This is a genomic window from Cupriavidus sp. FW306-1B-F12B, from assembly GCF_058781795.1.
Genome location: NZ_JBYSXC010000002.1, coordinates 112,667 through 167,278 on the forward strand (window position 1 = coordinate 112,667; position 54,612 = coordinate 167,278).

General features: G+C 67.5%; 53 protein-coding genes (1 of these 53 running past the window's edge). 23 read left to right on the forward strand and 30 right to left on the reverse strand.

Features of this window, described 5'->3' with window-relative positions; genetic code table 11:
* The first annotated feature begins 79 nt into the window (after window positions 1–79).
* Window positions 80–241, forward strand: a complete 162-nt coding sequence (locus AC3WLE_RS03805) for a hypothetical protein (RefSeq protein ID WP_492320326.1) — start codon at window positions 80–82, stop codon at window positions 239–241.
* A 58-nt stretch (window positions 242–299) separates the two neighbouring features.
* Here the strand turns inward: AC3WLE_RS03805 and AC3WLE_RS03810 are convergent, their stop codons facing one another.
* Entirely contained in the window at window positions 300–848 is a 549-nt protein-coding gene (locus AC3WLE_RS03810; protein WP_492320325.1) for an ureidoglycolate lyase, read from the reverse strand.
* Window positions 849–1,195: 347 nt separating this feature from the next.
* On the opposite strand from AC3WLE_RS03810, the gene AC3WLE_RS03815 reads away from it, so the two are divergent.
* Together AC3WLE_RS03815 and AC3WLE_RS03820 are read left to right on the forward strand one after the other, a co-directional pair.
* The gene (locus tag AC3WLE_RS03815; RefSeq protein ID WP_492320324.1) at window positions 1,196–2,530 is read left to right on the forward strand and encodes an MFS transporter; all 1,335 of its coding nucleotides are present in this window, start codon (window positions 1,196–1,198) and stop codon (window positions 2,528–2,530) included.
* 91 nt (window positions 2,531–2,621) lie between these two features.
* Entirely contained in the window at window positions 2,622–3,329 is a 708-nt protein-coding gene (locus AC3WLE_RS03820; RefSeq protein WP_492320323.1) for a FadR/GntR family transcriptional regulator, read from the forward strand.
* A 12-nt stretch (window positions 3,330–3,341) separates the two neighbouring features.
* Here AC3WLE_RS03820 and AC3WLE_RS03825 read toward each other — a convergent pair whose 3' ends face one another.
* The 4 genes from AC3WLE_RS03825 to AC3WLE_RS03840 form a co-directional block, all read right to left on the reverse strand.
* Window positions 3,342–4,844, reverse strand: coding sequence for a methyl-accepting chemotaxis protein (locus tag AC3WLE_RS03825; protein WP_492356093.1), 1,503 nt, complete (start codon window positions 4,842–4,844; stop codon window positions 3,342–3,344).
* Between the two features lie 225 nt (window positions 4,845–5,069).
* On the reverse strand, window positions 5,070–6,113 hold the full coding sequence (locus AC3WLE_RS03830) for a TauD/TfdA family dioxygenase (protein ID WP_492320321.1): 1,044 nt from the start codon (window positions 6,111–6,113) through the stop codon (window positions 5,070–5,072).
* 36 nt (window positions 6,114–6,149) lie between these two features.
* Window positions 6,150–6,920, reverse strand: a complete 771-nt coding sequence (locus AC3WLE_RS03835; protein WP_492320320.1) for a class II aldolase/adducin family protein — start codon at window positions 6,918–6,920, stop codon at window positions 6,150–6,152.
* 27 nt (window positions 6,921–6,947) lie between these two features.
* Window positions 6,948–7,946, reverse strand: coding sequence for a tripartite tricarboxylate transporter substrate binding protein (locus AC3WLE_RS03840; RefSeq protein ID WP_492320319.1), 999 nt, complete (start codon window positions 7,944–7,946; stop codon window positions 6,948–6,950).
* 243 nt (window positions 7,947–8,189) lie between these two features.
* Here AC3WLE_RS03840 and AC3WLE_RS03845 point away from each other — a divergent pair, with 243 nt between their 5' ends.
* On the forward strand, window positions 8,190–9,089 hold the full coding sequence (locus AC3WLE_RS03845; protein ID WP_492320318.1) for a LysR family transcriptional regulator: 900 nt from the start codon (window positions 8,190–8,192) through the stop codon (window positions 9,087–9,089).
* Window positions 9,090–9,112: 23 nt separating this feature from the next.
* On the opposite strand, the gene AC3WLE_RS03850 is transcribed toward AC3WLE_RS03845, so the two are convergent.
* Window positions 9,113–10,105 carry a Bug family tripartite tricarboxylate transporter substrate binding protein gene (locus AC3WLE_RS03850; protein ID WP_492320317.1) on the reverse strand — a complete coding sequence of 331 codons (993 nt, stop codon included), beginning with the start codon at window positions 10,103–10,105 and terminating at the stop codon, window positions 9,113–9,115.
* 285 nt (window positions 10,106–10,390) lie between these two features.
* Here AC3WLE_RS03850 and AC3WLE_RS03855 point away from each other — a divergent pair, with 285 nt between their 5' ends.
* Complete coding sequence (locus AC3WLE_RS03855; protein WP_492320316.1) at window positions 10,391–10,834, forward strand: thioesterase family protein; 444 nt, start codon at window positions 10,391–10,393, stop codon at window positions 10,832–10,834.
* Between the two features lie 55 nt (window positions 10,835–10,889).
* Here AC3WLE_RS03855 and AC3WLE_RS03860 read toward each other — a convergent pair whose 3' ends face one another.
* Complete coding sequence (locus AC3WLE_RS03860; RefSeq protein ID WP_492320315.1) at window positions 10,890–11,789, reverse strand: recombination-associated protein RdgC; 900 nt, start codon at window positions 11,787–11,789, stop codon at window positions 10,890–10,892.
* A 107-nt stretch (window positions 11,790–11,896) separates the two neighbouring features.
* A complete protein-coding gene (locus AC3WLE_RS03865) occupies window positions 11,897–12,475 on the reverse strand; it encodes a BPSL1445 family SYLF domain-containing lipoprotein (protein WP_492320314.1) in 579 nt (192 codons plus the stop codon).
* Window positions 12,476–12,678: 203 nt separating this feature from the next.
* Between AC3WLE_RS03865 and AC3WLE_RS03870 the strand changes: the two genes are divergently transcribed.
* A complete protein-coding gene (locus AC3WLE_RS03870; RefSeq protein WP_492320313.1) occupies window positions 12,679–13,101 on the forward strand; it encodes a hypothetical protein in 423 nt (140 codons plus the stop codon).
* A gap of 22 nt (window positions 13,102–13,123) precedes the next feature.
* On the opposite strand, the gene AC3WLE_RS03875 is transcribed toward AC3WLE_RS03870, so the two are convergent.
* From AC3WLE_RS03875 to AC3WLE_RS03885, 3 genes are all read right to left on the reverse strand, one after another.
* Entirely contained in the window at window positions 13,124–13,957 is an 834-nt protein-coding gene (locus tag AC3WLE_RS03875) for an aldo/keto reductase (RefSeq protein WP_492320312.1), read from the reverse strand.
* Between the two features lie 99 nt (window positions 13,958–14,056).
* Window positions 14,057–15,448: a GntP family permease gene (locus AC3WLE_RS03880; RefSeq protein ID WP_010813171.1), complete on the reverse strand. Its 1,392-nt coding sequence runs from the start codon at window positions 15,446–15,448 to the stop codon at window positions 14,057–14,059.
* Between the two features lie 204 nt (window positions 15,449–15,652).
* On the reverse strand, window positions 15,653–16,045 hold the full coding sequence (locus AC3WLE_RS03885; protein WP_492320311.1) for a tautomerase family protein: 393 nt from the start codon (window positions 16,043–16,045) through the stop codon (window positions 15,653–15,655).
* Window positions 16,046–16,175: 130 nt separating this feature from the next.
* Between AC3WLE_RS03885 and AC3WLE_RS03890 the strand changes: the two genes are divergently transcribed.
* Both AC3WLE_RS03890 and AC3WLE_RS03895 read left to right on the forward strand, forming a co-directional pair.
* Window positions 16,176–17,048 carry a LysR family transcriptional regulator gene (locus tag AC3WLE_RS03890; protein ID WP_492320310.1) on the forward strand — a complete coding sequence of 291 codons (873 nt, stop codon included), beginning with the start codon at window positions 16,176–16,178 and terminating at the stop codon, window positions 17,046–17,048.
* 193 nt (window positions 17,049–17,241) lie between these two features.
* Complete coding sequence (locus AC3WLE_RS03895) at window positions 17,242–19,365, forward strand: TonB-dependent receptor (RefSeq protein WP_492320309.1); 2,124 nt, start codon at window positions 17,242–17,244, stop codon at window positions 19,363–19,365.
* A 135-nt stretch (window positions 19,366–19,500) separates the two neighbouring features.
* On the opposite strand, the gene AC3WLE_RS03900 is transcribed toward AC3WLE_RS03895, so the two are convergent.
* Window positions 19,501–19,965, reverse strand: coding sequence for a DUF2147 domain-containing protein (locus tag AC3WLE_RS03900; protein WP_492351220.1), 465 nt, complete (start codon window positions 19,963–19,965; stop codon window positions 19,501–19,503).
* A 1,527-nt stretch (window positions 19,966–21,492) separates the two neighbouring features.
* Between AC3WLE_RS03900 and AC3WLE_RS03905 the strand changes: the two genes are divergently transcribed.
* On the forward strand, window positions 21,493–22,092 hold the full coding sequence (locus tag AC3WLE_RS03905) for a histone H1-like DNA-binding protein (RefSeq protein ID WP_492356092.1): 600 nt from the start codon (window positions 21,493–21,495) through the stop codon (window positions 22,090–22,092).
* 287 nt (window positions 22,093–22,379) lie between these two features.
* Here the strand turns inward: AC3WLE_RS03905 and AC3WLE_RS03910 are convergent, their stop codons facing one another.
* The 10 genes from AC3WLE_RS03910 to AC3WLE_RS03955 all read right to left on the reverse strand — a co-directional run bounded on the left by AC3WLE_RS03910 (window position 22,380) and on the right by AC3WLE_RS03955 (window position 31,224).
* Complete coding sequence (locus AC3WLE_RS03910; protein WP_010813178.1) at window positions 22,380–22,847, reverse strand: outer membrane lipoprotein; 468 nt, start codon at window positions 22,845–22,847, stop codon at window positions 22,380–22,382.
* Between the two features lie 37 nt (window positions 22,848–22,884).
* Window positions 22,885–23,832: a carbohydrate kinase family protein gene (locus AC3WLE_RS03915; RefSeq protein ID WP_492356091.1), complete on the reverse strand. Its 948-nt coding sequence runs from the start codon at window positions 23,830–23,832 to the stop codon at window positions 22,885–22,887.
* Between the two features lie 144 nt (window positions 23,833–23,976).
* A complete protein-coding gene (gene tpx / locus AC3WLE_RS03920; RefSeq protein ID WP_010813180.1) occupies window positions 23,977–24,477 on the reverse strand; it encodes a thiol peroxidase in 501 nt (166 codons plus the stop codon).
* A 99-nt stretch (window positions 24,478–24,576) separates the two neighbouring features.
* Window positions 24,577–26,070, reverse strand: coding sequence for a DUF3426 domain-containing protein (locus AC3WLE_RS03925; RefSeq protein ID WP_492356090.1), 1,494 nt, complete (start codon window positions 26,068–26,070; stop codon window positions 24,577–24,579).
* A gap of 9 nt (window positions 26,071–26,079) precedes the next feature.
* On the reverse strand, window positions 26,080–26,982 hold the full coding sequence (gene prmA / locus AC3WLE_RS03930) for a 50S ribosomal protein L11 methyltransferase (protein ID WP_492320303.1): 903 nt from the start codon (window positions 26,980–26,982) through the stop codon (window positions 26,080–26,082).
* A 43-nt stretch (window positions 26,983–27,025) separates the two neighbouring features.
* Window positions 27,026–28,378, reverse strand: a complete 1,353-nt coding sequence (gene accC / locus AC3WLE_RS03935) for an acetyl-CoA carboxylase biotin carboxylase subunit (protein WP_010813183.1) — start codon at window positions 28,376–28,378, stop codon at window positions 27,026–27,028.
* A 246-nt stretch (window positions 28,379–28,624) separates the two neighbouring features.
* Window positions 28,625–29,089, reverse strand: coding sequence for an acetyl-CoA carboxylase biotin carboxyl carrier protein (gene accB / locus AC3WLE_RS03940; protein WP_492320302.1), 465 nt, complete (start codon window positions 29,087–29,089; stop codon window positions 28,625–28,627).
* Between the two features lie 165 nt (window positions 29,090–29,254).
* Window positions 29,255–29,752 (reverse strand): type II 3-dehydroquinate dehydratase, encoded by a 498-nt coding sequence (gene aroQ, locus AC3WLE_RS03945; protein ID WP_492320301.1) that lies wholly within the window; start codon window positions 29,750–29,752, stop codon window positions 29,255–29,257.
* 197 nt (window positions 29,753–29,949) lie between these two features.
* Window positions 29,950–30,498, reverse strand: a complete 549-nt coding sequence (locus tag AC3WLE_RS03950; RefSeq protein ID WP_492320300.1) for a TlpA family protein disulfide reductase — start codon at window positions 30,496–30,498, stop codon at window positions 29,950–29,952.
* Window positions 30,499–30,534: 36 nt separating this feature from the next.
* On the reverse strand, window positions 30,535–31,224 hold the full coding sequence (locus AC3WLE_RS03955) for a UDP-N-acetylmuramate--alanine ligase (protein ID WP_492320299.1): 690 nt from the start codon (window positions 31,222–31,224) through the stop codon (window positions 30,535–30,537).
* Window positions 31,225–31,426: 202 nt separating this feature from the next.
* On the opposite strand from AC3WLE_RS03955, the gene mpl reads away from it, so the two are divergent.
* The 8 genes from mpl (at window position 31,427) to mtgA (ending at window position 39,934) form a co-directional block, all read left to right on the forward strand.
* Window positions 31,427–32,812 (forward strand): UDP-N-acetylmuramate:L-alanyl-gamma-D-glutamyl-meso-diaminopimelate ligase, encoded by a 1,386-nt coding sequence (mpl, locus tag AC3WLE_RS03960; RefSeq protein WP_492351217.1) that lies wholly within the window; start codon window positions 31,427–31,429, stop codon window positions 32,810–32,812.
* A gap of 18 nt (window positions 32,813–32,830) precedes the next feature.
* Window positions 32,831–33,445, forward strand: coding sequence for a YqiA/YcfP family alpha/beta fold hydrolase (locus AC3WLE_RS03965; RefSeq protein ID WP_492320297.1), 615 nt, complete (start codon window positions 32,831–32,833; stop codon window positions 33,443–33,445).
* Entirely contained in the window at window positions 33,442–34,104 is a 663-nt protein-coding gene (locus AC3WLE_RS03970; protein WP_010813190.1) for a chorismate--pyruvate lyase family protein, read from the forward strand. Before AC3WLE_RS03965 ends, AC3WLE_RS03970 begins: the two co-directional genes overlap by 4 nt.
* A complete protein-coding gene (fabG, locus tag AC3WLE_RS03975) occupies window positions 34,101–34,841 on the forward strand; it encodes a 3-oxoacyl-ACP reductase FabG (protein WP_492320296.1) in 741 nt (246 codons plus the stop codon). Before AC3WLE_RS03970 ends, fabG begins: the two co-directional genes overlap by 4 nt.
* A 252-nt stretch (window positions 34,842–35,093) precedes the next feature.
* Window positions 35,094–37,196 (forward strand): ribonuclease catalytic domain-containing protein, encoded by a 2,103-nt coding sequence (locus AC3WLE_RS03980; RefSeq protein ID WP_492356089.1) that lies wholly within the window; start codon window positions 35,094–35,096, stop codon window positions 37,194–37,196.
* 130 nt (window positions 37,197–37,326) lie between these two features.
* On the forward strand, window positions 37,327–38,259 hold the full coding sequence (locus AC3WLE_RS03985; protein ID WP_492356088.1) for an energy transducer TonB family protein: 933 nt from the start codon (window positions 37,327–37,329) through the stop codon (window positions 38,257–38,259).
* Window positions 38,259–39,146: a shikimate dehydrogenase gene (gene aroE / locus AC3WLE_RS03990; protein WP_492356087.1), complete on the forward strand. Its 888-nt coding sequence runs from the start codon at window positions 38,259–38,261 to the stop codon at window positions 39,144–39,146. The genes AC3WLE_RS03985 and aroE overlap by 1 nt, the downstream gene beginning before the upstream one ends.
* A 137-nt stretch (window positions 39,147–39,283) precedes the next feature.
* Complete coding sequence (gene mtgA, locus AC3WLE_RS03995; protein WP_492320377.1) at window positions 39,284–39,934, forward strand: monofunctional biosynthetic peptidoglycan transglycosylase; 651 nt, start codon at window positions 39,284–39,286, stop codon at window positions 39,932–39,934.
* A 12-nt stretch (window positions 39,935–39,946) separates the two neighbouring features.
* On the opposite strand, the gene corA is transcribed toward mtgA, so the two are convergent.
* Both corA and AC3WLE_RS04005 read right to left on the reverse strand, forming a co-directional pair.
* On the reverse strand, window positions 39,947–40,912 hold the full coding sequence (corA, locus tag AC3WLE_RS04000) for a magnesium/cobalt transporter CorA (RefSeq protein ID WP_010813196.1): 966 nt from the start codon (window positions 40,910–40,912) through the stop codon (window positions 39,947–39,949).
* Between the two features lie 584 nt (window positions 40,913–41,496).
* Window positions 41,497–42,396, reverse strand: a complete 900-nt coding sequence (locus tag AC3WLE_RS04005; protein WP_492320292.1) for a DMT family transporter — start codon at window positions 42,394–42,396, stop codon at window positions 41,497–41,499.
* Between the two features lie 186 nt (window positions 42,397–42,582).
* On the opposite strand from AC3WLE_RS04005, the gene pyrF reads away from it, so the two are divergent.
* Window positions 42,583–43,401 (forward strand): orotidine-5'-phosphate decarboxylase, encoded by an 819-nt coding sequence (gene pyrF / locus AC3WLE_RS04010; protein ID WP_010813198.1) that lies wholly within the window; start codon window positions 42,583–42,585, stop codon window positions 43,399–43,401.
* Between the two features lie 77 nt (window positions 43,402–43,478).
* Here the strand turns inward: pyrF and AC3WLE_RS04015 are convergent, their stop codons facing one another.
* From AC3WLE_RS04015 to thiL, 3 genes are all read right to left on the reverse strand, one after another.
* Window positions 43,479–43,976, reverse strand: a complete 498-nt coding sequence (locus tag AC3WLE_RS04015; protein WP_492320291.1) for a CinA family protein — start codon at window positions 43,974–43,976, stop codon at window positions 43,479–43,481.
* Window positions 43,977–44,032: 56 nt separating this feature from the next.
* On the reverse strand, window positions 44,033–44,599 hold the full coding sequence (locus AC3WLE_RS04020) for a phosphatidylglycerophosphatase A family protein (RefSeq protein ID WP_492320290.1): 567 nt from the start codon (window positions 44,597–44,599) through the stop codon (window positions 44,033–44,035).
* 126 nt (window positions 44,600–44,725) lie between these two features.
* Complete coding sequence (thiL, locus tag AC3WLE_RS04025) at window positions 44,726–45,706, reverse strand: thiamine-phosphate kinase (RefSeq protein WP_492356086.1); 981 nt, start codon at window positions 45,704–45,706, stop codon at window positions 44,726–44,728.
* Window positions 45,707–46,106: 400 nt separating this feature from the next.
* Between thiL and AC3WLE_RS04030 the strand changes: the two genes are divergently transcribed.
* The 3 genes from AC3WLE_RS04030 (at window position 46,107) to AC3WLE_RS04040 (ending at window position 49,805) form a co-directional block, all read left to right on the forward strand.
* A complete protein-coding gene (locus tag AC3WLE_RS04030) occupies window positions 46,107–48,431 on the forward strand; it encodes an NADP-dependent malic enzyme (protein WP_492356085.1) in 2,325 nt (774 codons plus the stop codon).
* Window positions 48,432–48,819: 388 nt separating this feature from the next.
* Window positions 48,820–49,191 (forward strand): guanyl-specific ribonuclease, encoded by a 372-nt coding sequence (locus tag AC3WLE_RS04035; protein ID WP_492320287.1) that lies wholly within the window; start codon window positions 48,820–48,822, stop codon window positions 49,189–49,191.
* The gene (locus AC3WLE_RS04040) at window positions 49,188–49,805 is read left to right on the forward strand and encodes a barstar family protein (protein ID WP_010813204.1); all 618 of its coding nucleotides are present in this window, start codon (window positions 49,188–49,190) and stop codon (window positions 49,803–49,805) included. The genes AC3WLE_RS04035 and AC3WLE_RS04040 overlap by 4 nt, the downstream gene beginning before the upstream one ends.
* 83 nt (window positions 49,806–49,888) lie before the next feature.
* Here AC3WLE_RS04040 and AC3WLE_RS04045 read toward each other — a convergent pair whose 3' ends face one another.
* From AC3WLE_RS04045 to AC3WLE_RS04055, 3 genes are read right to left on the reverse strand one after another with little or no spacing between them, the layout of a single operon-like run.
* Window positions 49,889–50,497 carry a YidB family protein gene (locus AC3WLE_RS04045; RefSeq protein ID WP_492356084.1) on the reverse strand — a complete coding sequence of 203 codons (609 nt, stop codon included), beginning with the start codon at window positions 50,495–50,497 and terminating at the stop codon, window positions 49,889–49,891.
* A gap of 59 nt (window positions 50,498–50,556) precedes the next feature.
* Window positions 50,557–51,309 carry a 16S rRNA (uracil(1498)-N(3))-methyltransferase gene (locus AC3WLE_RS04050; RefSeq protein ID WP_492320285.1) on the reverse strand — a complete coding sequence of 251 codons (753 nt, stop codon included), beginning with the start codon at window positions 51,307–51,309 and terminating at the stop codon, window positions 50,557–50,559.
* Complete coding sequence (locus AC3WLE_RS04055; RefSeq protein WP_010813207.1) at window positions 51,309–51,737, reverse strand: VOC family protein; 429 nt, start codon at window positions 51,735–51,737, stop codon at window positions 51,309–51,311. The genes AC3WLE_RS04050 and AC3WLE_RS04055 overlap by 1 nt, the downstream gene beginning before the upstream one ends.
* Before the next feature lie 320 nt (window positions 51,738–52,057).
* Here AC3WLE_RS04055 and tkt point away from each other — a divergent pair, with 320 nt between their 5' ends.
* Window positions 52,058–54,091: a transketolase gene (gene tkt / locus AC3WLE_RS04060; protein ID WP_492320284.1), complete on the forward strand. Its 2,034-nt coding sequence runs from the start codon at window positions 52,058–52,060 to the stop codon at window positions 54,089–54,091.
* Between the two features lie 84 nt (window positions 54,092–54,175).
* Window positions 54,176–54,612: the 5' portion of a type I glyceraldehyde-3-phosphate dehydrogenase gene (gene gap, locus AC3WLE_RS04065; protein WP_492320283.1), read on the forward strand. Its footprint extends 562 nt past the window's final position; 437 of the gene's 999 nt are visible here — the first part of the coding sequence; its start codon is at window positions 54,176–54,178; its stop codon lies off the right edge, out of view.

Genomic DNA, 54,612 nt, shown 5'->3' on the forward strand with positions numbered 1-54,612 from the left:
CAGTGATGGGCGAGTTCTTCGCCGTGATGAGTCCGTCTGGACCCTGCCCACCGGCGAATCCGACCCGCATGGACGGGTTGTGCGCGGCAAGGCTGCCGCCACGGCATACCTGAGGCAGCGCTTCTTTGAAGACAAGGCCAATGCGCCGGTGCTGTCCGGGGTCAAGCTTGAGTACACCGGTGATCTGATCCGCTCGAAGGAGGCCTACTGGAAGCAGGTCTCCTGGCCGGACGCCAAGTAAGCGCGACGGGCTGCAACGGCCCTGCTGCAACCGCGGCCTGTCGCGGTCGCCTCCACACTCACGCGGCGTGTAGCGCCGACGGGAGTTCCAGCAGCAACGGCTGCGCCAGCGTGCACTCCTCGCAGTTGTTGCCATCCCCGCCGCGATCGATCACGGCAAAGCGCGCCGGCGCGCCCACGGCCAGCAGCATGTGGTGCCAGACCCCGCGGCGGTAGTTGACGCCCTGCCGCCCGTTGGTGATGAAGGCGCGCAGCGAAGCGGGATCCAGCACGTCACCAGCTGGCGCCACCACTATCACGAAGGGCTGCTCCGATAGCGGGATAAAGGCCTGGCTGCCGAGCGGATGGCGTTCCAGTATTGCGATCTCCAGCGGATACGCGTAGGGCTTGGCCTCGAACAGGTTGATCAGGGCCCGGCCACCTTCCAGTTCCACGGCAGCCAGGTCATGGTGCCGCGTGACCATGCCGCCGTTGATCGGAAAGGCGCCGGGGTCGCCGGCGGGGCGCGCCTCGATCACGTCACCGAACGGCGCAAAGGCGGCCGCGCTCAGCGGCTGCGCAAGCAGGCGCACCAGGACTGATTCCATGAGCGGGGGCGTCGTATCCATCAAAGTCTCCTGAACTGAAGGTCGGGGCCGGCAAGCGGTGGTCTGTGCTGTGGCACGCATCATGCGGTCCATCCGTAACTGGTCAGACCAGTTTGGCCGGATTTTGCAGCAAGTCACGTTTCCGCACAAGTAGCTGTTGTCGGCAGGAACTCAGCCCCAACCGTGGCTTCCGCCCGAATTGTCATGCAGATTCGGGCTTTCCCCAGTCCAATCGATCCTTGACACCGGCTTGGTGCCTCCCTACCATTCGGCATCAACTGGTCAGACCGGTATGACTATAGGGCTTCATGCCGAACGCGATCCAGGCCGTGCCATGCCGATGACTCGAACAAACCAAGGAGACTTCCATGATTCCGACTGAAACCGCCCATGCCGGGCCGGATGCGATTTCCGTGCCGCAGGCGCAGGCACAGGCCAGGGAGGACGCGGTGTACCGCAAGGTTGCCTGGCGGCTCCTGCCGTTCCTGATGCTGTGCTACGTGGTGGCCTACCTGGACCGGGTCAACGTGGGCTTTGCCAAGCTGAGCATGCTGGCCGACCTGCAGTTCAGCGAGGCGGTCTACGGGCTGGGCGCCGGCCTGTTCTTCATCGGCTATTTCTTCTTCGAGGTGCCCAGCAACCTGCTGATGCACCGCATCGGCGCCAAGGCCACGATCTCGCGCATCATGATCCTGTGGAGCCTGATCTCCGCGGCGATGATGTTCGTGCAGACCAGCACGCAGTTCTACGTGCTGCGCTTCCTGCTGGGCGCGGCGGAGGCGGGCTTCTATCCCGGCATGATCCTGTACCTGACCTACTGGTTCCCGTCGCACCGGCGCGCGCGCATGGTGGCGCTGTTCATGGCGGCGATTCCCATCTCTGGCATCTTTGGCGGGCCGCTGTCGGGCTGGGTGATGGAGGCCATGCATGGTGTCAACGGCCTGCGCGGCTGGCAGTGGATGTTCGTGATCGAGGCCGTGCCGTCGTTGCTGGTGGGCGTGGCCGTGCTCTGGTACCTGGACAACAACATCCAGTCCGCACGCTGGCTGACGGCCGATGAAAAGGCGCTGCTGGAGCGCAATATCGCCGCCGAGAATGCGCAGAAGTCCGCCCATATGTCGCTGCGCACGGTGGTGACGGACCCGCGCGTGCTGAAGATGACGATGATCTGCTTCTGCACGGTGATGGGCCAGTACGGGCTGACCTTCTGGCTGCCCTCGCTGATCAAGCAGACCGGCGTGAAGAGCGTGCTGGACGTGGGTCTGCTGACCGCGATCCCGTTTGGCGTGGCGGTGTGTTCGATGATCCTGGTCAGCCGCAGCTCTGACCGCATGCGCGAGCGCCGCTGGCACCTGATCGTACCGTTCTGCTGCGCGGCCACGGGCCTGGTTCTGAGCGCCGTGTTCAGCCACAACACCGCGCTGTCGCTGGCCGCACTGGCGCTGGCCGCCGGTGGCAGCCTGGCCACCTCGCCGCTGTTCTGGAGCCTGCCGACCTCCATCCTGTCGGGCGTGGGCGCGGCGGCGGGCATTGCGCTGATCAACTCGTTCGCCAACCTGGCCGGCTTTATCAGCCCGTACATGATCGGCCTGATCAAGGATGCCACCCAGAGCACGGACGCCGCGATGTTCGTGCTGGCGGCCGTGCTGCTGTGCGGCGCGCTGCTGACCTATTCGGTGCCGGCGAAGCTGGTCAACAAGTAAGGGGCGGGGCAGGCCGGTTTGTCGGCTAGAATTTCCGGCAACTGGCTTCGCGCCCCTTGTGCGTCACCTCTTACTGGTCACCCCCTCACGTATGACAGGATCTTCCACCTCCGTCGCCAACCAGGCTGTCAGCCTTATCCAGCAATGGGTGCGCGACGGCACGTTCCCCGCGGGCACGCTGCTGCCGGCGCAGCGGGAACTGGCGGAGAAGGTCGGCATCAGCCGTGCGTCACTGCGTGAGGCGATCTCTACCTTGCAGGGGATGGGCGTGGTGGTGTCGCGCCCGGGCAAGGGCGTCTACGTGACGGCCGCCGGCGACAGCGCCGCGGCCACGCCGCCCTGGCGTTTTGCTGCCACGCATTCGCTGATCGATATCTACCAGCTGCGCTTTGCGCTGGAAGGGCTGACCGCACGCCTGGCAGCGCTGGCCATCTCTGAAAAAGAGATCGAACAGCTGCGCCAGAACGCGGCCACGATGCAGCGCGCGATCGAGGCGGATGCGTATGACGAAGCCTCGCAGCTCGACTACGAATTCCACACGCTGATCGTCACGGTGTCCGGCAACCAGGTCATCCGCGAGATCCTGCGCGAAAGCGCCGAGGTGATGCGCGAGAGCCAGCGCCTGCCGTACTATCGGCGCGGCGCGCGCAATGCCACCTTCACCGAGCATAGCGCCATCATCGAGGCGCTGGCCGCGCGCCAGCCGGAGCAGGCGCAGCGTGCGATGGAGCGCCACATCATGCTGGCGGCGCGCCGTGCCGGCGTGCATTTCCCCACGGGGGACGAGAAAGAGGATTGAGGCGAGCGGGCGCTAGCCCAGTCGGAATACGCCCACCGCCCGGTTCAACCCCTCTGTCTGCTCCCGCTGCACCCGCGCAGCTTCGGCCGCACCGGCCACCAGTTCCGCATTTTCTTCGAACGCCGCCTGGATCTCCGCCACGCGCCGTGCCATCCCCTCGATGCCGCTGCGCTGGTCGTCGCCCAGCGTCGCCAGTTCTTCCACCAGCGTGGCGAGCCTGCCGATGCTGGCCACCACCTCGTTCATGGTCTCGCCGGTATGGCCGACCAGCTCGGTGCCGGCGTGGGCGCGTTCGACCGAGGTATTGATCAGCCCGCGGATTTCCTTGGCCGCGGCGCCGCAGCGATGCGCCAGTTGGCGGACCTCGCCGGCCACCACCGCAAAGCCCTTGCCGTGCTCGCCCGCGCGCGCGGCCTCCACGGCGGCGTTCAGCGCCAGGATATTGGTCTGGAAGGCAATGCTGTCGATCACGCCGATGATCTCGGTGATGCGCCCGCAGGCCTCGTTGATCTCGCCCATGGTGTGGATCACCGACAGGATCTCGCCGCTGCCGCGCGCGACCACGGTGCTGGAGGCCCCGGCCAGTTTGCAGGCGCCGCGGGCCTGATCGGCGCTGGCGCGGGCGGCCTGGGTCAGCGCCTGCATGTCCTGCATGGTGTGCGCGACGGTGCGCGCCTGTTCGTCGGCCCGACGGGCCACGGTGGCGCTGGTGTCCAGGATGTTGCCAGCCGCGTCGGCCACGGTGCCGGCGGTGTTGCGCACTTGCAGCAAGGTCTGGCGCACGGTGTCCAGCGTCTTGCGGAAGGCGCGGGCGAAGTCGCTGTCCGGGTGGGTGCCGTCGGCGGTCAGCGTCAGGTAGCCGGGTTCGCGCTCGATGCCCGCGGCCAGAGCGCTCAGCTCATCGGTGGAATGGGCATCGCGCTCAAGCCGCCACGCGATCACGCACAGCACGCCGGTCTGCACGATGACGAAGGCGGCGTGGAACAGCACCATATTGAAACTGGGGTCGGTGAAGCAGATGGTGTTCCAGCCCCACTGCTGGAAGAAGTTGAAGCTCAGGTGATGCAACGCGATCACCGCGGCCGCCAGCAGGATCACGCGGAAGTCGCGGTAGGCCAGCAGCAGCGACAGCGAGACGAACACCAGGAAGTGGAATTCCACCTGCCCGTGCGCCTGGTGGATCAGCAGTGCGACGAAGAGCATCAGCAGCACGGCCAGCGCCAGCCGCGTCGCCAGGCGGGCGGGCAGGGTGACCGCCATCAGCGTGCCGAGCAGCGCCATCGGCAAGCCCAGCGTCAGCGTCAGCGCGGTCGACCCATAGTGATTGCCGACGATCAGCGACAGCAGGCCCAGCACCCACAGCATGGCCGTCATCAGCTGGTCTGCGCGATGATGCACGCCTTGCAGCAGCGGGGTGTGCGGCGCGGCTGGCGCAGAAACGGAACTGCCCGCGGCACGGCGGGCAGGGATGGTCGCGGACAGCCGTCCGGACAGGGCGTGGTCAGCGCTGGTCATGGTTCCCTCGCAGCGTAAGTCGAGAAGACGCTGCACCCCGTCCCGCCTGATGGCTTATTGTTTTAATGTCTTAATTTATGGTGTTGCGCGGCAGATTATATCGACGCCTGCCGGCTGGGACAGGCCATGGCGCAGCCACGCAACACTGCGGGCAAATTGCTGCAATTGAGTGATGTTCGGGGCCGGCGCCAGGCGCTACGATGTCCCGGCGCGGCCCGCGGCGCTTTAATCCAGCAGCGCCACCTGGACGTCGCGCGTGCCCTGGTACGGGTTGCGGCCGTGCCAGACCTGCAGGTTGTCCAGCACCATCACGTCGCCATCGCGCCAGGGCCAGCAGTAGGTGGCCTGGTCGCACAGCTGGTCGATATGCGCGCGTTCGGCATCGGTCAGGCGTTCGCCATTGCCCAGCGTGGCGCCGGTCGGGTACTTCTGGCGCTTGCGCCGTTCCAGGTCCTGCTCGGGGTTCTCCACCTGCGGCACCATATGCAGGATCGACCGGTACAGCTTGCGGCCGGTCTGCGGATGCACCACGAACGGCTCCAGCGCATTGAGCACGGTCAGGCTGCCGTCTTCATGCCAGACCGGTTCCAGCCCGCGCTCGGCGCACAGCCGGTTCACCTCGGCCGGGTCCTCGGTATGGAAGGACTGGTTCCAGCCGCGCTCGTCCATATGCGCGTAAGAGGCATCGTCGGCATCGCGCCGCGGGCCGAAGTTGATCGCGGTGCGGCTGCCCAGCGTGGCGAGCCTGCCGGCCAGTTCCGGATCCATGCGCTCGGCCAGGTGGCGCACATCGGTGATCAGGGTTTCGCCGCCCACCTCGGCGGTCTTGCGCGAGAAGAAGGCGATGCGGCGCGGGTAGTCGCGGCGGTAAGCCATTTCGGAATGCACCGCCAGGCGCACGCTGGCCGACAGCCGCGTGGCTTCCATCACGCGGCCGCTGATGGTTTCGCGCGGGGCGCGGCCGCCGGCGTAGCCACCGTCGAAGGCCGGAAACTGCTCGATGAAGTCGGCAAAGTCCTCGGTGCCGGCGGTCGGGAAGCCGCGCAGCACGATCCCGCCATGTTCCAGGATCAGCGCGTCCAGCGCCGGGCGCACCGTGCGCGACCACTGGCGGAACTGCGCGCGGTCCAGCAGGCGTTCGCCGGCCGGTTCGATGAACAGCGGCGGGCGGCCGGGCTGCAGCACGTGGCAGCGCACATCGGGGCCAAGGGCGGGAACGGCTACTGCGAAGGTTGCCGCATCGGCGGCGGCGGCGGTGGCTTGGGTCATGTTGTCTCCAGTCTTGTGATCAGGTCGAAGGCGGGGTCAGTGCCGGTAGGACGGGTCGATGCGATCCAGCTCGCGCCGCACCGCCGCCCATTCGCGGTCGCCGCGGATGGCAACGCGGCCGAAGGCCTTGCGGCTGGCTTCCAGCGATGCCTGCGACGGCATCACCAGTTCGCCGCCGGCCATGGCATCGACCTGGATCTTGCAGGCCGATTCCAGCCAGTAGATATTGAAGAAGGCTTCGGCGATGGTGCGCCCGCATACCAGCAGGCCGTGGTTGCGCAGGATCATCGCGTTGTGCTGGCCCAGGTCCTGCACCAGCTGGCCCTGCTGGGCCAGGTCGACCACCGGGCCGGAGAAGTCGTGGTACGCAATGCGCCCGTAGAACATATGCGCGTGCTGCGACACCGGCAGCAGGCCGCAGGCCATCGCCGATACCGCCGACGATGCGCGCGTATGCGTGTGCAGCACGCACAGCGCGTCATGGCGCGCGGCGTGCACGGCGGTGTGGATCACGTAGGCGGCGGGGTTCAGGCCCAGCTCTCCGGCATCGCCCTCGGGCTGGTGGACGATGTCGCCGTTCAGGTGGATCTTGTACAGGCTGGACGCGTTCACTTCCTGGTACAGCAGCCCGTAGGGGTTCAGCAGGATGTGCTCAGGCTCGCCCGGAACGCGCGCGGTGATGTGGTTGTAGATCAGGTCGGTCATGCCGTACCGGTGGATGGCGCGGTAGAGCGCGGCCAGCTCGATGCGGGTGGCCCATTCGGCGTCCGAAATGGCGGCGGGACGGATGGGATCGGCTTCGCTCATGCGATGGCTCCTTTGCGTGCGTAGGGCTCAGTCCAGCCGGATGCCGAGTTCGGCCACCAGCCGCTTGTCGCTGGCGAATTGCGAAGCGGCGTAGTGCTGGTAGTCGGCGGTATTCATATGGCGGTTGGGCATCGATTCGGATTCGAGCGCGCGCAGGTAGGCCGGGTCCGATGTGGCCTGGCGGAAGGCATCGTGCAGCGTGGCGACCACCGCTGGGTCCAGCGCGCGCGGGCCGGCGATGCCGACTTCGGACTGCACCGTGATGTCGTAGCCCAGCTCGCGCAGCGTGGGCACGGCCTGCCAGCGCTTCAGGCGCTGCGGCTCGGCCACGGCCAGCAGGCGTACCTTGCCGGCTTCGGCCATGGCGCCCCAGCCGGCTTCGATCATTGCGTCGACATGGCCGCCCAGCAGCGCGGACAACGCATCGGCGCCGCCCTTGAAGGGGATGAAGTTGAGCTTGATGCCGGCCTGCTGTTCCAGCCGGCGCACGGTGATCTGGCCGAGCGAGCCGGTGCCGACCGATGCCACGTTGACCTTGCCGGGGTTGGCGCGCGCGTGCCCGACGAAGTCGCCAAAGCGCGTCCAAGGCGAGCCCGCTGGCACCGCGATCCCATACACATAGCTGGTCAGGCCGATGATGTAGGTGAAGTCCTTGATCGCGTCGTAGTTCACCGGCTGCAGGTGCGGCAGGCGGAACAACGCCGGCGTGATCAGCGCCAGCGTGTAGCCGTCGCGCGCCGCGCTGCGCGCCATCGCGGCGGGCCCGAGCGTGCCGCTGACGCCGGGCTGGTTCTGGATCACGATGGGCTGGCCCAGGGTCTTCGATGCCGCCAGGCACAGCGCGCGCATCTGCACGTCGGTGGCGCCGCCGGCGGTGAAGGGCACGATCAGGGTGATGGGGCGCGCGGGCCAGGCCTGGGCGCGCACAGTGGCGGGCAGGCTGAGCATGGCCAGGGCGGGGGCGAGCGCGGCGGCCGGCATGGCCTTGAGCAGCGTGCGCCGGCGGGCGTCGGGTTGGCGGGGCATGTGGTCTCCTTGTTGGTCTACGGCAGTACAGGTGCCGGCGTGGTTGCCGGATGCGTTCGAGGTGTCCCGTGTGTCCGGGCTCTGATCGATCGCCGACTTGTGCGGCCGCGGAAAAGTCTATGGCGCAAGCCCGCGCGCATTGATGCCGGCGCCCGGCAAATCGATTCCGAACGGGAATCGCGGACTAAAATGCTCCCGCCATCGCGGCAACATCGCGCTATATCGGCCAACCACTGGAATCGCATGAAGACCGAAGACCTCAGACTGTTCCTGGCGGTGGCCGAGCACGGCAACCTGCACAAGGCTGCCGGCACGCTTGGGCTGACCCAGTCGTCGCTGTCCAAGGTATTGGCGCGGCTGGAGGGCGAGGCCGGACTGCAGCTGTTCGAGCGCATGCCGCGCGGCGTCATGCTGACGCCGGTGGGCCACAAGCTGCTGGCGCACGCGCGGCGCATCGTGCTGGCCAATGACGATATGGAGAACGAGATCAACGACGAGCGCCAGGCGCGCGTCGGCCAGGTGCGCGTGGCGACGCTGCCGCACGTGGTGCCGTCGCTGTTCTCGCCGCTGCTGGAGCAGTTCCTGGCCAGCCGGCCGCTGGCCAGGTTCTCGATCAGCACGCACCTGAGCCCGCAGCTGATGGCCGCGCTGCAGGGCGGCGAGGTGGACCTGGTCTGCGCCGCCATGCCGGACGGCGAAACCGATGGCGTCGAGTACCTGCCGCTGGGCGCGCTGACGCTGCAGGTGGTGGCGCGCACGGGGCATCCGCGGCGGGCGCGCTTCCGCTCGCTGGCCGATCTGGTTGACGAGCACTGGGTGGCGCCCGCCACCTCGCTCTATGTGCGCAGCGGCTTCGAGGGGCGCTTCACCAGCCGGGGCCTGCCGCCGCCGCGCGTGACCGTGGAAAGCACCAGTTCGTCAGTGTCATTCGCGGACCTGCTGCGCAACACCGACCTGCTCGGCATCATGCCGCAGCGGCTGCTGGGCCAGGCGGTGGCGCAGGGCCTGGAAGCCGTGGAGGGCGACGGCATGTGCTGGCAGTATGAGCTGGCCGTGTTCTGGCGATCCAGCGCCTACCTGTCGCCGCTGTGCCGCGACTTCCGCGACGCGCTGGTGCGCTGGTGCGGGGAAGCCGGCATCTGAGCCGATGCCGGCAGCACCATGCCTCAATCCAGCCGGATATTGTTCTCCTTGATCACGTTGCCCCAGTAAGCCTGGTCCGCTCTGGCCGTTGCCGCGAACGCCGCCGGCTGCGTCGTCTTGACGATCAGCCCCAGCTCGGCCAGGCGCTGGCGGATGTCCGGCGCGGCCATCACCGTTTCCACATCGGCCGAGACCTTGTCGACGATGGCCTGCGGCGTGCCGGCGGTGGTGAACAGGCCCAGCCAGGCCGGGCCGTCCAGCCCCTTGTAGCCGAGTTCCTGGAAGGTCGGCACATCCGGCAGCATCGGCGCGCGGGTATTGCCGGTGACCGCCAGCGGCTGGAGCTTGCCGGTGCGCGCATGCTGGCGCACCGTCATCGGCGACAGCGTTCCCAGCGAGATCTGGCCGCCGATCAGGTCGGTGGCGATGGGGGCTTCGCCCTTGTACGGGACATGGACCAGTTCGGCGCCCGCTCCCTTTAGGAAGACCTGCATGTAGAGATGGGCGCCGGTGCCAATGCCATAGGTGCCATAGGAATACTTGTCGGGCTGGGACTTGGCCAGGCTGACCATCTGCGGCAGCGTGCGCGGCATGGCGCTGCTGGCGGTCAGCACCAGGCTCGAGGTGCACAGCTGGCAGATGGCGGTCAGGTCGCGCAGCGGATCGAACGGCGGCTTGGCCACCATATAGGGCGTCTGCACCAGGCTGGGCAGGCCCAGCAGCAGCGTGTAGCCGTCCGCCGGCGCCTTGGCGACCACGTCGGCGCCGATCATGCCACCCACGCCGGGGCGATTCTCGACGATCACCGGGCGCTGCCACAGCTTGCTGAGCGGATCCCCCAGCGCGCGCGCCAGCACGTCGGTGGCACCGCCGGGCGGGTAGGGCACCACCAGCCGCACCGGGCGCGACGGGTAAGCCTGCTGGGCCCACGCCCGGCTGATTCCAAGAGTCGAGGCGGTGGCTGCCAGGGAACCTGCTCCCAGCCAGTGCAGGGCTTTGCGGCGGTCGGCTTGCATGGTGTTTCCTCCAGTCGTTGACATCGTGTCGGTGCGCGGTACGGGTGCGCCAGGGGCGCCAGTGACCACGGCAACCCGCAGCCTACGAGGCAGCGCCATGGCGGGGCATCGGCGGGATGGACGAAAAGAGTGGGGAGTACTTACCCGGGGACATGTGCGGGAGGGTTTATGCGGCAGTGCCGCAATCCGAGCCGGCATTTCCCTTATGATGGGCGCCGCCGCCGTCTCTGCCGCTTGCCTGCCTGATCCCGTGCGGCGTCCGATCCATTTCTTGCTTGATCCATCATGGCCCGCCTCAAACTCGACCTGCCTGCCGACCAGTTCTGCTACGCCACGCACCTGACCGTGCGCGTGACCGACATCAACTCGGCCAACCACCTTGCCAACGATTCGATGATCTCGATGATCTCCGAGGCGCGGGCGCGCTTCCTGTATGAATTCGGCAGCGAGGACGTGCGGCAGGAAGGCGTCGGCATCATCGTGACCGACCTGGCCACGATGTACCGCAACGAGGCGCATGCGCGCGACCAGCTGCAGTTCGAGGTGGGGGTGATGGACTTCAACAAGTACGGCGGCGACATCATCTTCCGCATCACGCGGCCGGCCGACGGCACGCTGATCGCGATGGCCAAGTCGGGCTTTGTCTTCTTCGACTACGTGGGGAAGAAAGTGGTGGCGATGCCGGCGGGGTTTGCCGGGCGGTTCCCGAAGGTGAACTGGGTGGAGTAAGCGCCTGCGTGGCGCTGTCCTTCAACAGCGCCACGGTTCCTGCAAGAGATTCGGCTTACGCCTTGCGCTCGCCGCCCAGCGCCTCGGTGAGGTCGCCGAGCATGCCGGAGAGTTCGCCGGCCATCATGGTGAAATCGGCGTCGAAGCGCTCGTCTTCATCGTGCGCCGTGCCGTCGGCCTGTTCCTTGATCACGTCCAGCGGCACCACCTTCTTCACCACCAGCCCGTCCGTCAGCACGAACGAGACCCGGTCGTTCCACGTCATCGCCAGGCGCGTGCAGCGCTTGCCGGCGGCGATATGGCGGCGCAGGTCTTCCGGGTCCAGCGGATGGCGCACGTAACGCACGGTGGCCTTGCTTTCCGCGCCGGACTGCAGCTCGATTTCCTGGTCGACAGTGAAGCCGCCCGGTGCCGCATCGCCGGCCAGCCATTCGGTCATGGCCGCCACCGGCGACTGGTTGACGTGCAGGTTGATCAGCGGCAGCGGATCCAGTGCCTTGAACAGCATGCCGCGCACTTCATCGGCCTTGGCCGTGGCGGCGGCGTCGATGGCAAGCCAGCCGTTGTCCGGGTCGATCCACACACGCGTGTCGCGGCGGATGCTGAAGGCGCGCGGCAGCAGTTCTTCGGTGACCTGCTCCTTCAGTTCCTTCATTTGCTTGCGGCCCGGCTTGTAGCCTTGCTGCTCTTCGATTTCCGCGGCGCGGGCGCGCGTGACCTGGTTGACCACGGTGGTGGGCAGCAGCTTCTTTTCCGTGCGCAGCGTCAGCAGCATCTGGCGGCCGACGGTATGGACCAGCGGGCCGTTGTCACGCGGCGAGGCCCAGCCCTGGGTTTGCATCTCGAGGCTGGTACCGGGGAAGAAGGCGTGCTTCGCCAGGCTGGCTTCAACCTCGTCGGCGCTCAGCGACCACGGGGCGGAGAAGCGATGGACCTGCAGATTCTTGAACCACATGGGAATTCGGCCAAAGGGACGAATTCTATCCTCTCGCGGCGCACGGCCGCAAAAAAGAGGGCGCCGCGCAGCACGCCGGCCGCGCGACGGTCACCGAGAGCCCGCCCTTACAGGTCGAGCTTGCTGATCTTGCTGCCCTCGAAGCTCAGGCCCGCCATCAGGCCGGCATTGGTCATGACGAAGCCGACGATGGGCTGCTGGCCGGTGTTGGTGTCCAGCACGCCGTTGGCGCCGACTGTCGCCAGGGCCACGGTGGCATCGACGCCGGCGGTCCAGCCGCTGCTGCGCACGAACTTGTCGTAGGCATCCGGCGTCAGGAACATCAGGATCACGGACTTGGACTGCGCACCGATCTGCCAGCCGACCGAGCCGGAAATCAGGCGGTAGTAACCGCGCGTGGCGCCGCCCGAGCGCAGGGCACCGTCGCCATACTCGCCGCCGACGATAAAGCCGGCCGACAGCGTCTTCGGGAACACCAGGATGCCGCGCGCGCGGTTGCCTAGCTCGCGCGAGCCCTGGACCGAGCCGTACAGGCGCGACAGCGTGGCGTCCACGCCGGAGTCCAGCTCGCGCCGGCGTGCGGCCTTGTCGGTGGGAGCATCGGGCTTGGTGGTGGTGCAGGCACCCATGGCCAGGCTGCCGAGGGCCAGACCCGCGCTGGCCGAAAGGAAGGTTCGACGTTTCATCTCGTCTCCTTGTGTTGTTGTCGTCTTTGAAGCATAGGCGCCGGAAGCACCCGGGCAAATACCGGACCGCGCAGAGACGTTTCCATTTGTGACGAAGGTGGTGCCGGGAGGCCATTCGCGGCAAGAATAGCCAGTCTTGCGCCCGGAACGTCCCATGGCTACACATGGGACGGCCCAATGCGCCGTGACAGCATCATCCAGCCATGAAAAAACTCCTGACCGCCCTGCCGCTGGCCTTCCTGGCCGCGTGCGCTTCACATCCTTCGGGTTCTTCCAATGACGCCGGCGCCGCGGGTGCCGGATCGGCGTCGGCCGTCGACAGCAGCGGCTGGCAGGCGCTGCGCGCCAAATACATGGATTGCGCGCAGAAGAAGGCCAACGATAACCTGTCGGCCAAGGGCCAGCCCAAGGACGTGGCCAACCTGGCGCTGGCCGCGTGCGAGCCTGAGCTGGGCGCCATGCATGATTCCTTCCGCACCTACCTGGATGGGCAGATGTCGTCGTCGCACGGCAAGACCAGCGCGCGCCAGGCAGCGGCGCGCGTGACCACCGACACCCGCGAGAAGGCGCGCAGCTACCTGGTGCGCTACGTCGAGCGCGAGCGCTACGTGGCCCGCGTGCCCTGAGCGCACGCGCCCGGCAGCCTGCTCAGAGCATTTCCAGCGGGCCCGGGCCGTCGGGCGGCGGGAAGATGCGGTCGAGCTCGGCCAGCTGGGCGGCCGACAGCATCTGCGACAGCGCCCCCAGGTTCTCCTGCAGGCGCTCGCGCCGGCTGGTCTTGGGGATGGCGATGACGCCGTCCTGCGCCAGCAGCCAGGCCAGCGCCGCCTGTGCCGCCGTCATGCCGTGGTCGCGCGCAAAGCGCTTCAGACCGGGGTTGCCCAGCAGGCGTGACTGCTCGATCGGCGAATAGGCCATCACCGGCACGCCGCGCTGGCGCAGCCACGGCAGCAGGTCCCATTCGATGCCGCGCCGGCCCAGGTTGTACAGCAGCTGGTTGGTGGCCAGCCGGTCGCCGCCCGGCGCGTCCCACAACGCCTGCATATCGGACAGGTCCAGGTTGCTCACGCCCCAGCGGCGGATCTTGCCGTCGCGCTGCAGTGCCTCCATGGCCTGCACGGTCTCTTCCAGCGGCACGCCGCCGCGCCAGTGCAATAAATAGAGGTCGATGCGGTCGGTGCGCAGCCGCTTCAGGCTGCGCTCGCAGGCCTGCACGGTGCCGCGCCGGCTGGCGTTGAAGGGATAGACCTTGCTGACGAGGAAGGCCTCGTCGCGGCGCCCGGCGATGGCCTCGCCGATCATCTCCTCGGACTGGCCCTCTCCATACATCTCGGCGGTATCGATCAGCCGCAGGCCAAGGTCCAGGCCCAGGCGCAGCGTGGCGATTTCTTCGGCGCGCGCGGCGCGCGACTCGCCCATATTCCACGTTCCCATGCCGAGCGCCGGGACGCGCTCGCCGTCGGGCAGGGTGACTTGCTTCATGTGTCGGCTTCCTGGTTTGCCGGGCCAGGTGCCGGGCGGCACCCAACCACACTAGTTAACAACACCTGGAATGTACAAGCCGCGCGGGCCGGGATTGCTTCAGACCAGTCCGGTCAGAAAATACACCGAGATGACGAAGAACACCGCGGCGGTCTTGATCATTGTGACGGCGAAGATATCGCGGTAGGACTCGCGGTGGGTCAGGCCGGTCACCGCCAGCAGCGTGATCACGGCGCCGTTGTGCGGCAGCGTGTCCATGCCGCCGCTGGCCATCGACACCACGCGGTGCAGTACTTCCAGCGGGATCTGCATGGCCTGCGCGCCCGCGATAAAGGTCTGCGACATCGCAGCCAGCGCAATGCTCATGCCGCCCGAGGCCGAGCCGGTGATGCCGGCCAGCGTGCTGACCGAGACCGCGGCATTGACCAGCGGGTTGGGAATCGCGCGCAGCGCGTCGCTGACCACCAGGAAGCCGGGCAGGGCGGCGATGACCCCGCCGAAGCCGTATTCCGATGCGGTATTCATCGACGCCAGCAGCGCGCCGCCGACGGCGCCCTTGGTGCCCTCGGCAAAGCGCTCGCGCAGGGCGCCGAAGGCGGTCACCAGCACCACGGCGATGCCCAGCAGCAGCGCGCCTTCCACCGCCCAGATCGCGGTCACGCTGGCGATCTTGGTTTCCACCGGCTTGGGCAGGCCCGGCAGCGCCACGCTGTTGGAAGGGCCATACCAGAGCGGGATCATCCGCGTCAGCCAGAAGTTGGCCACGCCCACCACCACCAGCGGCAGCAGCGCCAGCAGCGGGTGCGGCAGCTTACCGGACTGGCTGCGCTCCGGCTCGTTGCGCAGGTTGGTGCCGTAGCCTTCGCCACGCGCCGCGGCGGCGCGACGGCGCCATTCCAGGTAGCTCAGGCCCACCACCAGGATAAACAGCGAGCCGGCCACGCCCAGCACCGGTGCGGCCCAGGACGTGGTGTTGAAGAAGTTGGTGGGGATGATGTTCTGGATTTGCGGCGTGCCCGGCAGCGAATCCATGGTGAACGAAAACGCGCCCAGCGCGATCGCGCCCGGCATCAGCCGCTTGGGGATGTTGCTCTGGCGGTACAGCTCGGCCGCAAACGGATAGACCGCGAACACCACCACGAACAGCGACACGCCGCCATAGGTCAGCAGCGCGCACACCGTGACGATCACCGCGTTGGCGCGCGAGCGGCCGATATAGCGGATCGCCGCGGCGACGATGGACTCGGAAAAGCCGGACAGCTCGACCACCTTGCCGAACACCGCGCCTAATAGGAACACAGGGAAATACAGCTTCACGAAGCCGACCATCTTCTCCATGAAGATGCCGGTGAAAACCGGCGCAACCGCGGACGGGTCGGTCAGCAGCACCGCGCCCAGCGCGGCGATGGGCGCGAACAGGATCACGCTGTAGCCGCGGTACGCGGCGAACATCAGAAAGGCAAGGGCTGCCAGCACGATCAGAAACGACATCGGATCTCCTTCAGGGTTGCCTTGTCCTGAGGTGCGGTCCGTTGCCGCGCGGGGGCTGGCGCTTGTGGCGCCTTGTCTTGCGTCAGTCCATCAGGAAAAGGGATCAGCCGGCGACTGTGCCACAGCTTGGCCCGCGGCGAAACCTCCGGTCTCGCCGCGGGGGCACTGGGATGACAGCGGCCTGCATGAAGGAGATACGCCGTTTCAGCCGTGCTGGTGGCGATACTCCTGCGTGCGCCCGCCGTAGCCATAGGCCGCGGCGCGGGCGTCGATCACGTGCACGTACGACACCGGATGCAGCTTGCCCAGCAGCCCCGACATGGTCTCGAACACGGCCTCGATGAACTGCGCCTTCTCCGCCTTGGTATTGGTTTCATCGGTCACGCTGATGTCCAGGTGGAAGGCGTTGCGGCCCTGCTCCGACAGCGGCACGTCGGCGATGATCCAGCTGTCGTGCGGGATGTACTGGACCGTGATGGCAATCACGTCGCGCTTCTTGCCGAGCACGCGCTCGGTCAGGTCGGCGATCGCCCTGGCGCTGCGGCGGGTGAGGGCGGCATCGGGTTGGCCGGACAGGTGCAGGACGATGTGGGGCATGGCTGGCTCCTTGGCTTTGCGTGGGTGGGTGATGCCATGGTAGGGGGTGGTGTAGTATCGGAAAAGCGGGAATATCCGATGCGGACCATCGAGTTATCCGAAGTAACGCCACCCTTGCCGGAGCCTTGCCATGCGTGGATTCGAAACCGACCAGTTGCGCACCTTTGTCACGGTCGCGGACAGCGGCAGCTTGTCGGCGGCGGCGCCCAGGCTGTTCTTGTCGCAGTCCTCGGTCAGCGAGCAGCTGCGCAAGCTGGAGGAGCGCGCGGGCGTGCCGCTGCTGTCGCGCGGCCGGCATGGCGCGGTGCCGACGCCGGCCGGGGAGCGGTTGCTGGAACACGCGCGGCGGATCCTGGCGCTGAACGAGCTGGCCCTGCAGGAGCTGCGCGGCCACGCGCTGGCGGGCGAACTGCGGCTGGCCGTGACCGACTACTTCCGCCCGGGCGAGATCGCCGGCATGCTGCGGCGCCTGCGCGAGCGCTACCCGTACCTGCGCCTGCACGTGACGGTGATGAAGAGCGCGGCGATCGATGCCGCCGCGGAGATGGACACCTTCGATATCGGCCTCAGCATGCGCCTGCCGGGCACGCGCGGGCAGCGCACGCGTGGCACGGTGCTGCGGCGCGAGCCGCTGGCCTGGGTGGCCGCGCCGGCCGAGGCCGACAGCCTGTCCGCGACGCTGCCGCTGGTGCTGCTGCCCGATACCTGCTCGCTGCATCAGTACGTGGTGCAGCTGCTGCTGCGCAAGCGCCTTCCGTTCGAGATTGCGCACTCCGCGTCGGGCGTGGCGGGGCTGCATCTGGCACTGGCGGCGGGGCTTGGGATGTCGTGCCTGAACGCCTCGGCGATCGGCCCCGGCGTGGCGCCGCTGGACGCCGCCACCATTGCACGGCTGGGGCTGCCGCGGCTGCCTGAGGCGGAGTTTTTCCTGCTGCCCGCGCGGCGCGGGGAGTCAGCGTTTGTAGCCGAGGCGCGCGATGCGCTTGCCGGGCAACTGGGCTAAGGGACGGGCATCCAGTACGACACCTCAAGTCGAGGGAATCGATCACAAGACGGACTGTGGTAACCGCCACTTGTGTCGAAAGCAACATATATTGACCGCGAATAGGAATAATTCGCAATCTCGTTGACCCTGACAATCCTGTAATCGATAATGCGCCCGCGTTTTCAAAACTATTACAGCCGATTACAGTGAAATGAGAATAAAACTTCACCCGATCTGTGCCGCGGTGGCGGGGAGCTTCGTATTTCAACCGATGCTGACGTGGGCCCAGGCCGCGCCAGACGCTTCGGCGCAGTTGCCTGAGGTCACGGTCAGGGCCGATGTCAGCCGCGAGCTTGGCACCGGCTATAACCCGCCCAATGCGGTCAGCGCGACCAAGACCGAGGCGCCGCTGCGCGACATCCCGCAGACCGTCAACGTGGTCACCGCCGATGTCATGCGCGACCAGCACGCCACTTCGATGCAGGATGCACTGAAGAACGTGCCGGGCGTGTCGTTCTCCCACGGCGACGGCCAGCGCGACCAGGTGTCGATCCGCGGCTTTTCCGCCATTGCCGACCAGTTCGTCGACGGCATCCGCGACGATGCGCTGTACTTCCGCGACATGTCCAATGTCGACCGCGTCGAAGTCATCAAGGGTCCCGCGGCGGTGCTGTACGGGCGCGGCTCGTCGGGCGGCCTGATCAACCGCGTGACCAAGAAGCCGGGCATCGACGTCACCGACTTCGCGCTCAGCTACGGCATGTGGGCCGACCGCCGCGCCGAAGCCGACGTGGGCCGCGTGTTTGCCGACGGCGCCGCCGCCTTCCGCGTGACCGGCGCGGTGGAGAAGGCCAACAGCTACCGCTCGCAGCAGTTCCTGGACCGCTCGGCGATCGCGCCGTCGCTGGAGCTGCGCATCGCTCCCGAAACCACCGTGCTGTTCCAGGCAGACTACCTGGAAGACCGCCGCGTGACCGACTTCGGCATCCCGGCCTACAAGGGACGCCCGGTGGACGTGCCGGCCTCGCGCTACTACGGCGCGGCCAATGCGCGCGATGCCGATTACTCGCAGTCGCGCGTGTTCTCCGGCACCGCCACGGTCAACCATCGCTTCAATGAGAACTGGTCGATCCGCAACGCCACGCGCTACTACCACTACTCGCTGGACCGCAACAACACGCTGACCAACACGGTGAACGAGGCGGCGCGCACCCTCACCATGAACCACGGCAATGTCCGCCGCGAGGAACATGGCTGGTTCAACCAGACCGACCTGACCCAGAAGGCCACCTTCCTGGGCATGAAGCACGAGATCCTGTACGGCATGGAGATCGGCCAGCAGAACAAGGACCAGGTCAACAACACCAAGCCGGTGGTCGGCGCAAACGGCCTGCCGATCGCTTTCGACCTGTTCAACCCGGTGTTGGTGGCGCTGCCGCGCCAGGCACCCGGCACGCCGGGCACGTCGAACCTTGGCGTGTTCAATACCCTCGCGTTCTACACCCAGGACATGATCACCTTCAGCGAGCAGTGGAAGGCGCTGCTGGGCGTGCGCTACGACAACTTCCAGCAGGAGACGCAGAACCGCATCGCCGGCCAGCGCAACCTGTCGCGCACCGACACCGCCTGGAGCCCGCGCGCCGGCCTGGTGTGGCAGCCGTCGAAGTCGCAGTCGTACTACGTGTCCTGGAGCAAGTCGTTCCAGCCCTCCGGCGAGGCTTTCGCGCTGGCGGCCAACAATGCCGACCTGGCACCGGAGACCACCAACAACACCGAGGTGGGCGCCAAGTACGACTGGCTGAACGGCAAGGCGAGCACGACGATCTCGGTGTTCAGGCTGGAGCGCAGCAATATCAAGATCGCCAACGCCACCAACACGGCGCTGCTGCCGATCGGCGAGCAGCGCACCGACGGCATCGAGATCTCCGGCGCGGCTGAACTCGGCGGCGGCTGGCGCATGCTGGCCGGCTACGCCTACCTGGATGCCACCGTCACCAAGTCCACCGCCGCGCTGCAGGGCAAGCGCGCCACCATCACGCCGCGCCACTCGGGCAACGCATGGCTGACCAAGGACCTGGGCCACGGCTTCGGCGTTGGCGCCGGCCTGAACCTGGTGGGCGCGCGCTATGCCGACCCGCTGAACACCGTGACGCTGCCCGGCTATGTCACCGCCGATGCGATGGCCTGGTACCGCCGCGGCGCCTTCGAGGCACAGCTGAACCTGTACAACCTGTTCGACAAGGGCTACATCGTGTCCGCGCATGGCACCAGCCCCAACCTGAACATGCCGGGTGCCCCGCGCAGCGTGATGGCCACCCTGCGCTACCGGATGTAAAGCGCAGCATCGTGGACAAAAAAACCGGACGGTGATGAACCGCCCGGTTTTTTTTTCGACTGCCTTTCTCCTTCGGCGGGGACACGCAACGGCATGCCCCGGAGAAACCCTGAGTCCCGCGTCGTGCCAGCAGGGTCAGTGGTCGCGTTCCCAGGTCTGGGTGCGGCCGATCAGGCTGATGCCGATGAAGCCGCGCACGTTGAGCTTGTTGCCGTCCTCGGCCAGCGACATCTTGCTCTTGTAGACCTTGCCGTTCTCCGGATCCAGGATCTCGCCGCCGCTCCACTCGTTGTCGCCGGTCTTGCGCAGGCCAGAGAGGATGGTCATGCCGATGACGGGCTGGTCCTTGCGTGCGTCGGTGCACTTGTCGCACACGCGCGGCTTGCCATCGCTCTCGACGAAGGTCTTGACCAGGCGTCCGCTGAAGACGCCGTTCTTCTCGGTGATCTCCACCAGCCCGCGCGGCTTGCCGGTGTTGTCGTCGATGGTCTTCCACATGCCGCTGGGCGTGGCCTGCGCCATCGCCGCGGCGCTGCCGAGCAGGGTGGCGGCAAGCACGGCGGCGCGCAGGGTCGAAGCAAGGGGGGAATGGATGCGCATGATGTCTCCTTTGAGGTTCGTAGCCACGCCAATCTACTGGCGCCGGGAGCGCGCCGCAATCCGGCGCGGCGCGGCACTCGCCTTTCCGCCGCCATCGCCTGCTACCCGGAAAACCGCATGCAGCCGCCGTTTGCGGGTTATTGTGATGCAGCAAAAGGTGCCGGCGGGCGGGCGCTGAAGCAATCCTCTAAGCGGACGTACGACGCGCTGCCGGCAGGGCGAGGCGAGTGGTGCGGAGAGTCGTGAGGGTGAGAGCGCGAACACGCGAGGCACGGCGCGCGCGATCCGGATCGCTCGGCAAGCGCGCGGATCGAACACCCATGCCGATGGCTTGATCGAAGCGTCTGCCGAAGTGTTGCCGCGATGCTTCGCGAGCGTCGCGGCTTGGCTCGATCGCAACGCTTTGATGACCTCGCGATGCCTTCGCGCTGTTGCGTCGATGCAAACCGTTGCGTGCACGCATCACTCTTGGACGGTGTGTGCGACGGTGCCGCGCGAAGCGCGAAGCGAGCATGGCCGCGGCGTGCTCGCATGGCGGCGCGTGCGTGCGCTGCCGACTGTGCAAAGCATGCAGGGCGGGTGTCGCGCAGCGCGGCGCGCGCGCGATCAGGAACGCGTCCGCGTGAGTCGACGGCAGCCGCGCGCGCATCTGTGTATCGCCCGCAAAGCCTTTGTCCATGCGGCTTTTCGGAAAACGCGATGACGCGCGCAGCGGCGTTGCGCAGTGGTCAGGCGCGCGTTGCGATGCTGGTCGTCGGGGTTTGTCGCGGTGTGTAAAAGCTGCGATGCGCGGTGTGTGCGATGGGGCGTCGCGCTGTGTGTGCGAGCGTGCGAAACGAACATCCGCACCAGCGTGCGAGCGACGCGTTGCGATGCTATCGGCAACGTCTTCGTGACACCGCGCGTGAGAACTAGTTCGAGCGATACATGCAGGCAAGTTTTTTTGCACTTTTTTCTTAACATCATCGTGCAAACGAATTATGATTCGCCTTGACAAGAGTCTCACTTCATTGCAGAGAAGCAGGAAGCAAGATGGAACGACGAGCGCGATGCGCGCTTCGATGCAGTGACGAAGGTAGTAGCTGAGGAGCACGAGAACTTTGACGCAGACCAGGCCGGACCGGCTTCTTAAAACGCGTGCAGTCTCCCTTGGTCCATTAACGGGTTGGACCCGCTACCACCGAATGAATGCCGCCTGCCGTGCGCGAGGCCAAGCCCGCACCGCAGGCCAGCTGTCCGATATCTCCTCATTTCTGGCCGTGCGCCGGCTCAACGGGCGGTGCGGGCTGATCGAATATTCCAGGGCGCGGCACGTGCCCGAGACCCGCTTGCGGGCTCGCTCCGGCCGCCAAGTCACCGCCAGGGGCGGTGCGCCTGCAACCAAATTCATTAGCGTGCAGCAGTGGTCGGGCCGCACGCCGATGAATCGCTCGCTCGACTGGGGCCGCGCTGCTGTAATGCGCCTCGGGTCGGTCGGGTCGCCAACTTAGGTCATTCGATATTCACTCTCTAGTGAAGGAGTTATCCATGGCAACTGCTGCAAAGAAAAAGCCGGCGGCTAAGAAGGCCGCCAAGCCGGCCGCCAAGAAGGCTGCTGTGAAGAAGGTAGCCGCCAAGAAGGCAGCACCGGCCGCCAAGAAGGCACCGGCCAAGAAGGCCGCTGTGAAGAAGGTCGCCGCCAAGAAGGCACCGGCCAAGAAGGCCGCCGCCAAGAAGGCACCGGCCAAGAAGGCCGCGGTGAAGAAGGTAGCCGCCAAGAAGGTAGCGACCAAGAAGGTTGCAGCCAAGAAGGCCCCGGCCAAGAAGGCCGCAGTGAAGAAGGTAGCCGCCAAGAAGGTCGTGGCCAAGAAGGCTGTCGCCAAGAAGGCTGTCGCCAAGAAGGCTCCGGCCAAGAAGGCTGCAGTGAAGAAGGTTGCTGCCAAGAAGGCTGCACCGGCCAAGAAGGCTGCCGCCAAGAAGCCGGCTGCCAAGAAGGCTGCTGCCAAGAAGCCGGCTGCCAAGAAGCCGGCTGCCAAGAAGGCTGCCGCCAAGCCTGCCGCGGCCCCTGCCGTTGCTCCCGCTTCGGCTGCCAAGACCGCGCTGAACCCGGCTGCTGCCTGGCCGTTCCCGACGGGCAACCGTCCGTAAGCTGCTCCGCCACGGAGTGGACCTTACACGTTCCGCAAGGAACCGCACCGGCACGCAGCGCGTGCCCGCATGACCGGATACTGCGTATCCGGTCCGCAAGACACCAGGTCTTGCCGACCCGCCGATGGCATCCGCCCGGCGGGTTTTTTCATGGGCGCGCGCCCGCGCGCGGAGCGGTCCGCCGCAATGTTACGGAATTGCAAAGCCGAAAAGAAAAAGCGCCGCGACCCTTGCGGGTGCGGCGCGCTTTGCTGCGCTCTGGCGCGGCCCTGCGGGGCCGCGAGGGCTCAGTGCGTGACCCGCGTCACGCCGCCCGAGGACAGCAGCCGCACGCGTTCGCCAGGGCGGAAGGCTTCGTCGGCCTCCTGCGTGATCGCGCGCATCTCGCCGTTGTCCAGGCGCACGGTGATTTCCAGTCCGCGGCGCTGGTTGATCTTGTTCTCGGCCGCGCTGCCGGCAATGCCGCCGAGCACCGCGCCAAGGATCCCGGCCGCCACCGCGCCGTTGCCGCCGCCGATGGTGCTGCCGGCGGCAATGCCGCCGATGGCACCGCCCGCGAGCGTGCCGGCGCCGCTCTGGCCACCCTGGATGGTGACCTCGCGGATGCCTTCGACCACGCCGTAGCGCACGGTCTGTTCGCGCTGCGCCTGGCCGGTGCCATAGACGCTGTTGGAGTTGGATTGCGTAGCGCAGCCGGCAACCAGGGCGGTGACGGCAAGGACGGCAACGGCACCGCCACGTAGCTTGTTGTTCATGTCGTTTCCCGAGAAGAAGCCACGCGCTGGCCGCAGGTCAGGCGTAGCGGTACCCGAATGCAGACTGGAACCGGTTGCCGATTTCCTCGCGCGACAACCAGTGATTCTGCGGACCCTGTTGCGCGATCTTGACCGAACCCATCAGCGATGCCAGGCGGCCAGTCGTTTCCCAGTCTAATCCGTTTTCAATGCCGTAGAGCAGGCCGCCACGGAAGGCGTCGCCACACCCGGTCGGGTCCACGATGCGCTCGGCCGTAACCGCCGGAATCGCGTACTGGCGACCATCGGCAAAGATGCTGGCGCCGCGCTCGCCGTGCGTGACGATGAAGGCACGAACCTTGGCGGCAACCTCGGCGCTGGTCCATGCGGTGCGGGATAGCAGGACCTGCGCCTCGTAGTCATTGACTGTCACGTAACTGGCGAGTTCAACGAACTCGCGCAGGTCTTCCCCGTTGAACAGGGGCATCGCCTGACCCAGGTCAAAGATGAATGGCACGCCGGCTTCGGCGAACTGGCGCGCGTGGTGCAGCATGCCCTCGCGGCTGTCGGGCGCGACGATGCCCAGGCCCGGCGCGCTGGCGCCGCCGAGCGCATCCTTGACGTGGTTCAGCTGCGACTGGCTCATTGCGCCAGGGTGGAAGGCGGTGATCTGGTTGTTGTCCAGGTCGGTGGTGATCATGGCCTGCGCCGTGAAGGTCTCCGGCAGCACGCGGATGTGGCCGGTGGCGATCTCCAGCTTGCGCAGGTAGTCCAGGTAGGGTTCGGCATCGGCGCCGACGGTGGCCATCACCACGGGATCGCCGCCCAGCATCTTCAGCGTGTAGGCGATGTTGCCGGCGCAGCCGCCGAACTCGCGGCGCATGCCGGGCACCAGGAACGAGACGTTCAGCATGTGGATCTGGTCCGGCAGGATGTGTTCACGGAAGCGTCCGTCGAACGTCATGATGGTGTCGTAGGCGACGGAGCCGCAGATCAGGCTGGCCATGCTCTCTCCAGGTGTTGGGGTGATTGGGTGGAACGGAGCCCTTGCGGGCAGTATCGGTCGGGCAGAAAACAAAAAGCGGCCGCCCCGGGATGCGGGCGGCCGCTGCCGTCCGGGAACCCGCGGGTTCCCGGGCGTGCCGCTGATTTACTTCAGCGCGGCCAGGGCGGCGTCGTAGTCCGGCTCGGTCTTGATTTCCGGCACCAGCTGGCTGTACTTGACGGTGTCGTTCTCGTCGAGCACCACCACGGCACGTGCGGTCACGCCGGCCAGCGGGCCGGACTTGATGTCCACGCCGTAGTTGCCCTTGAACTCGGCGCCGCGCATGGTCGACAGCGGCACCACGTTGGCCAGGCCTTCAGCGGTGCAGAAGCGGCCCATGGCGAACGGCAGGTCGGCCGAGATCGTCAGCACCACGGTGTTGGCGAGGCCGCTGGCGGCTTCATTGAACTTGCGCGCGGAGGCCTGGCACACCGGGGTATCCAGGCTCGGCACGATGTTCAGCACCTTGCGCTTGCCGGCGAAGTCGGCCAGCGTGACGTCCTTCAGGTCCTTGCCGACCAGCGAGAAGGCGGGGGCCTTGTCGCCGGCTTGCGGGAACTTGCCTGCGACTTCGATGGCGTTGCCGCCGAGGGTGACGTTGCTCATGTCTACTCCTTGTTGTCTGATGGATTTCCGGTTCGTGTCCGGAGCGGGGGGCGCGGCCTGCCGCCGGACTCGGATTCGGTCCGGCGGCGGGCCAGGGATTCAGGGGTAAAAAATCAGCACGCGATAGTTGGCTGGCGCCTGCTGCGTCCGGAATCGTACCCGAACCGGCAGCTCCATGCCCGCGCGAAGACCCTGCGCGGCAAAGGCCTTTTGCGACGGCTCCAGGTACTCCGCGGGTTGCAGCACGCGGCGCAGCAGCAGCTGGTCCTGCAGGTCGGTCATCACCAGCTCGATCGCGGGCAGGGCGGTGCTGGCGCGGCCCAGGTTGCGCAGCGTGACCGCCAGCAGGTAGGTGTCGCCGTCTTCATCCTGGCGCTGCAGCTGCGAGGTCTCGATGCGCAGCGCATCGATGTCGCGCCACGGCGGCACGTCGCAGCCCAGCGGCGCGCAGGCGGCCTCGAGTGCCGGGCGCAGCATCGGGAACTGGCCGGCCAGCTGGCTGCGCGCCAGGTAGACCACTTGCACGGCCGCGGCGATGGCAAGCACGACGGCGGCCACGCGCCAGGCGGAGCGGGGCACCGTCACGGGCTTGCGGGGCTGCCGTTCGCGTTCGCGCTCACGCGCGTGGCGCAGGAAGTCGGGGGCGAAGACCGGGCCGGCCGGTGCTTCGGTGCGTGCCCAGCGGCGCGTGGTCTGCTCGCGCGCGACGGCGCCGCCGGTGACGCTGGAGGGCTGTCCGGTGTCGGGGGCGTTGCCGTCGTCGCCAACGGTGGGTGAGGCGGGCGCGGCAGGCGAGGCGGCACGGCGGGCCGATGCCTCATCCGGCCATGCGGTCGGCTCGGACCCGGCATCGGCTGACGCCGCGCGCAGGAACTCGCTTGCGCTGGGGATGTTGGCCGCGGGTGTCACCGGCGCGGGCCCGGCGTCAGCATCAGCGGGTTGCGGTGCTGCCGGTGCCGCCGCAGCGGCCGGGGAGGGGGCCGGTGCGGCCGGGGTATCGAGCGCGCCGTGATCGAGTGCCGGCCAGGCGGACGCGGACGCCGCTTGTGCCCGCTGTGCCGGCGCATCCTCGGCGGGTTCCGGTGCCGTGACGGGGGCGGGCTCGGCCGCCTCCGGGTCGGCAGCCTGGCGTTCCGCCTCGCGTGCATCGCGATGGGCGACCGCTTCGTTGGCTTCGCGCAGCGCCTGTTCGATCTCGGCGTCTTCCATGCCAGTGGGTGCCGGCATGGCCATGTCCTCCGGCGACGACATCAGCATCGTCGGCGCATCCAGCGCCGGCACGTCATAGCCGGGGTCGATGGTCGGGGTGAAGGCAGGCTGCGGCGCAGGCGCGGCTTCCGCCGATGCGGGCGGCGCCGGGGGAGCGGGAGGGGCGGCCGGCGAAGCTGCCGCAGACGGCGCCGACGACGCCGACGACGCCGATGATGCAGCGCCGGCCGGCAGCGGAATCTCGATCAGGTGCTCGCGCGCGTCGAACACCGTTTCGCACTGGCCGCAGCGCACCAGCCCCTGGCGCAGGCGCAACTGGTCGGCGACCAGCCGGAAGGCGGTGCGGCAGGCCGGGCAGCGCGTGACTAGCTTGACGGCGGCCATCGGTGTGAATCAGGGTCGGGCGCCGCGGGTGCCATGCAGGCACACCCAGCCTTCCTCGCTGCGCCACACCGTCAGCGGCAGCCAGGGCGCGTAGGCCGCGGCGACTTCATCGGCCTGGCGCTCCAGCACGCCGGACAGCACCAGCCGTCCGCCGGCGCGCACGCGCGCGCTCAGCATGGCGGCCATCAGCTTGAGCGGATTGGACAGGATATTGGCGACCACCAGGTCGTAGCTGGCCTCGGACACCGATTCGGGCAGCGCGAACGAGGCTTCCACGCGGTTGCGCTCGGCGTTGTAGCGCGACGCTTCCACCGCGTTGGGATCGATGTCGATGCCGACGGTATCGCCAGCGCCCAGCTTGCGCGCCACGATGGCCAGGATGCCGGAGCCGCAGCCGTAGTCGAGCACGGTTTCGCCCGGCTTCAGGTTCTGCTCCAGCCACTGCATGCACAGCCGCGTGGTGGGATGGCTGCCGGTGCCGAAGGCCAGGCCGGGGTCCAGCTCCAGCACCACGGCATCGGGCTCGGGTGCGTCGTGCCACGACGGCACCACCCAGATGCGCTCGCCGATGCGGATCGGCTCGAACTGGGATTGCGTCAGCCGCACCCAGTCCTGGTCCTCGACCGCGCGCAGCTGGTAGGCCGGCACCGGGTCGATGCCCAGCTGGTTGGCGGCTGCCGCCACCACCACGGCCGGATCGGCATCGTCGCCGAACAGCGCCACCACGCGCGAGCGGTTCCACGCGAGTTGCTTCGGTTCCAGCCCGGGCTCGCCAAAGAGCGGCTGCTCGTCGGGCGTGTCGGCATCGGCGTCTTCCACCGAGACCGACAGCGCGCCGAGGTCGAACAGGGCATCGGACCAGGCTTCGGCCTGGTCCTGCGCCACTTCGATCACACATTCCTGAAATGCCACGGGCTTCCTTGCTTGCTGCTTGTGTATTGCGGGTAACGTTGCGTCAGGCCTTCGCGCGCTCCGCCAGGCGATGCTCGAGGTAGTGGATGCTGGTGCCGCCTTCAACGAAGTTGGCATCCATCATCAGCTCGCGGTGCAGCGGCACGTTGGTCTGGATCCCGTCCACCACCATTTCCGACAGCGCGATGCGCATGCGGGCAATGGCCTGCTCGCGCGTGGCGCCGTAAGTGATGATCTTGCCGATCATCGAATCGTAGTTGGGCGGGACGAAGTAACCATCATACGCGTGCGAGTCGACCCGCACACCCGGGCCGCCGGGCATGTGCCAGGCGGTGATGCGGCCCGGCGACGGCGTGAACTTGAACGGATCCTCGGCGTTCACGCGGCATTCGATCGCGTGGCCACGGAACTGCACATCCTTCTGGCGCAAGCGCAGCTTCTCGCCGAAGGCGATGCGGATCTGCTCCTGCACGATGTCGATGCCGGTGATCATCTCGGTGACCGGGTGCTCGACCTGCACGCGCGTGTTCATCTCGATGAAGTAGAACTCGTTGTTCTCGTACAGGAACTCGAACGTGCCGGCGCCACGGTAGCCCATCTTCTTGCAGGCCTCGGCGCAGCGGTCGCCGATGCGCTCGATCAGGCGGCGCGGAATGTGCGGTGCGGGAGCTTCCTCGATCACCTTCTGGTGGCGGCGCTGCATCGAGCAGTCGCGCTCGCCCAGCCAGATCGCCTGGCGGTGCTGGTCGGCGAGGATCTGGATTTCCACATGGCGCGGGTTCTCGAGGAACTTCTCCATGTAGACCTCGGGATTGCCGAAGGCGCGGCCGGCTTCTTCACGCGTCATGTTGACGGCGTTGATCAGCGCGGCTTCCGTGTGCACCACGCGCATGCCGCGGCCACCGCCGCCGCCGGCGGCCTTGATGATCACCGGGTAGCCCACGCGGCGCGCGGTGGCCAGGATTTCCTTGGGGTCGTCGGGCAGGGCGCCGTCCGAGCCGGGCACGCACGGCACGCCGGCCTTGATCATGGCTTGCTTGGCCGACACCTTGTCGCCCATCAGGCGGATGCTGTCGGCGGTCGGGCCGATAAAGACGAAGCCGGATTTCTCCACGCGCTCGGCAAAATCGGCGTTCTCGGACAGGAAGCCGTAGCCGGGGTGGATGGCCTGCGCGTCGGTCACTTCGGCGGCCGAGATGATGGCCGGCATGTTCAGGTACGACAGCGGCGACGGGGCCGGGCCGATGCAGACGGCTTCGTCTGCCAGGCGTACGTACTTGGCCTCTTTGTCGGCCTCGGAGTACACCACGACCGTCTTGATGCCCAGTTCGCGGCAGGCGCGCTGGATGCGAAGAGCGATTTCGCCGCGGTTCGCGATCAGAATTTTTTCAAACATGGTCTCTCTCTGCGAGAACAGTAGCGGTCCCGCTGCGCGCCGCAATGGCACGCCGGGCGCACGGCCCGGGGGCTGTTGCCGCCGCGGCCGCCATACTGCGCGGAACTGCATGGAACTGCACGGAACGGGCCGCGAAGCCCACAACGTCCCTGGCGCCAAACAACGCCATGGCTTGCCGCGCGGGCGCTGCTGCGGGGGCCACTTGCGTGGCCGGTGGCAGCGTGCGGCGTGGCATGCCGGTCAGGATCAGCCGATCACGAACAGAGGCTGGCCGTATTCGACGGCCTGGCCGTTCTCGACCAGGATTTCCTTGATGACACCGGCCTTGTCGCACTCGATTTCGTTGAGCAGCTTCATGGCTTCGATGATGCAGACGGTCTGGCCTTCCTTGACCGAGTCGCCGACGTTGACGAACGGCGCGGCGCCCGGCGACGGCGCACGGTAGAACGTGCCCACCATCGGCGAGGTCACCACATGGCCGGCGGGCAGCTGGGCGGCGGGCTCTGCAGCCGGAGCCACGGCACCGGCCGCCGGTGCGGCGGCCGCGGCGGGCGGCAGCGCCTGCATCTGCGGCATGGCCATCGGCGCCGCGACGATTTGCGGCGGTTGCTTGACGATGCGTACCTTGCCGTCGCCTTCGGTGACTTCCAGCTCGGAGATGCCGGATTCGGCCACCAGGTCGATAAGCGTCTTCAGCTTGCGCAGGTCCATCTTTTTATCCTCCTGAATCGGGTTATCCGGCCGCTGCCCGGGACGGGCCGCGGCGGAAGAATCGTGTTGCCGGCCACCGGAAATCCACGCCCGCCGTGCCGAGGCACGCCAACGGGCGCAGGCCGCCGGGCGGCGCGCGCAGGTTGTTGAAAAAATCTTGGGAGTTCAGCTCCCCGAACTCTCGGGTGGCGGCTGCTCCTGGCCCAGCACATAGTCCAGCGCCAGCAGGTAACCCTGCCAGCCAAGCCCGCAGATCACTCCGACCGCCACCTCGGAGAAATAGGAGTGGTGGCGAAAGCTTTCGCGCCGGTGCACGTTGGACAGGTGCACCTCGACGAACGGGATCGCCACGCCGGCCAGGGCATCGCGCAGTGCCACGCTGGTATGCGTGTAGGCAGCCGGGTTGATGATGATGAACTCGACCCCTTCCGCGCGTGCGGCGTGGATGCGGTCGACCAGTGCCCCCTCATGGTTGGACTGGAACGTATCCAGCGAAATGCCGGCTTTTGCCGCGCGTTCGGCCAGGGCCGCGTCGATATCGGCAAGCGTCGTGTGTCCGTAGGTTTCCGGCTCGCGCGTGCCCAGCAGGTTCAGGTTTGGCCCATGCAGGACCAGCACCTTGCGGTAGCGGGCTGAGCGACGGATAGAGCGGGTTGCAGTCACGGCGGCTCGACCAGATCAACGAAATTGCGCGGAGATTACCGTAGCTTAGAGGGATTTGTCTAGCGCGCGATACAAGGCTTGACGACCTTGCGCGGCGCTTTGGCGGCCCTTTAAGCACTTTCTGGCCGTTTTGGCGCCCCGGCGAAACAAATCGCTGAAGAAAAACGAAATTCAGCGAATTTGGCGGAAGAATACGCTCAGGCTCGTGGCAGCACAGCCCGCAGTTCCTCGGCCGTCACCCGTCCCATCTTGCGGTACTTGACCGATCCGTCCGGGTTGATCACCACCGTGTAGGGCAGGCCGCCGGCGCTGTTGCCGAAGTTGCGCGACAGCTCGGTGCCGGCAAAACCGGCCACGGCGAGCGGGTAGGCCACCGGGACCTTGGTGGTGAACTGCTGGATATTGGCGGCTGAATCGATGCCGATGCCGACAAACTCCACCTGGCGATTCTTGTATTCCTCATGCAGCGCGGTCAGCTCCGGCATTTCCTCGACACACGGCCCGCACCAGGGCGCCCAGAAGTTGATCACCACGGTCTTGCCGCGCAGCTTGCCCAGGTCCAGGTCGGCGCCGGCGGCGTCGGGCAGGCGTGTCTGGAAGAAGGTTTCCACCGCCTGGTCGCTGGCGGGCTTGGGCGAGAACACGAAATGGCCGGCCAGTGCGCCGGCGGCGCAGGCGACCACGGCCACGGCGATCCAAAGCCAGAGGCGGGAGCGGCGGGCGGGCGAGGAAACGGTTTCAGTCATGGGGATGGCTTGGACCAGTGAAGTGGGGGGCAGGCATCAGGCCGGGTCGGCATCGCCGGGCGCGTCCATCAGCGCCCGTACCGCCTGCACGTCGGCGCGGGCCGGGCGGCCCGAGGCGTCGGCACGCACGGCGCCGCGTTCGTCGACGGCATCATACAGTGCAATATGAATGCCGACTGGGGCACCCAGTTCCGCGCGCACCTCGCCGGCGAGCAGCCGGGCCTCGCGGCGGTCGGGCCACTGGCCCTTCCACAGGAAGCTGAGGGTCTCGACCTCGCCGCGGCCGCCGAAATGCCGGCTCTCGCTGGTCTCGAAGTCCACGCCGGCGTTGATCAGGTGCAGTGCCGCGTCCTTGGCGCTGTCGCAGAAGCACTGCAGATAGATATCGGAGTGCTCGGTGGCGGTGCCGTTGAGCACGGCGCCGACCAGGTAAGGCCGGAACGGCGCCAGGTCTTCCATGGCCAGCACCGCCAGCCGGCGCAGCAGCGCCAGCACGCGGGGCTGGCTGTCGGCGTGGAACAGCGCCTGGTAGGCGCGCACTTCGGCTTCGACCTGTTCGTTGTCGGGCAGCCATTCGCCGGGCACGCGCTGCTCGCCCAGCACCTGGCGGGCGGCCTTGCGCTTGGCGGTGGCGTAGTCGGCACCGTCCTCGGCGATCATCCGGGCGGCAGCCTGGGCGATTTCCTCGCGCAGGCGGGTGGGGTCGGGGGTGGTGCGTCGGGTCATGCCCCATGATACCGGACGCTCCCGCGCAACCGGTGCGCGCGCTGCCGCAGTGCAGCGAAGGCCGCGGGCGCTCGGGTACAATCGGAGGCTTCCTGCCCGGCCACCGCACCGCAAGACTCGGCCTGAAACAGCCGCCATGCCGCCGCGCCACGCCGGGTGCCGAATCCCCACGCCTGCGGGCTTCAAGTCTTTCCGGGAACCCATGCATATTCATATCCTTGGCATCTGCGGCACCTTCATGGGCGGCCTGGCGGTGCTGGCCAAAGAGGCCGGCCACCGCGTCACCGGCTGCGATGCCAATGTCTACCCGCCGATGAGCACCCAGCTCGAGGCCCAGGGGATCGAGCTGATCGAAGGCTTCGACCCCGCGCAACTGTCGCTGGAGCCGGACCTGTTCGTGATCGGCAACGTGGTCTCGCGCGGCAATGCGCTGATGGAGGCCATCCTCGACCGCAACCTGCCCTATGTGTCGGGTCCGCAATGGCTGGGCGAGCACGTGCTGGCGCGCAAGTGGGTGCTGGCGGTGGCCGGCACGCACGGCAAGACCACCACCACGTCGATGCTGGCCTGGATCCTGGAGGATGCCGGCTACAACCCCGGCTTCCTGGTGGGCGGGGTGCCGCAGAACTTCGGCATCTCGGCGCGCGTGAGCGAATCGGACTTTTTCGTGATCGAGGCCGACGAGTACGACACCGCCTTCTTCGACAAGCGCAGCAAGTTTGTCCACTATCGCCCGCGCACTGCGATCCTGAACAACCTGGAATACGATCACGCCGACATCTTCCCGGATCTGGCGGCGATCGAGACCCAGTTCCACCACCTGGTGCGCACCGTGCCCGGCCAGGGCCGGGTTGTCGTCAACGGCCTGGAGGAAAGCCTGGCACGCGTGCTGGAGCGCGGCTGCTGGAGCGAGGTCGAGCAGTTTGGCGTGGGCGACTGGCGCGAGAGCGATGCTGCCGCCACTGCGGCGCCCGGCAAGGACGCCTTCGACGTCTGGTTTGGCGATACCGTCCAGGGTACCGTGGTGTGGGACTTGCAGGGCACCCATAACCGCATGAATGCGCTGGCCGCGATCGCCGCCGCGCGCCATGTGGGCGTGCCGGCCGCGCAGGCGATCGAATCGCTGTCCCGCTTTGCCAACGTCAAGCGCCGCATGGAAGTGCGCGGCGTGGCGGGCGGCGTGACCGTCTATGACGACTTCGCCCACCATCCGACCGCGATCCAGACCACGCTGGACGGGCTGCGCCGCCGCGTCGGCGATGCCCGCATCCTGGCGGTGCTGGAGCCGCGCTCCAACACCATGAAGCTGGGCGTGATGAAGGCGCAACTGCCGGCCAGCCTGGAGCAGGCCGACCTGGTGTTCGGCTACGGCGCCCCGGCCGGCAAGGACGCGCTGGGCTGGGACCTGGCCGGATCGCTGGCGCCGCTGGGCGACAAGGCCGCCGCCTTCCAGGACCTGGGCACGCTGGTGCAGGCCGTGCGTGCCGCGGCGCAGCCGGGCGACCACGTGCTGGTGATGAGCAACGGCGGCTTCGGCGGCGTGCACCAGAAGCTGCTGGACGCCCTGAGCCAGGGCGCCGCAAGCTGACCGGCGGGAAGGACCACCATGCTGCTGTACCTGCACGGATTCCGCTCCTCGCCCCAGTCGTTCAAGGCCCGGCTGGTGCAGGAGCGCATGCGCGAGTGGGGCGTGGGCCGCTACTACGCCTGCCCCACGCTCAATGTCTCGCCCGAAATGGCCATTGCCCAGGCGCAGGCCGCGATCCGCGCCGCGCAGGCCGGCGGCGACCAGGAGATCGCCATCGTCGGCTCGTCGCTGGGTGGCTTCTATGCCCGCTGGCTGGGCGAGCGCCATGGCTGCAGGACCGTGCTGCTCAATCCGGCCATCCATCCCTGGACCGACCTGGAAGCGTACCTGGGCGAGCAGCCGCTGTGGCACGGCGGCGGCTCGGTCACGGTCGAGCGCCGCCATCTGCAGGAACTGCTGGACCTGCGCGTGGACACCATCACCGATCCCGGACGCTATTACCTGCTCGCCGCCACCGGCGACGAAGTGCTGGACTACCGTGAGATGGTCGCGGCCTGCCCGGGCGCAAACATCCGCGTGATCGAGGGCAGCGACCACGGCATCAGCGAATTTGCCGACTACGTCGACGATGTGCTCGCCTTCTGCGGCTACGGCCCCGGCGGCAAGGTGCCGGCAGGCGCAGGCCCGGCATGAGCGCGCAGTCCGCGCGCCGCTGCAGCTGGAGCCCGCACCTGGCCTTTGATGCGGCCATCACGCCCAACCTGCGGCGCTGGGTGACCGGTGACGACGGCTCGCTGACCGCGCGCCTGGTGGCAGCATCGGAGCGCTTTCGCGTGGCGCGCCTGCTGCAGCGCCCGCAGCGCCCGCTCGCCGATGAATGGCAGGTGCTGGGCCAGCACGACCGCACCCCCGCGCTGACGCGCGAGGTGCTGCTGATCTGCGACGATATTCCCGCCATATTTGCCCATACTGTGGTGCGCCAGCGCCATGCGCGCCGCGACTGGCCGTTCCTGCGCGGGCTGGGCGAGCGCCCGCTGGGCGGCCGGCTGTTTGTCGACCCGGCGGTGGCGCGCGAGCCGTTCCAGTTTGCGCGGCTGCTGCCGCACCATCCGCTGCGCCAGGCCTTGCAGCGAGTGCTGCCGGCCATGGCGCCACTGCCCATGCTGCCGGCGCGGCGCTCGGTGTTCCGGCGCGGCGACGGCGTCATGCTCGTGACAGAAGTGTTCCTGCCGGACCTGCTGTCGCGGCCATCCCCGGGGACCGAGGCGATTCCGCATCCCAGGTATTTGCGGACGACAGACCGAAGCCCCTCTACACACACTACCGAAACCAAGAAAGAGACCACGAGATGAAACTGCAGGGTCGGGTTGCCATCATCACCGGTGCCGCCGCCGGCATCGGGTTTGCCACCGCGCAGCGCTTTGCCGCGGACGGCGCCATCGTCGTCCTGTGCGACGTGCAGGAAGAGCGCGTGCGCGAGGCCGCCGACAAGCTGGCCGCCACCGGCGCCACCGTGTCGGCCTACCGCGTCGACGTGACCCGGCGCGACGAAGTCGATGCCATGGTGGCCGCCGTGCTGGCCGCGCACGAACGCGTCGACATCCTCGTCAATAACGCCGGCATCACCAAGGATGCACGCCTGGCCAAGATGACCGAGGCCCAGTTCGATGCCGTCATCGACGTCAACCTGAAGGGCGTGTTCAACTGCGCGCAGGCCGTGGCCGGCCTGATGAGCGAGCAGGGCAAGGGCGTGATCCTGAACGCTTCCAGCGTGGTCGGCCTGTACGGCAACTTCGGCCAGACCAACTACGCCGCCAGCAAGTTCGGCGTGATCGGCTTCACCAAGACCTGGGCGCGCGAGCTCGGTCCCAAGGGCGTGCGCGTGAACGCGGTGTGCCCGGGCTTCGTCAATACCGAGATCCTGCAGACCGTGCCGGAAAAGGTGCTGGACGGCATGAAATCGTCGTGCTGGCTGCGCCGCCTGGCCGAGCCGGCCGAGATCGCCAGCATCTACGCCTTCCTGGCCAGCGACGACGCCAGCTACGTCAACGGCGTGGCGATCGAGGCCAGCGGCGGCATGTCGCTCTGAACTGCGTGGGTGCACGCACCCCGCCGGGGCGCCGGCCCCCGCAGGCGCCGGAGCGGGGTGCGGTATCATTCCAGGTCTCAGGCCGTATCGATACGGCGTGGCCCGCGGCCAGCGATTTGCACCCCGCGCGCCGCACTCGCTTCCGTTCGCACGCATTTGCGCCCGGTTGCACCATTTCTCCCACAGGACCCGCCCCGGCGCTGCCTCTTGGCGGCCAGACGCGGTTCCGCGCATTTCTGAAAGTACCGATCGATGCAGTTGCTGTTCGAAGAAGGCGGCGAAATCCGCGCCGGCACCGTGCTGAACCAGCAGGGCGAGGCTTACCAGGTAGAGCTGCCAGCCGGCAAGCGCACCAAGGTCAAGTCGCGCGACGTGCTGCTGCAGTTCGCGCAGCCGTCGGCAATCGAGCTGGTGCGCCAGACCGGCGACATGATGGCCGAGATCGACCTGGACTTCCTGTGGGAATGCGCGCCCGAGGCTGAATTCGGCTTCGCCGAGCTGGCCGCCGAATACTACGGCGCCGAGCCCGGCCCGGTGCAGCAGGCGGCGCTGGCGATGGCGCTGCACGGCAACCCGGTGTACTTCCGCCGCAAGGGGCGCGGCCGCTACCAGCGCGCGCCCGAAGACCAGCTCAAGGCGGCGCTGGCCGCGCTCGAGCGCAAGCGCCAGCAGGCGCTGGTGCAGGCCGAGTACGAAGAGCAGCTCAAGGCGCTGACGCTGCCGGAGACGTTCCGCAACAAGGTGCTGCAACTGCTGTTCAAGCCGGACAAGAACAGCCTGGAATACAAGGCCATGGACGCCGCCTGCACCGCGCTGGGAATGACCCCGATGCGGCTGATGGTGGCCGCCGGCGGCGTCGCCAGTGCGCGCGCGCTGCATGAGGCCAAGTTCCTGGCCGAGTGCTTCCCGAAGGGAACGGGCTTTCCGGAAACCGACGTGCCCGAGCCGCCCGCCGACCTGCCGGTGGCCGACGTGGAGGCATTCTCGATCGACGACGTCACCACCACCGAGATCGACGATGCGCTGTCCGTGACCAAGCTGCCCGACGGCAAGCTGCGCATCGGCATCCATATCGCCGCGCCCGCGCTGGGCATCCGCCGCAGCGAACCGCTCGATGCAGTCGCGCGCCAGCGGCTGTCCACGGTCTATTTCCCGGGCGACAAGATCACCATGCTGCCCGACGCCGTGGTGGAGCGCTACACGCTGCAGGAAGGGCGCACGTGCCCGGCGCTGTCGCTGTATGTGACGGTGGACCCGACCGTGTGGCTGATCACCGGCAGCGAGACCCGCGCCGAGATGGTGCCGATCGCCGCCAACCTGCGCCACAACCTGCTCGACGATGTCATCACCGAGGCTGCGCTTGCCGCGGGCACCGGCGACTACCCGTTCCGCGACGCGCTGACGCAGCTGTGGCACTTTGCCGGCTACCTGTACGACGAGCGCCAGAAGGCGCGCCTGGCCAGCGGCCTGCGCCCCGAGACCCACAACCGCGCCGACTTCAATTTCTACCTGGACGACCAGGCCGACGGCAGCCAGCGCGTGCGCATCGAACAGCGCAAGCGCGGCTCGCCGCTGGACAAGATCGTTGCCGAGCTGATGATCCTGGCCAACAGCACCTGGGGCAAGCTGCTGGCCGACAACGGCGTGCCGGGCATCTACCGCACGCAGAAGGCGTGGGGCATGCACCGCACCCGCATGCAGACCTACCCGGCACCGCACGAGGGCCTGGGCGTGGCGCAGTACGCTTGGAGCACCTCGCCGCTGCGCCGCTATGTCGACCTGGTCAACCAGTGGCAGATCCTGGCGGTGGCCCAGCACGGCGTGACCGCCAAGCTGGTGGCGCCGTTCAAGCCCAAGGACGCCGACCTGCTGGCCGCGGTGGCGGACTTCGAAGGCACTTACGCCGCCTACGCCGACCACCAGTCGACCATGGAGCGCTACTGGTGCCTGCGCTGGCTCAAGCAGGAAAAGCGCGAGCGCATGGTGGCCTCGGTGCTCAAGGAAGGCGCGGTGCGCTTTACCGAGATCCCGCTGGTCACGCGCGTGCCCGAACTGGTGCAGGCGCAGCGCGGCACGCAGGTGCTGCTGGAGATCGGCGAGACCGACGAGATCACGCTGGAAGTGTCGTGCCGGGTGCTGGAGATCTTCGCCGGTGAAGGCGAAGTGCCCGAGGAAGAGCTGGAAAGCGACGAGGAAGCCGCAGAGCTGTCCGCCGAAGCCGCTGCCGATGCAGCCGCCGAGGAAGCGGCCGAGCAGGCCGCCGGGGTCTCGGACGAAGCCCCGGCCGAAGCGGGCGACGACGATGCCGGCGCGGCGTCGGGCGAGCGCGACACCGGCACCCCGGCCGCCGGCTGAAGCCTTCGGAAATCGGCGGCGCTCACTTACAATGCCTGTCTGATCCGGGGCCCGCCGCCCCGGTCTTGCCAGGCCGCCGGCCCGGACCGGTTCGGGCCGCCGCCCGCCCTTCAGCCACCCTCCATCCATCGTGAACGCCACACTCGCCGCTCCCCGCCACTGGTGGCATGCCAGGTGGCACAACAGCAGTACGCTGGCCAAGGCGCTGGCCATTTCCGTGGCCGTGCACGTGCTGCTGCTGATGGTGCGGGTGGCTGCGCCCGAGGTGTTCGAGATCAAGCGCAGCGATGCCGCGCTGGACGTGGTGCTGGTCAATGCCAAGTCGGCGCAGAAGCCGCGCAACCCGACCGCGCTGGCGCAAGCCAACCTGGACGGCGGCGGTGACCATGACCTGCAGCGCGCCACCACGCCGCTGCCCGCGCAGACCCAGACGCAGGAAGGCGACCTGGTGCGCCAGGTGCAGCGCCGCGTCGAGCAGCTGGAACAGGAGCAGCAACGCCTGCTGACCCAGTCGCGCGAGGCCGCGCCGCCGGTGCGCAACCAGCCGCTCAAGCCCGGCGAGAAGCGCCAGGACACCCCGCAGCGCGGCCAGGACGAGCGCACCTCGACCGACGAGATGGCCAGGCTGGAGGCCGAGATCGGCCGCAACCTGGACCACTACGCCAAGCGGCCCAAGCGCTTCCAGCTGACCGCCACCAGCGCCCAGGCGGTCGACTACGCGCAGTACTACGACCGCCTGCGCCACAAGATCGAGGCGCGCGGCACCACTGACTTCCCGCAACGCAACGGCAAGCCGCTGTACGGCCAGCTGATCCTGGTGATCAACGTCAACCGGCTCGGCAAGCTCGGCTACAACCGCGACGGCTACAACGTCGATGCCATCGACGTGGTCAAGAGCTCGGGCGATCCCGCGCTGGACCGCCAGGCCGTGGCGATCGTGCGCGCGGCCGCGCCGTTCGGCCCCTTTACTGCCGAGATGGCGTCGCGCCAGGACATCCTCGAAGTCATTTCCACTTTCAAGTTTTCGCGCAACGGGCTGGAAACCCGCTTGCAGGCACGCTGATGACATCCACTGATTCTTCCCAAGCCACTTCCGACCGCTATGTGGTGATCGGCAACCCGGTTGCGCACAGCCGTTCGCCGGCGATCCACGCGGCCTTTGCGCGCCAGACCGGCGAGGCCGTGCAATACGACCGTCTGGAGGCGCCGCTGGACGGGTTTGCCGATGCCGTGCGCCAGTTCTTTGCCGAGGGCGGCTACGGCTGCAATGTCACAGTGCCGTTCAAGCTCGAAGCCTATGACCTGGCCGACCGCCTGACCGAGCGCGCCGAGGCCGCCGGCGCGGTCAACACGCTGTGGATCGAAGAGGGCATGATCCATGGCGACAACACCGACGGCATCGGCCTGGTGCGCGATATCCAGGACAACCTCGACACCCTGATCGAAGGCAAGCGCGTGCTGCTGCTGGGCGCCGGCGGCGCCGCCATGGGCGCGATGCTGCCGCTGATCGAATGCCGGCCGTCGCGCATCGTGGTGGCCAACCGCACCGCCTCGCGCGCGAGCGACATGCTGGAAGAGTTTGTCGAAGCCGCCGACCAGTACGGCGTGGAGCTGTGGGGCGGCGGTCTTGACGCGCTCGACGGGCTGTCCGAGGACGAAGCCGTGGACGTGGTCATCAATGCTTCGTCCAGCAGCCTGCATGGCGAAGTGCCGCCGGTGCCCGAGCTCCTGCTGGGCGAAGGCGTGCTGGCCTACGACATGATGTACGGCGCCGAGCCCACGGTGTTCCTGCAGTTCGCCGCGCGCTGTGGCGCGCGCCCCAGCGACGGCCTTGGCATGCTGGTCGAACAGGCGGCTGAAGCGTTCTACATCTGGCGCGGCGTGCGCCCCCGCACCGCCCCCGTGCTGGCCGAGCTGCGCGCCGCGCTGCAGGCCGAACGCAAGGGCTGACCGGGGCGCCGCCAGCCGTGGCCAACCGCAACCGCGCAGCCAGCGCCAGCCGCGGCGCAGCCCCCGCACGCACGGTGTTCAACCCGGTCCGCTGGCTCGGCTACCTGCTGGGCTGCGTGGCGGCGGGCGTGGTGGCGATGCAGCTGTACTTCTTCGTGCAGATCGCAAGCTGGCAATACATCAATCCTTCGACGACCACGTTCATGCGCGCCGAGCGCTGGCGCCTGTGCGGCATCAACCTCTGGAACTGCGGCATCGACCGGCAATGGGTACCGTACGACCGCATCTCGCGCAACCTCAAGCGCGCGGTGATCGCCAGCGAGGACGCCGACTTCGTCAACCATCCGGGCTATGAGCTGGATGCCATGCTCGATGCCTGGGAGCGCAACAAGAAGCGCGGGCGCATCGTGCGCGGCGGTTCCACCATCACGCAGCAGCTGGCCAAGAACCTGTTCCTGTCGTCCGAGCAGCAATACCTGCGCAAGGGCCAGGAACTGGCCATCACGTGGATGCTCGAGTTCTGGCTGGACAAGCAGCGCATCTACGAGATCTACCTGAATTCGGTGGAGTGGGGCGAGGGCGTGTTCGGCGCGCAGGCCGCGGCACAGCACTACTTCCGCACCAGCGCCGACAAGCTCAGCGTGGGCCAGTCCGCGCGCCTGGCCGCGGCGCTGCCGGCACCCAAGTGCTTCGACAAGAAGGAATACTGCGCCAACGTGCGCGTGAATTTCCGCGCCAAGGCAAGCACCATCGCGCGGCGGATGGGGGCAGCCACGCTGCCCGACTGAGCCCCGCGGGGCTCAGCTCAGCCAGCCCTTCCTGCGGAAATACACCAGCGGGATCGCCGCCGACACCGCCATCAGCGCAATCGCCCACGGATAGCCCGCGCCCCAGTCCAGCTCCGGCATGAACTTGAAGTTCATGCCGTAGATGCTGGCGATCAGCGTGGGCGGCATCAGCGCCACCGACACCACCGAGAACAGTTTGATGATCTTGTTCTGGTTGATGTTGATGAAACCGACGGTCGCGTCCATCAGGAAGTTGATCTTGTCGAACAGGAACGCGGTGTGGTTCTCGATCGAGTCGATGTCGCGCAGGATCTGGCGGGCCTCGTCCTGCTGCTCGGCCGACAGCAGCTGGCTGCGCATCAGGAAGGACACCGCGCGGCGCGTGTCCATCACGTTGCGGCGGATGCGCCCGTTCAAGTCTTCCTCGCGGGCGATGGTTTCCAGCACGTCGGCCGCGGCGGCATCGGTCACGTTCTCGGCCAGCACGCGGCGGCTCGCTTCTTCGAGCCGCTCGTAGATTTCCTCGATCGAGTCGGCGGAATACTCGGCGTCGGTCGCGTACAGGTCCATCAGCACGTCCTTGGCATTGCGCACCGAGCCCGGGCGCATGCGTGCGCGCAGCCGCACCAGCCGGAACACCGGCAGGTCTTCGTCGTGGATGGAGAACAGTACGTCGCGCGTCAGCACGAAAGCCACGCGCACGTTGCGCGACAAGGCCTCTTCCTCGTCCAGCAGGAAGTCGGTGCGGATATGGATATTCTCGTCCTCGCCCTCGAAATATCGCGCGGACGCTTCCAGGTCGCCCAGGTCTTCCAGTTCGGGAAGGGCGACGCCATAGGCTTCCTTGATCCAGTTCAGTTCCTCGTCGTCGGGATTGACGACATCGATCCAGATCGGCTTGTGCTGCAGCAGCTCATTGCGCTCGTCGACCTGCTCCTGGGCAAGCCGGCCTTTCTGCAGGACGAACAGGTTGATCATCCCCGGGATTCCTTATTGCTGATTGCGACGAAAAACAAAGACAAGCGCGAAGACAAGCGCAGGCGGCTCGCCGCATTCCCAGGTAGTCCGTCATGCCCTGCATGGCCTGGCGAGACGCCGGAAGGCGCCCTGCCAGGGCCGGGCCACGGGCAAGCGTGATCGCGCTGTACCGCGGCTGCCGGACGCAACGGACTCGGCGGGCGGTACAAGGCGATGGCGTTTGCCTGGGTTGGCTGGCTAGCCGGGAGAGGGAAAATCCGCACGCGGTGCGGCGCGCATGGATGGCGCCGCCGGTGGCACGGAAAGACACTCGCCCGCAGTGTTCTGCTGCGGGCGAGGCCGACGAGGCGCGGAGCCGGGTGCTCCGGGCGGGTCGTCGTTACGCAGCCCGCAGTGACATGGCATTCGCAGAGGTCGCAGCGCTGCTGCGGCAACTCGAACACCCGATGCTACTGCCCACGTAATTTCTCCGGGATTGTGATGGCCGCGAGTGTAGCCCAACGTAGGGTGGCTTGTTAAGTGAAATCTCCGCGCACGCGGCCCGCTGTTGCCCGCTCACGACCGGGGGCGCGCCCACCTGGCGATCAGCCCAGCGCGCCCTGCAGCCGGCGCCACAGCAGCGGCGCCAGCATCACCGAGGACAGCGCCAGGAACATCAGCACGATCGCCGCGTAGTCCTGCCAGTGCGGCTGCTCGCCCAGCATCCACATGCCCGAGAACACGCCGACTACCGGAATGAACATGATCGACAGGCTCGACACCACCGGCGGCAGGCTGCGCGCCAGCCCGAACCAGACCAGGTGGCAGAAGGCGAAGACCACCACCGCGTTGTAGGCGATGGCGCCCCATTCGACGGCGGTGGGCATGCGCCAGCCGTCTTCCAGCAGCAGCGAGCCGACCGCCAGGAAGGGCAGGGTCACGGCCAGCATCCAGAACGTCATGGCGCCGATGGGCACGTCGGTCGGGGTGCGTTTTATCAATTGGGTGCCGAAGCCCCAGCCGGCCGCGGCCAGCAGCATCAGCAGCGTGCCGGCCGGGCTGCCGGTCAGCGCGGCGAGCTCGCCGGAAAGCAGCAGCACCGTTCCGGCCAGCGCGCAGCCGATGCCCAGCCAGGCCCAGGCGCCGATGCGCTCGCGGAAGAACACCAGGCCCCAGACCACTGCCCAGATCGGCATGGTGTAGCCCAGGATGGCGGCCCGGCCCGAGGACAGCATCTTGACCGCGCAGATCGCAAACAGGTGCCAGACCACCATGTTGGGAATGGCCAGGCGGACCACCGTGCCCCATTCGCGCCGCGGCACGGCCAGCGAATCGCCGCGCAGCCGCAACGCCAGCCCCAGCGCCACCAGCCCGCCCGCCATGCACAGCAGGCGGAAGCCCATCGCCGGAAAGTGCGCTACGCCAACCTTCATGATGGGCCAGTTGATGCCCCAGGCAAGGGTGAGCACGACAAGCAGGAAGATACCGCGGCGATCGAGAGACATGACGGGACGCGGCTGTGCGTCATGCCGCGCTTTGTTTTGAGAGGAAGCGCAAAACCATAGCACGCAGCGGGTAAAATTGCCGGAAGCGACATATGCTGCAGGGATGAAAGGTTTTCACGCCGCTGCGGCCAACCGCGCCGGCCGGGCCAATGGGGCGCCGGCGCCACCAGGATATTCCGAGTACCCATGACTTTCACCGAGCAGCTTGCTGCCGCCTGGCAGCGCAACGATTCCCTCCTGTGCGTCGGGCTCGATCCTGACCCGCAGAAGCTGCCGCTGTCCCTGACCGGGGCGGGCGGCGCCATCTTTTCGTTCTGCCGCGAGATCGTTGACGCCACCGCCGACCTGGTCTGCGCCTTCAAGCCGCAGATTGCGTACTTCCACTCGCAGCGCGCGGAAGACCAGCTCGAGCAGCTGATCCACTATATCCACGACGCCCACCCCGGCATCCCGGTGATCCTGGACGCCAAGCGCGGCGACATCGGCTCGACCGCCGAGCACTACGCGCTGGAGGCCTTCGAGCGCTACCACGCCGACGCGGTCACGGTCAGCCCGTACATGGGCTTCGATTCGATGCAGCCGTACCTGGCCTATCCCGACCGCGGCGTGATCGTGCTGTGCCGCACCTCCAACCCGGGCGGCTCGGACGTGCAGTTCCTGCAGGTCGACGGCAAGCCGCTGTACCAGCTGGTGGCCGAGGCCGCGCGCGAGCGCTGGAACACCACCGGCCAGATGGGCCTGGTGGTCGGCGCGACCTTCCCCAACGAGATCGCGCGGGTGCGCCAGATCGTCGGCGACATGCCACTGCTGATCCCGGGCATCGGCGCCCAGGGTGGCGACATCGAGGCCACGGTCAAGGCGGGGCGCACCGCGGACGGCACCGGCATGATGATCAACTCGTCGCGCGCCATCCTCTACGCCAGCCGCGAGAAGGATTTTGCGGCGGCGGCGCGCAATGTCGCGCTGCAGACGCGGGAGACCATCAATCGCTATCGCCACGGCTGAAACCGGGCGTAGACAATAAAAAACCGCGCCGGAGACGGCGCGGTTTTTTATTGGGCGCAGATTGCCGGGCGCCGGCCTCAGGCCTCGTTCCGGATCAGCTCCAGCAGCCCCCGCATGGCATGCTCGGCCGCCTGCCGGCGGATCTGGCCGCGGTCGCCGCGAAAGCGCTGAGTCTCGGTATTGGTGGTAATGCGGTTGCTCCAGCCGAAGCAGACCATGCCCACCGGCTTTTCCGGGGTGCCGCCGTTGGGCCCGGCCACGCCGGTGATCGATAGCGCCACCTGGGCGCGGCTGTTGAGCAGCGCGCCTTCGGCCATGGCGCGCGCCACTTCCTCGCTGACCGCGCCGTGGTCGCGGATCAGCTTGGCCGGCACGCCCAGCATGGTGGACTTGGCCTCATTGGAATAGGTGACGAAGCCGCGCTCGAACCAGCCGGACGAGCCGGATACGTCGGTAATGGCGGCAGCCACCAGCCCGCCGGTGCAGGATTCGGCAGTGGCCAGCATCAGGGATTTGTCGGCAAGGGCGACGCCGGCCTGGATGGCGAGCTGGTCGAGCAGGCGGCTGACAGACATGGTGGATACAGGTAGTTTTGAGGGGAATCAGCTTGCAATGGCTGGCGATGCGGGGCTCAGAACGAGCGCCACAGCGCAAACACCAGCAGCGTGTAGAAGGCCGCGAAGATGTCGTCGAACATCACGCCAAAGCCGCCGCGCAGGCCCGGACCCTTGAGCGTGCGGTCATAGTGGCCGATCGGCGCCGGCTTGGCGATGTCGAACAGCCGGAACCACAGGAAGGCGGCGAACTGCCCCCAGAAGCCGGTCGGCATGACAAAGGCCAGCACCAGCCAGAAGGCGACGATCTCGTCCCAGACCATGCTGCCATGGTCGTGCACGCCCATGTCGCGCGCGGTGCGCGCGCACGCCCACAGGCCGACCAGGAAGCCGCCGGCGATGATCCACAGCCAGGTGGTGGGCTCGATCCACAGCGAAATCACTACGAACGACAGCCAGGCGTAGAGCGTGCCGACCGTGCCCGGCGCAACGGGCGACAGGCCCGAGCCGAAGCCGAAGGCGATCAGGTGGGCCGGATGGGACAGCATGAAGCGCGCGCTCGGGCGCGTGACCTTGACGGTCTGGCCGGCTTCCAGGGTCAGGGCGGGGTCGCGCGGCGCGGCCCCGGGAGGCAAGGTGGACATCAAAATTGGCTCGTGTGATGCAGATACTGCTTATGGTTATGGCCGGCTTGCGCTGCCATGCTTGCGGGACTCCCGTGCCCGCGCAGCGCGCCGATGCCGGCATCATGACATGCCCGCGACCCGGTGTCAGGGGGCAGCGAAGTGGTCGAAGCTGGCGCCTTGGTACCGGGTCGGGTTGCCGGTACTGTCGACCAGCCGCAGGCCGGGCTCGGGCGTGATCGCGCCGACACGTGCGAGCGGCAGCGCCAGCCGTTCGCTGATCGCCGCAATGGCGTCGCGACTGCCGGCGGGCGCGGTGAAGCACAGTTCGTAGTCGTCGCCGCCGGCCAGCACGCATTCGCGCTGGATGGCATCGGGCTGGCTGGCCAGTACCGCCGAGCGCGGCAGCGCATCGACGTCGACCAGCGCGCCGACCTGCGAGCGTTCCAGGATATGGCCCAGGTCGCCGACCAGTCCGTCGGAAATGTCGAGTGCGGCATGCGCCACACCGCGCAGGGCCATGCCCAGCGCCACGCGCGGCGTGGGCGTGTCCATGCGCGGGCGCACCTGGCTGAACTCGGGCTCAGGCAGCAGCCATTCGCCGCGGCAGTCGCCCAGCGCCAGGCGGGCGTCGCCAAGCGTGCCGGAAATCCAGATATCGTCGCCGGGCCGCGCGGCGTCGCGGCGCAGCGCGGCGCGCAGCGGCACGTCGCCGAATACCGTCAGCGAAAGCGTCAGCGGGCCGCGCGTGGTGTCGCCGCCGACCAGTTCGCAGCCGTGGGCGTCAGCCAGCGCTAGCATGCCATCGGCCAGCTCGGCCAGCCAGGCGGGGTCGGCCTCGGGCAGGGCCAGTGCCAAGGTGAACGCGCGCGGCTCGGCGCCCATGGCGGCCAGGTCGGACAAGTTCACGGCCAGGGCCTTGTGGCCGAGTGCGCGCGGCGCCACGTCCGGGAAGAAATGCCGGCCGCTCACCAGCATGTCGGTGCTGATGGCCAGGTGGTGGCCGGGGCGGCCCTCGATCAGCGCGCAGTCATCGCCCACGCCGAGCGCGGCCTTGCGCACCGGCCGCGTGAAAAAGCGGCGGATCAGGTCGAACTCGGAAAGCGGGGCTGGCTGGGCGTGGGACATCGTCGTCGGGAAGATTCGCCCGCCGGGTGGGACGGGATTGGGGGCTGCGCGTTGCGCGAAGATGAATGGCGATCCGGGGCAATCCCGCGGCGCCTGCGCAGCGCGTCAGGATGGGGCGCGTCCGGCATTTCAGCAAGATACTGCCGCGCACGACAGCCATGACCATCGCGCGGTACGCCGCTTCTGCCGGCAGGCGCTACGCTTGCTGGTATTGCCCGGGGGGATGGGGCATATTGTACCGAATCGCAAAGGTGCCCCAAGTAAAAGGCTTATTGTGAAATAGTATTTCACTATATAAAATGCTGGGTTCCAAAGGAAGAGAAGGGCGGACACGTGGAGCCGGTCCGCCGATCGTCCCCCGCCTCGTCAATGACGGCTCCACCGATTGGAAGATGCGCCGATGACCAGCCCTCAGCAGTCCCCGTCCCAAGACGATCTGAAACAGCAGCAGCGTGAGGCGCTGCGCAAAGCGGCGCTCGAGTACCACGAGTTTCCCACCCCCGGCAAGATCTCGGTCACGCCGACCAAGCCGCTGTCGAACCAGCGCGACCTGGCCCTGGCCTATTCGCCGGGCGTGGCCGCCGCTTGTGAAGAGATCGTTTCCGATCCGGCCAATTCCTTCCGCTACACCGCCCGCGGCAACCTGGTCGCGGTGATCACCAACGGCACCGCCGTGCTGGGCCTGGGCGACATTGGCGCCGCGGCTTCCAAGCCGGTGATGGAAGGCAAGGCTGGCCTGTTCAAGAAGTTTGCCGGTATCGACGTGTTCGATATCGAAGTCGACGAGAAGGACCCGGAAAAGCTGGTCCAGATCATCGCCGCGCTTGAGCCCACCTTCGGCGGCATCAACCTCGAAGACATCAAGGCACCGGAGTGCTTCTACGTCGAGCGCAAGCTGCGCGAGAAGATGAAGATTCCCGTCTTCCACGATGACCAGCACGGCACCGCCATCGTGGTGTCCGCGGCCATCATCAACGGCCTGAAGGTGGTCGGCAAGGACATCAAGAAGGTCAAGCTGGTGGCCTCGGGCGCCGGCGCGGCCGCGCTGGCCTGCCTGGACCTGCTGGTCGACATCGGCCTGCCGATCGAGAACATCTGGGTAACGGACCTGGCCGGCGTGGTCTACGAAGGCCGTACCGAGCTGATGGACCCGGAAAAGGCGCGCTTCTCGCAAAAGACCGACAAGCGCAAGCTGGCCGAAGTGATCGACGGCGCCGACATCTTCCTGGGCCTGTCAGCCGCGGGCGTGCTCAAGCAGGACATGGTCCAGCGCATGGCCGACAAGCCGCTGGTGCTGGCACTGGCCAACCCCAACCCGGAAATCGCGCCGGAGCTGGTCAAGGAAGTGCGCCCCGACGCCGTGATGGCCACCGGCCGCACCGACTACCCGAACCAGGTCAACAACGTCCTGTGCTTCCCGTTCATCTTCCGCGGGGCGCTGGATTGCGGCGCCACCACCATCACGCGCGAGATGGAAATCGCCGCGGCCAATGCCCTGGCCGAACTGGCACGCCAGGAGCAGAGCGACATCGTCGCCACTGCCTATGGCATCCAGGACCTGTCGTTCGGCCCCGAGTACCTGATTCCGAAGCCGTTCGACCCGCGCCTGATCGTCAAGGTGGCGCCGGCCGTGGCCGAGGCCGCGATGAAATCCGGCGTGGCCGCCCGTCCGATCGAGGACATGGACGCCTACCGCCTGCAGCTGCAGCAGTTCGTGTACCACTCGGGCACGCTGATGAAGCCGATCTACGCCGCCGCGCGCAAGGTCGAGATGGATAAGAAGCGCATCGTCTTCGCCGAAGGCGAGCAAGAGCGCGTGCTGCGCGCGGTGCAGGTGATCGTCGACGAAAAGCTGGCCAACCCGATCCTGATCGGCCGCCCGGCCGTGCTGCAGCACCGCATCGAGCGCTTCGGCCTGCGCCTGCGCGCCGGCGTGGACTTCACCGTGGTCAACCCCGAGCACGATGAGCGTTTCCGCGACTATTCCGACGCCTATTACCGCATGATGGCGCGCGAGGGCATCACGCCCGAGTACGCCAAGCTGGAGTTGCGCCGCCGCACCACGCTGATCGGCGCAATGCTGGTCAAGAAGGGCGAGGCCGACGGCATGATCTGCGGCACCGTCAGCAATACCGCTGCGCACCTGCGCTATATCGACCAGGTGCTGGGCGGCACCAACAAGGTCTACGCGGCGATGAACGGCCTGGTGCTGCCGGGCCGCCAGATCTTCCTGGTGGATACGCACGTCAACGTCGACCCGACTGCCGAAGAGCTGGCACAGATCACCCTGATGGCCGCCGAGGAACTGAAGCGCTTTGGCATCGAGCCCAAGATCGCGCTGCTGTCGCATTCGAACTTCGGCTCGTCCGAAGCGCCTTCGGCCCGCAAGATGCGCGAAACCCTCGCCATCCTGCGCGATCGCGCCCCGGACCTGGAGATCGACGGCGAAATGCACGGCGACAGCGCGCTCGACCAGAAGCTGCGCGACCAGCTGGTGCCGGACGGCGCGCTCAAGGGCGAAGCCAACCTGCTGGTGTGCCCGAACATCGACGCGGCCAATATCTCGTACAACCTGCTCAAGGTTGCCGCGGGCAACAACGTCGCGATCGGGCCGATCCTGCTGGGCGTGAAGGCGCCGGTGCACATCCTGACGCCGTCGGCCACGGTGCGGCGCATCGTCAACATGACCTCGCTGGTCGTGGTGGATGCCGCCGCCAAGCGCTAAACCGCTGGTAGCGCCGGTTGCATGGCCGGTAACAGGCCAATGTGACGAAAAGCCGGGCTCGCCCGGCTTTTTTCACGTCCATATGTGCATGGTTAGTATGCGCACACATACGCTTAACATATTGAAACAATTGAAGAATTACCGCTGCCGCTGGGCCGGGATTGATTAATTGCGTGCATGCGCGTAACCTTACGCCTTTGATACAGGCGCTCGCCATGAGCGCCCCGGTGCGGCCGGCATCCATCGCGCTCCTCTACGGGTGGCGCAGGGCGCTGGCCAGGGTGGCCCGGACAGATCGTCTACCCAACCAGCGGCAGGCTCGATTTCCGGTTCAACCAAGACAAGCAACGTGGGTTTCCAAGTTTCTCTGATGCGGCACGCAACGCGCATGCTGGCCCGGTCCATGACCGGCGCGGCGCTGGTGCTGGCCCTGGCGCAGCCGACGCTGGCGCGGCAGGCGCAGACCGAAGGGATGGGAACCATTGCAGTGCAGCAGTTGCCCAACGATGCACGGCAGACCTTGGAGCGCATCGAAGCCGGCGGCCCGTTCCTGTATGAAAAGGACGGATCGAGATTCGGCAACTACGAACGCATCCTGCCTCAACGTGAACGCGGGTATTACCGCGAATACACGGTCAAGAGCGCCAGGAGCCGGAACCGGGGAGCCAAGCGGATCGTCTGCGGCGGGGAACAACGCGCTGCCAACGATTGTTACTACACGGAAGATCACTACAACAGCTTCAAACGGATACTCAAATGATGACTGACATTTTCGGATTGGGCGACGCCCTTGCCGCCCGCGAAGAGCGCGGCGCCGGAGATGGCTGGCAGCGGGCTCAGCAGCAGGCCCAGAACCTATACGACAACGTGCTGATGATGCCGAGCCAGGAGCTCATGCAAAAACTCCCGCCCGCGACCGCGCCCGTGGCCATGCCCGCCGGTCCCGGTTGGAACGACGGCACCAGCGAGGGGGCCATGAACCTGTTCAAGACGGTGCGTCCGAACATCGTCCAGTCGATCCGCGCCTTCCGCGTGCCTGAGCTGGCCCAGGCGGCCGCCGATCTCGGGCAGCATTTCCTCTATGCCAATTGCGCCCATTGCGCGAGCAAGGCGGAGGTACTGGAAACCATCGCCACGTCGTTCACCTTCCCGAAGCACTTCGGCAAGAACTTCGACGCGCTGGCTGACTGCCTGACCGACATGATCTACAAGGCCGGCCCGCAGCCGGGCTTTGTGATCGTGCTGGAAGGACTGCCGATTGCGCAGAAGTTCGACAAGGAAGGGCGCGAGGTGCTGCTCGACGTATTCCGCGACGCCGCCGAGTTCTGGGGCGAGCGCAAGGTGCAGTTCCGGGTGTTTTATTCGTTCGCCTGAGCGCACTGCCTGAGCCCTTGCAAGGCGAATCAAGCAAAAAGCCCGCAATTGCGGGCTTTTTGCTTTCCGGCGAGGTGCTGGTCTTATGCCTGCGCCGGCAGATGTCCATGGGGCGTGAGGCGGTCGATCAGCTCCGGCAGCCCTTCGCTCAGTTGCGCGGCCACGTCGTCCTGCGACATGCCGGTGGTCCGTGCCAGCGATTCGAGCGCGCCGGTGTCGCCCAGCGCGCTGCTCAGCGCCGACGGCGTGACCGGCTGGTTGGCGCCGCTGCCGATCCACGAGTTCACCTGTTCGCCCAGCCCGGCCTGCGCCAGGATCTGCTGCAGCGCGCCGATGCCGCCGGCGGCCGCGCCCAGTGCCTGGCTGTTGGCCGGCGCGCCACCCTGGCCGCCAAGCAGGCCGCCGAGCAGCGAGCCAAGGTCCAGGCCGCCGGTGGCGCCGCCGGGCGCAGCGCCGGCACCGCCGCCGCCGAGCATGCCGCCCAGCAGCCCGCCGAGGCTGCCCAGTCCGCCCAGGCCATCATCGACAGGCGCCGCATCGCCGGCTTGCCCGCGGCCGCGCATGGCCAGCGTTGCCAGCAGACCAAGCGCCATCATCAGCTTGGGGTCGAGCCCTCCGGTACTGCCTGCCTCGCCACGCGCGCCGCCGAGTTGTCCGAGCACACCGCCCAGCACGCTATCGAGTAGTCCCATGGTCGACTCCTTTCAGTCAGGGTTGCAAGGTTGACGCGATGACCGGATGGCCGCCGTCGTCAGAATCCGCCAAGCAAGGCGTTAAGGGTTGCCAGGCATGCCAGCCCGGCGGTTTCAGTGCGCAGGATGCGGGGGCCGAGCGACACGCCGGTGAAACCCGCCTGTCTTGCCGCCTGCTCTTCCTCGGGCGCCAGGCCGCCTTCGGGGCCGATCAGCAGCGTGACGCCGCCGGCCAGCAAGGTTTCGCGCTGTTCGGCGATGAACGCTGGCAGCGAGTGCGTGGCGCGCGGCGATACCAGCAGCCTGGCACCGCCAGCCGCGGACTGCGCCAGCCATGTCTCAAAGTTAGCGACCGGCGCAACCTCCGGCAAGCGATTGCGGCCGCATTGCTCGCAGGCGGCCTGCACCAGCGCCTGCCAGTGCGCGTGGCGCTTGTGCGCGCGCTCGCCCGACAGGCGCACCACCGAGCGGCTGGCCTGCAGCGGCTGGATTGCCGTGACGCCCAGTTCGACTGCCTTTTCGATCAGCCAGTCCATCTTGTCGCCGCCGGCCAGGCCCTGGGCCAGCGTGACACGGAAGGGCGGCTCGGCTTCGGCCGCGTCATGCGCGCCGATGCGCGCCAGCGCGTGGCGCTTGCCCAGCTCGACCAGCGTGGCCGCGTGGCTGCCGCCGCGGCCGTCGAACAGCGTCATGGCGTCGCCCGGCGCCAGGCGCAGCACCTGCGCGTGGCGTACCACCGGCTCGGGCAGCGGGAAATCGGATTCGGCGGCCAGGACGGTATCGGTGCCGCCGACGAAGAAGCGTGGTGCCATCAGCTTGCCTGGCCTGCTGCCTGTTCCAGCGGCTTGCCGAAGCCCCAGCGGTAGCCGTCGGGATCTTCGACCATGCAGTAGCGGTCGCCCCAGAACTGGTCGGCCGGCGCCATCAGGCTGACCGCGCCGGCGTCGACCGCGCGCTGGTGCATGGCGTCGACATCGTCGCAATAGACATAGAAGGTCTGCGGGCACTCGACGCCCAGCGAGCGCGGCGTGCGCGCGGTGCTGCCCCAGGCGCCCTCGGGCGCGAACATCACCACCAGTTGGCCCTGGTAATGCATCTCGGCATGGGTCGGCACGCCGTTTTCGTCGACCACGTTGCCGGCGGTGAAGCCGAAGGCGCGGCTGTAGAAGTCCAGTGCGGCGCGCCCGTTGGCGACGGTCAGGTAGGGGGTGAGCCAGGGGGTGTTGGCCGGTCTGGTCATGATCGTCTCCTGAGTGCGGGAAACCCGGCGCGGCTGGCGTGCCGCGCGGTGCGAGAGTGCATCTTACGCGTGCCGCGCTACGCTGTCGAAGTGCGGCGCAGCGGCGAAGCTGGCGCTGTCGGGGTGAAGCATCAGGCATGTCAGGGCCTGGATAGTTCCGGTGCCGGGGGCGGGGCCGTGCCAGGCGGCCTGCGGTGATCGCGCGGACTGCGCCGCGGGGGCTGTCCGGGAGTCCGGAAAACCCCCTAGCTTCTGCTAAAATTGCGGTTTTCCTGCCGTCACCGTCAGGCTCACGCCCGCTCACGTCCAAGACCGCCCGCATGTCCGCCCTTGCCCATCCCGCCACAAGCCCTTTTGCTTCCCAGCCCGCCAAGCTGATGGCCGACGCCATCCGCGTGCTTGCCATGGACGCCGTCCAGCAGGCCAATTCCGGCCACCCCGGTGCACCGATGGGCATGGCAGACATCGCCGTGGCGCTGTGGGGCCGGCACCTGAAGCACAACCCGAGCAACCCCCAGTGGGCCGACCGCGACCGCTTTGTGCTGTCCAACGGCCACGGCTCGATGCTGATCTATTCGCTCTTGCACCTGACCGGCTATGAGCTGCCGGTGGAAGAACTGAAGAATTTCCGCCAGCTGCACAGCAAGACCGCCGGCCACCCGGAATACGGCATCACCCCGGGCGTGGAAACCACCACCGGCCCGCTCGGCCAGGGCATCACCAATGCAGTCGGCATGGCGCTGGCCGAACGCCTGCTGGGTGAAGAATTCAACCGCCCCGGCTACGACATCGTCAATCACCACACCTATGTGTTCCTGGGCGATGGCTGCCTGATGGAAGGCATCAGCCACGAGGCCTGCTCGCTGGCCGGCACGCTGAAGCTGAACAAGCTGATCGCACTGTGGGACGACAACGGCATCTCGATTGACGGCGACGTGGTGCACTGGTTCAACGACGATACCCCGAAGCGTTTCGAAGCCTACGGCTGGAACGTGATCCGCGGCATCGACGGCCATGACGTGACCGCCGTCGACATGGCGATCTCGCAGGCCAAGGCCAGCGACAAGCCGACCCTGATCTGCTGCCGCACCAAGATCGGCAAGGGCGCCCCGAACAAGGAAGGCGGCCACGACGTGCACGGCGCCCCGCTGGGCGGCGCCGAAGTGCTGGCCACGCGCGAGGCGCTGGGCTGGGCCCACGCCCCGTTCGAAGTGCCGGCCGAGGTCTACGACGCCTGGGACGCCAAGGCCAACGGCCAGGCGCTGGAGCGTGCCTGGAACGCGCTATTCGATTCGTACGCCGAGCGCCACCCGTATGAGGCCGGCGAGTTCCGCCGCCGCATGAAGGGCGAGCTGCCGGGTTCCTTCGACGCCGCCGTTGAAGCCTTTATCGCCAAGTGCGAGGAAAAGGCAGAGACCATCGCCACCCGCAAGGCCAGCCAGAACACCATCGAGGCCTTCGGCCCGGTGCTGCCCGAGTTCCTCGGCGGCTCGGCCGACCTGACCGGCTCGAACCTGACCAACTGGTCGGGCAGCCAGGCCGTGCGCGTGGATGCCTGGGGCAACCATATCAACTACGGCGTGCGCGAGTTCGGCATGAGCGCCGTCATGAACGGCATCACGCTGCATGGCGGCTACATCCCCTACGGCGCCACCTTCCTGACCTTCTCGGACTACAGCCGCAATGCGCTGCGCATGGCGGCGCTGATGAAGATCCGCTCGCTGTTCGTGTTCACCCATGACTCGATCGGCCTGGGCGAAGACGGCCCGACCCACCAGTCGATCGAGCACGTCGCCAGCCTGCGCCTGATCCCGAACATGGATGTCTGGCGCACCGCCGACACCACCGAGACCGCCGTGGCCTGGGCCGAGTCGATCCGCCGCGAGAACGGCCCGAGCTGCCTGATCTTCAGCCGCCAGAACCTGCCGTTCCAGCGCCGCGACGACGTCACCCGTGCCAATATCGCGCGCGGCGGCTACGTGCTGCGCGACAGCGTCAACCCGAAGACCAACCGTCCGGACGCCGTGATCCTGGCTACCGGCTCGGAAGTCGGCCTGGCCGTCGGCGCCGCCGATGCACTGGCCGCCGAAGGCGTGCACGTGCGCGTGGTCTCGATCCCTGCGACCACCGTGTTCGACAAGCAGGACACCGCCTACAAGGCCAGCGTGCTGCCGGCCGGCGTGCCGCGCGTGGCGGTCGAGGCGGGTGTGACGGACTTCTGGTGGAAGTACCAGGTCCAGGCGGTGGTGGGCATCGACACCTTCGGTGAATCGGCCCCGGCCGGCGTGCTGTTCAAGCACTTCGGCTTTACCGTCGACAACGTTGTCCGAACGGTAAAGGACACCCTTATCTAAGCATCCGGGCGCTGGAGCCGCGTGGTGCGCCGCGCGGCCGGTGCGGCGCCCACCGGTTTCAATCGATCCTCAGGAGAGACAGTCATGACCATCAAGATCGGCATCAACGGCTTCGGCCGCATCGGACGCATGGTGTTCCGCGCCGCAGTCGCCAACTTCAAGGACATCGAAGTCGTTGGCATCAACGACCTGCTGGAGCCCGACTACCTGGCGTACATGCTGAAGTACGACTCGGTGCATGGCCGCTTCGACGGCGAAGTGTCGGTCGACGGCAACACCCTGGTCGTCAACGGCAAGAAGATCCGCCTGACCGCGGTCAAGGATCCGGCCGAGCTGAAGTGGGGCGAGATCGGCGCCGACGTGGTGGTCGAGTCGACCGGCATCTTCCTGACCAAGGAAGGCGCGCAGAAGCACCTCGACGCGGGCGCGAAGAAGGTGATCATGTCGGCTCCGTCCAAGGACGACACCCCGATGTTCGTGTACGGCGTGAACCACGAATCGTACAAGGGCGAGGCGATCAT

Excerpts from the sequence above, each read along its gene's own strand:
- AC3WLE_RS04045 (WP_492356084.1), bottom strand. The coding sequence starts at position 50,497 with ATGGGACTACTCGATAGCGTGCTGGGCGGTGTGCTCGGACAACTCGGC.
- AC3WLE_RS03890 (WP_492320310.1), top strand. The coding sequence starts at position 16,176 with ATGCGTGGATTCGAAACCGACCAGTTGCGCACCTTTGTCACGGTCGCG.
- accB (WP_492320302.1), bottom strand. The coding sequence starts at position 29,089 with ATGGACCTGCGCAAGCTGAAGACGCTTATCGACCTGGTGGCCGAATCC.
- mtgA (WP_492320377.1), top strand. The coding sequence starts at position 39,284 with ATGCAGCTGTACTTCTTCGTGCAGATCGCAAGCTGGCAATACATCAAT.
- AC3WLE_RS03875 (WP_492320312.1), bottom strand. The coding sequence starts at position 13,957 with ATGAAGCAAGTCACCCTGCCCGACGGCGAGCGCGTCCCGGCGCTCGGC.
- corA (WP_010813196.1), bottom strand. The coding sequence starts at position 40,912 with ATGATCAACCTGTTCGTCCTGCAGAAAGGCCGGCTTGCCCAGGAGCAG.
- AC3WLE_RS03955 (WP_492320299.1), bottom strand. The coding sequence starts at position 31,224 with ATGACCCGACGCACCACCCCCGACCCCACCCGCCTGCGCGAGGAAATC.
- AC3WLE_RS04055 (WP_010813207.1), bottom strand. The coding sequence starts at position 51,737 with ATGACCAGACCGGCCAACACCCCCTGGCTCACCCCCTACCTGACCGTC.
- AC3WLE_RS03880 (WP_010813171.1), bottom strand. The coding sequence starts at position 15,448 with ATGTCGTTTCTGATCGTGCTGGCAGCCCTTGCCTTTCTGATGTTCGCC.
- AC3WLE_RS03860 (WP_492320315.1), bottom strand. The coding sequence starts at position 11,789 with ATGTGGTTCAAGAATCTGCAGGTCCATCGCTTCTCCGCCCCGTGGTCG.
- AC3WLE_RS04035 (WP_492320287.1), top strand. The coding sequence starts at position 48,820 with ATGCTGGCCCGGTCCATGACCGGCGCGGCGCTGGTGCTGGCCCTGGCG.
- mpl (WP_492351217.1), top strand. The coding sequence starts at position 31,427 with ATGCATATTCATATCCTTGGCATCTGCGGCACCTTCATGGGCGGCCTG.
- AC3WLE_RS03850 (WP_492320317.1), bottom strand. The coding sequence starts at position 10,105 with ATGCAAGCCGACCGCCGCAAAGCCCTGCACTGGCTGGGAGCAGGTTCC.
- AC3WLE_RS04005 (WP_492320292.1), bottom strand. The coding sequence starts at position 42,396 with ATGTCTCTCGATCGCCGCGGTATCTTCCTGCTTGTCGTGCTCACCCTT.
- AC3WLE_RS03845 (WP_492320318.1), top strand. The coding sequence starts at position 8,190 with ATGAAGACCGAAGACCTCAGACTGTTCCTGGCGGTGGCCGAGCACGGC.
- AC3WLE_RS03905 (WP_492356092.1), top strand. The coding sequence starts at position 21,493 with ATGGCAACTGCTGCAAAGAAAAAGCCGGCGGCTAAGAAGGCCGCCAAG.
- AC3WLE_RS03900 (WP_492351220.1), bottom strand. The coding sequence starts at position 19,965 with ATGCGCATCCATTCCCCCCTTGCTTCGACCCTGCGCGCCGCCGTGCTT.
- AC3WLE_RS03950 (WP_492320300.1), bottom strand. The coding sequence starts at position 30,498 with ATGACTGAAACCGTTTCCTCGCCCGCCCGCCGCTCCCGCCTCTGGCTT.
- AC3WLE_RS03910 (WP_010813178.1), bottom strand. The coding sequence starts at position 22,847 with ATGAACAACAAGCTACGTGGCGGTGCCGTTGCCGTCCTTGCCGTCACC.
- AC3WLE_RS03970 (WP_010813190.1), top strand. The coding sequence starts at position 33,442 with ATGAGCGCGCAGTCCGCGCGCCGCTGCAGCTGGAGCCCGCACCTGGCC.
- AC3WLE_RS03810 (WP_492320325.1), bottom strand. The coding sequence starts at position 848 with ATGGATACGACGCCCCCGCTCATGGAATCAGTCCTGGTGCGCCTGCTT.
- tkt (WP_492320284.1), top strand. The coding sequence starts at position 52,058 with ATGTCCGCCCTTGCCCATCCCGCCACAAGCCCTTTTGCTTCCCAGCCC.
- fabG (WP_492320296.1), top strand. The coding sequence starts at position 34,101 with ATGAAACTGCAGGGTCGGGTTGCCATCATCACCGGTGCCGCCGCCGGC.
- tpx (WP_010813180.1), bottom strand. The coding sequence starts at position 24,477 with ATGAGCAACGTCACCCTCGGCGGCAACGCCATCGAAGTCGCAGGCAAG.
- pyrF (WP_010813198.1), top strand. The coding sequence starts at position 42,583 with ATGACTTTCACCGAGCAGCTTGCTGCCGCCTGGCAGCGCAACGATTCC.
- AC3WLE_RS04050 (WP_492320285.1), bottom strand. The coding sequence starts at position 51,309 with ATGGCACCACGCTTCTTCGTCGGCGGCACCGATACCGTCCTGGCCGCC.
- AC3WLE_RS03825 (WP_492356093.1), bottom strand. The coding sequence starts at position 4,844 with ATGACCAGCGCTGACCACGCCCTGTCCGGACGGCTGTCCGCGACCATC.
- AC3WLE_RS03915 (WP_492356091.1), bottom strand. The coding sequence starts at position 23,832 with ATGGCCAGCCTGATCTGCGGCTCCGTCGCCTACGACACCATCATGACG.
- aroE (WP_492356087.1), top strand. The coding sequence starts at position 38,259 with ATGACATCCACTGATTCTTCCCAAGCCACTTCCGACCGCTATGTGGTG.
- AC3WLE_RS03865 (WP_492320314.1), bottom strand. The coding sequence starts at position 12,475 with ATGAAACGTCGAACCTTCCTTTCGGCCAGCGCGGGTCTGGCCCTCGGC.
- AC3WLE_RS03835 (WP_492320320.1), bottom strand. The coding sequence starts at position 6,920 with ATGAGCGAAGCCGATCCCATCCGTCCCGCCGCCATTTCGGACGCCGAA.
- AC3WLE_RS03925 (WP_492356090.1), bottom strand. The coding sequence starts at position 26,070 with ATGGCCGCCGTCAAGCTAGTCACGCGCTGCCCGGCCTGCCGCACCGCC.
- AC3WLE_RS03815 (WP_492320324.1), top strand. The coding sequence starts at position 1,196 with ATGATTCCGACTGAAACCGCCCATGCCGGGCCGGATGCGATTTCCGTG.
- thiL (WP_492356086.1), bottom strand. The coding sequence starts at position 45,706 with ATGTCCCACGCCCAGCCAGCCCCGCTTTCCGAGTTCGACCTGATCCGC.
- accC (WP_010813183.1), bottom strand. The coding sequence starts at position 28,378 with ATGTTTGAAAAAATTCTGATCGCGAACCGCGGCGAAATCGCTCTTCGC.
- AC3WLE_RS03840 (WP_492320319.1), bottom strand. The coding sequence starts at position 7,946 with ATGCCCCGCCAACCCGACGCCCGCCGGCGCACGCTGCTCAAGGCCATG.
- AC3WLE_RS03895 (WP_492320309.1), top strand. The coding sequence starts at position 17,242 with ATGAGAATAAAACTTCACCCGATCTGTGCCGCGGTGGCGGGGAGCTTC.
- AC3WLE_RS04040 (WP_010813204.1), top strand. The coding sequence starts at position 49,188 with ATGATGACTGACATTTTCGGATTGGGCGACGCCCTTGCCGCCCGCGAA.
- AC3WLE_RS04030 (WP_492356085.1), top strand. The coding sequence starts at position 46,107 with ATGACCAGCCCTCAGCAGTCCCCGTCCCAAGACGATCTGAAACAGCAG.
- AC3WLE_RS03830 (WP_492320321.1), bottom strand. The coding sequence starts at position 6,113 with ATGACCCAAGCCACCGCCGCCGCCGCCGATGCGGCAACCTTCGCAGTA.
- AC3WLE_RS03885 (WP_492320311.1), bottom strand. The coding sequence starts at position 16,045 with ATGCCCCACATCGTCCTGCACCTGTCCGGCCAACCCGATGCCGCCCTC.
- AC3WLE_RS04020 (WP_492320290.1), bottom strand. The coding sequence starts at position 44,599 with ATGTCCACCTTGCCTCCCGGGGCCGCGCCGCGCGACCCCGCCCTGACC.
- AC3WLE_RS03965 (WP_492320297.1), top strand. The coding sequence starts at position 32,831 with ATGCTGCTGTACCTGCACGGATTCCGCTCCTCGCCCCAGTCGTTCAAG.
- AC3WLE_RS03820 (WP_492320323.1), top strand. The coding sequence starts at position 2,622 with ATGACAGGATCTTCCACCTCCGTCGCCAACCAGGCTGTCAGCCTTATC.
- AC3WLE_RS03855 (WP_492320316.1), top strand. The coding sequence starts at position 10,391 with ATGGCCCGCCTCAAACTCGACCTGCCTGCCGACCAGTTCTGCTACGCC.
- AC3WLE_RS03870 (WP_492320313.1), top strand. The coding sequence starts at position 12,679 with ATGAAAAAACTCCTGACCGCCCTGCCGCTGGCCTTCCTGGCCGCGTGC.
- AC3WLE_RS03980 (WP_492356089.1), top strand. The coding sequence starts at position 35,094 with ATGCAGTTGCTGTTCGAAGAAGGCGGCGAAATCCGCGCCGGCACCGTG.
- AC3WLE_RS04015 (WP_492320291.1), bottom strand. The coding sequence starts at position 43,976 with ATGTCTGTCAGCCGCCTGCTCGACCAGCTCGCCATCCAGGCCGGCGTC.